53 protein-coding genes, 2 tRNA genes and 1 rRNA gene are annotated in these 53,709 nt (G+C 37.3%); 47 read left to right on the top strand and 9 right to left on the bottom strand.

Annotated elements, in window-relative coordinates; all coding sequences use genetic code 11:
- Positions 1–71: ribosomal RNA gene (gene rrf, locus DEX24_RS17895) — 5S ribosomal RNA — on the top strand; the annotation flags it as partial.
- Positions 72–1,498: 1,427 nt separating this feature from the next.
- Here the strand turns inward: rrf and DEX24_RS14425 are convergent.
- Both DEX24_RS14425 and DEX24_RS14420 read right to left on the bottom strand, forming a co-directional pair.
- Positions 1,499–2,128, bottom strand: coding sequence for a hypothetical protein (locus tag DEX24_RS14425; RefSeq protein WP_109307119.1), 630 nt, complete (start codon positions 2,126–2,128; stop codon positions 1,499–1,501).
- A gap of 71 nt (positions 2,129–2,199) precedes the next feature.
- The gene (locus DEX24_RS14420; protein ID WP_109307118.1) at positions 2,200–3,174 is read right to left on the bottom strand and encodes an ABC transporter substrate-binding protein; all 975 of its coding nucleotides are present in this window, start codon (positions 3,172–3,174) and stop codon (positions 2,200–2,202) included.
- A gap of 125 nt (positions 3,175–3,299) precedes the next feature.
- On the opposite strand from DEX24_RS14420, the gene DEX24_RS14415 reads away from it, so the two are divergent.
- Genes DEX24_RS14415 through DEX24_RS14405 form a run of 3 tightly spaced genes read left to right on the top strand, consistent with a single transcriptional unit; the run spans position 3,300 to position 6,168 of the window.
- Positions 3,300–4,304, top strand: a complete 1,005-nt coding sequence (locus DEX24_RS14415; RefSeq protein WP_109307117.1) for a FecCD family ABC transporter permease — start codon at positions 3,300–3,302, stop codon at positions 4,302–4,304.
- Positions 4,301–5,356, top strand: coding sequence for a FecCD family ABC transporter permease (locus DEX24_RS14410; protein ID WP_109307116.1), 1,056 nt, complete (start codon positions 4,301–4,303; stop codon positions 5,354–5,356). The genes DEX24_RS14415 and DEX24_RS14410 overlap by 4 nt, the downstream gene beginning before the upstream one ends.
- A 14-nt stretch (positions 5,357–5,370) precedes the next feature.
- Positions 5,371–6,168 carry an ABC transporter ATP-binding protein gene (locus DEX24_RS14405; RefSeq protein WP_109307115.1) on the top strand — a complete coding sequence of 266 codons (798 nt, stop codon included), beginning with the start codon at positions 5,371–5,373 and terminating at the stop codon, positions 6,166–6,168.
- Positions 6,169–6,258: 90 nt separating this feature from the next.
- Here the strand turns inward: DEX24_RS14405 and DEX24_RS14400 are convergent, their stop codons facing one another.
- Positions 6,259–7,452 (bottom strand): DUF819 family protein, encoded by a 1,194-nt coding sequence (locus DEX24_RS14400; RefSeq protein ID WP_109307124.1) that lies wholly within the window; start codon positions 7,450–7,452, stop codon positions 6,259–6,261.
- A gap of 123 nt (positions 7,453–7,575) precedes the next feature.
- Between DEX24_RS14400 and tmk the strand changes: the two genes are divergently transcribed.
- The 10 genes from tmk (at position 7,576) to DEX24_RS17730 (ending at position 13,943) form a co-directional block, all read left to right on the top strand.
- Positions 7,576–8,202 (top strand): dTMP kinase, encoded by a 627-nt coding sequence (gene tmk, locus DEX24_RS14395; RefSeq protein WP_109307114.1) that lies wholly within the window; start codon positions 7,576–7,578, stop codon positions 8,200–8,202.
- Between the two features lie 160 nt (positions 8,203–8,362).
- Positions 8,363–8,692 (top strand): cyclic-di-AMP receptor, encoded by a 330-nt coding sequence (locus DEX24_RS14390; RefSeq protein ID WP_109307113.1) that lies wholly within the window; start codon positions 8,363–8,365, stop codon positions 8,690–8,692.
- A gap of 16 nt (positions 8,693–8,708) precedes the next feature.
- Entirely contained in the window at positions 8,709–9,146 is a 438-nt protein-coding gene (locus DEX24_RS14385; protein ID WP_109307112.1) for a YaaR family protein, read from the top strand.
- Positions 9,147–9,205: 59 nt separating this feature from the next.
- The gene (gene holB, locus DEX24_RS14380; RefSeq protein WP_109307111.1) at positions 9,206–10,210 is read left to right on the top strand and encodes a DNA polymerase III subunit delta'; all 1,005 of its coding nucleotides are present in this window, start codon (positions 9,206–9,208) and stop codon (positions 10,208–10,210) included.
- The gene (locus DEX24_RS14375) at positions 10,203–11,012 is read left to right on the top strand and encodes a PSP1 domain-containing protein (RefSeq protein WP_109307110.1); all 810 of its coding nucleotides are present in this window, start codon (positions 10,203–10,205) and stop codon (positions 11,010–11,012) included. Before holB ends, DEX24_RS14375 begins: the two co-directional genes overlap by 8 nt.
- A gap of 21 nt (positions 11,013–11,033) precedes the next feature.
- Positions 11,034–11,411 carry a DNA replication initiation control protein YabA gene (gene yabA / locus DEX24_RS14370; protein WP_109307109.1) on the top strand — a complete coding sequence of 126 codons (378 nt, stop codon included), beginning with the start codon at positions 11,034–11,036 and terminating at the stop codon, positions 11,409–11,411.
- A 60-nt stretch (positions 11,412–11,471) separates the two neighbouring features.
- On the top strand, positions 11,472–12,218 hold the full coding sequence (locus tag DEX24_RS14365) for a tRNA1(Val) (adenine(37)-N6)-methyltransferase (protein WP_109307108.1): 747 nt from the start codon (positions 11,472–11,474) through the stop codon (positions 12,216–12,218).
- Positions 12,205–12,492, top strand: coding sequence for a GIY-YIG nuclease family protein (locus tag DEX24_RS14360; protein WP_109307107.1), 288 nt, complete (start codon positions 12,205–12,207; stop codon positions 12,490–12,492). Before DEX24_RS14365 ends, DEX24_RS14360 begins: the two co-directional genes overlap by 14 nt.
- Complete coding sequence (gene rsmI, locus DEX24_RS14355) at positions 12,473–13,342, top strand: 16S rRNA (cytidine(1402)-2'-O)-methyltransferase (RefSeq protein WP_109307123.1); 870 nt, start codon at positions 12,473–12,475, stop codon at positions 13,340–13,342. The genes DEX24_RS14360 and rsmI overlap by 20 nt, the downstream gene beginning before the upstream one ends.
- Positions 13,343–13,601: 259 nt before the next feature.
- Positions 13,602–13,943 (top strand): transposase, encoded by a 342-nt coding sequence (locus DEX24_RS17730; protein ID WP_109307106.1) that lies wholly within the window; start codon positions 13,602–13,604, stop codon positions 13,941–13,943.
- A gap of 191 nt (positions 13,944–14,134) precedes the next feature.
- Here DEX24_RS17730 and abrB read toward each other — a convergent pair whose 3' ends face one another.
- Entirely contained in the window at positions 14,135–14,413 is a 279-nt protein-coding gene (abrB, locus tag DEX24_RS14345; RefSeq protein WP_109307105.1) for a transition state genes transcriptional regulator AbrB, read from the bottom strand.
- Positions 14,414–14,776: 363 nt separating this feature from the next.
- Here abrB and metG point away from each other — a divergent pair, with 363 nt between their 5' ends.
- The 10 genes from metG to spoVG all read left to right on the top strand — a co-directional run bounded on the left by metG (position 14,777) and on the right by spoVG (position 23,547).
- Positions 14,777–16,741 (top strand): methionine--tRNA ligase, encoded by a 1,965-nt coding sequence (metG, locus tag DEX24_RS14340; RefSeq protein ID WP_109307104.1) that lies wholly within the window; start codon positions 14,777–14,779, stop codon positions 16,739–16,741.
- 336 nt (positions 16,742–17,077) lie between these two features.
- Positions 17,078–17,851 carry a TatD family hydrolase gene (locus DEX24_RS14335; protein ID WP_109307122.1) on the top strand — a complete coding sequence of 258 codons (774 nt, stop codon included), beginning with the start codon at positions 17,078–17,080 and terminating at the stop codon, positions 17,849–17,851.
- A gap of 131 nt (positions 17,852–17,982) precedes the next feature.
- Positions 17,983–18,711 carry a 3D domain-containing protein gene (locus DEX24_RS17785; RefSeq protein WP_109307103.1) on the top strand — a complete coding sequence of 243 codons (729 nt, stop codon included), beginning with the start codon at positions 17,983–17,985 and terminating at the stop codon, positions 18,709–18,711.
- A 113-nt stretch (positions 18,712–18,824) separates the two neighbouring features.
- A complete protein-coding gene (gene rnmV, locus DEX24_RS14325) occupies positions 18,825–19,388 on the top strand; it encodes a ribonuclease M5 (protein ID WP_109307102.1) in 564 nt (187 codons plus the stop codon).
- Positions 19,381–20,259: a 16S rRNA (adenine(1518)-N(6)/adenine(1519)-N(6))-dimethyltransferase RsmA gene (gene rsmA / locus DEX24_RS14320; protein WP_109307101.1), complete on the top strand. Its 879-nt coding sequence runs from the start codon at positions 19,381–19,383 to the stop codon at positions 20,257–20,259. The genes rnmV and rsmA overlap by 8 nt, the downstream gene beginning before the upstream one ends.
- A gap of 129 nt (positions 20,260–20,388) precedes the next feature.
- Positions 20,389–20,652 (top strand): biofilm formation stimulator Veg, encoded by a 264-nt coding sequence (veg, locus tag DEX24_RS14315; protein WP_109307100.1) that lies wholly within the window; start codon positions 20,389–20,391, stop codon positions 20,650–20,652.
- A 196-nt stretch (positions 20,653–20,848) separates the two neighbouring features.
- Positions 20,849–21,715: a 4-(cytidine 5'-diphospho)-2-C-methyl-D-erythritol kinase gene (ispE, locus tag DEX24_RS14310; RefSeq protein ID WP_109307099.1), complete on the top strand. Its 867-nt coding sequence runs from the start codon at positions 20,849–20,851 to the stop codon at positions 21,713–21,715.
- 56 nt (positions 21,716–21,771) lie between these two features.
- Positions 21,772–22,605, top strand: coding sequence for a pur operon repressor (purR, locus tag DEX24_RS14305; RefSeq protein WP_109307098.1), 834 nt, complete (start codon positions 21,772–21,774; stop codon positions 22,603–22,605).
- The gene (locus tag DEX24_RS14300) at positions 22,602–22,976 is read left to right on the top strand and encodes a RidA family protein (protein WP_109307097.1); all 375 of its coding nucleotides are present in this window, start codon (positions 22,602–22,604) and stop codon (positions 22,974–22,976) included. Before purR ends, DEX24_RS14300 begins: the two co-directional genes overlap by 4 nt.
- A 268-nt stretch (positions 22,977–23,244) precedes the next feature.
- Positions 23,245–23,547, top strand: a complete 303-nt coding sequence (spoVG, locus tag DEX24_RS14295; protein WP_109307096.1) for a septation regulator SpoVG — start codon at positions 23,245–23,247, stop codon at positions 23,545–23,547.
- A 51-nt stretch (positions 23,548–23,598) separates the two neighbouring features.
- On the opposite strand, the gene nadA is transcribed toward spoVG, so the two are convergent.
- Positions 23,599–24,693, bottom strand: a complete 1,095-nt coding sequence (nadA, locus tag DEX24_RS14290; RefSeq protein WP_109307095.1) for a quinolinate synthase NadA — start codon at positions 24,691–24,693, stop codon at positions 23,599–23,601.
- Positions 24,693–25,541 carry a carboxylating nicotinate-nucleotide diphosphorylase gene (nadC, locus tag DEX24_RS14285; RefSeq protein WP_109307094.1) on the bottom strand — a complete coding sequence of 283 codons (849 nt, stop codon included), beginning with the start codon at positions 25,539–25,541 and terminating at the stop codon, positions 24,693–24,695. The genes nadA and nadC overlap by 1 nt, the downstream gene beginning before the upstream one ends.
- 471 nt (positions 25,542–26,012) lie before the next feature.
- Here nadC and DEX24_RS14280 point away from each other — a divergent pair, with 471 nt between their 5' ends.
- The 6 genes from DEX24_RS14280 (at position 26,013) to mfd (ending at position 34,948) form a co-directional block, all read left to right on the top strand.
- Entirely contained in the window at positions 26,013–27,119 is a 1,107-nt protein-coding gene (locus DEX24_RS14280) for an IscS subfamily cysteine desulfurase (protein ID WP_246131456.1), read from the top strand.
- A 203-nt stretch (positions 27,120–27,322) separates the two neighbouring features.
- Positions 27,323–28,693: a bifunctional UDP-N-acetylglucosamine diphosphorylase/glucosamine-1-phosphate N-acetyltransferase GlmU gene (glmU, locus tag DEX24_RS14275; protein ID WP_109307093.1), complete on the top strand. Its 1,371-nt coding sequence runs from the start codon at positions 27,323–27,325 to the stop codon at positions 28,691–28,693.
- A 23-nt stretch (positions 28,694–28,716) separates the two neighbouring features.
- The gene (locus DEX24_RS14270) at positions 28,717–29,676 is read left to right on the top strand and encodes a ribose-phosphate diphosphokinase (protein WP_109307092.1); all 960 of its coding nucleotides are present in this window, start codon (positions 28,717–28,719) and stop codon (positions 29,674–29,676) included.
- 339 nt (positions 29,677–30,015) lie between these two features.
- Entirely contained in the window at positions 30,016–30,663 is a 648-nt protein-coding gene (locus DEX24_RS14265; protein WP_109307091.1) for a 50S ribosomal protein L25/general stress protein Ctc, read from the top strand.
- Positions 30,664–30,791: 128 nt separating this feature from the next.
- Positions 30,792–31,355, top strand: a complete 564-nt coding sequence (pth, locus tag DEX24_RS14260) for an aminoacyl-tRNA hydrolase (protein WP_109307090.1) — start codon at positions 30,792–30,794, stop codon at positions 31,353–31,355.
- 86 nt (positions 31,356–31,441) lie between these two features.
- Positions 31,442–34,948 (top strand): transcription-repair coupling factor, encoded by a 3,507-nt coding sequence (gene mfd, locus DEX24_RS14255; RefSeq protein WP_109307089.1) that lies wholly within the window; start codon positions 31,442–31,444, stop codon positions 34,946–34,948.
- A 50-nt stretch (positions 34,949–34,998) separates the two neighbouring features.
- Here the strand turns inward: mfd and DEX24_RS14250 are convergent, their stop codons facing one another.
- The gene (locus tag DEX24_RS14250) at positions 34,999–35,181 is read right to left on the bottom strand and encodes a hypothetical protein (protein ID WP_109307088.1); all 183 of its coding nucleotides are present in this window, start codon (positions 35,179–35,181) and stop codon (positions 34,999–35,001) included.
- A gap of 171 nt (positions 35,182–35,352) precedes the next feature.
- Between DEX24_RS14250 and DEX24_RS14245 the strand changes: the two genes are divergently transcribed.
- The 5 genes from DEX24_RS14245 to DEX24_RS14225 all read left to right on the top strand — a co-directional run bounded on the left by DEX24_RS14245 (position 35,353) and on the right by DEX24_RS14225 (position 39,912).
- Positions 35,353–36,951, top strand: coding sequence for a putative polysaccharide biosynthesis protein (locus DEX24_RS14245; RefSeq protein ID WP_109307087.1), 1,599 nt, complete (start codon positions 35,353–35,355; stop codon positions 36,949–36,951).
- A gap of 8 nt (positions 36,952–36,959) precedes the next feature.
- A complete protein-coding gene (gene yabN, locus DEX24_RS14240; protein WP_109307086.1) occupies positions 36,960–38,429 on the top strand; it encodes a bifunctional methyltransferase/pyrophosphohydrolase YabN in 1,470 nt (489 codons plus the stop codon).
- A 3-nt stretch (positions 38,430–38,432) separates the two neighbouring features.
- Positions 38,433–38,723: an RNA-binding S4 domain-containing protein gene (locus DEX24_RS14235; protein ID WP_109307085.1), complete on the top strand. Its 291-nt coding sequence runs from the start codon at positions 38,433–38,435 to the stop codon at positions 38,721–38,723.
- Between the two features lie 183 nt (positions 38,724–38,906).
- Positions 38,907–39,332, top strand: a complete 426-nt coding sequence (locus DEX24_RS14230) for an FtsB family cell division protein (RefSeq protein WP_109307084.1) — start codon at positions 38,907–38,909, stop codon at positions 39,330–39,332.
- Positions 39,333–39,456: 124 nt separating this feature from the next.
- Complete coding sequence (locus DEX24_RS14225) at positions 39,457–39,912, top strand: S1 domain-containing RNA-binding protein (RefSeq protein WP_109307083.1); 456 nt, start codon at positions 39,457–39,459, stop codon at positions 39,910–39,912.
- Between the two features lie 185 nt (positions 39,913–40,097).
- Here the strand turns inward: DEX24_RS14225 and DEX24_RS14220 are convergent.
- Positions 40,098–40,169 (bottom strand) — tRNA-Glu (locus DEX24_RS14220).
- Positions 40,170–40,172: 3 nt separating this feature from the next.
- Positions 40,173–40,246, bottom strand: a tRNA-Met gene (locus tag DEX24_RS14215).
- Positions 40,247–40,528: 282 nt separating this feature from the next.
- On the opposite strand from DEX24_RS14215, the gene tilS reads away from it, so the two are divergent.
- The 12 genes from tilS (at position 40,529) to lysS (ending at position 53,115) form a co-directional block, all read left to right on the top strand.
- Positions 40,529–41,932 carry a tRNA lysidine(34) synthetase TilS gene (tilS, locus tag DEX24_RS14210; protein WP_109307082.1) on the top strand — a complete coding sequence of 468 codons (1,404 nt, stop codon included), beginning with the start codon at positions 40,529–40,531 and terminating at the stop codon, positions 41,930–41,932.
- A 34-nt stretch (positions 41,933–41,966) separates the two neighbouring features.
- Positions 41,967–42,509, top strand: coding sequence for a hypoxanthine phosphoribosyltransferase (gene hpt, locus DEX24_RS14205; protein WP_109307081.1), 543 nt, complete (start codon positions 41,967–41,969; stop codon positions 42,507–42,509).
- 121 nt (positions 42,510–42,630) lie between these two features.
- The gene (ftsH, locus tag DEX24_RS14200; protein WP_109307080.1) at positions 42,631–44,655 is read left to right on the top strand and encodes an ATP-dependent zinc metalloprotease FtsH; all 2,025 of its coding nucleotides are present in this window, start codon (positions 42,631–42,633) and stop codon (positions 44,653–44,655) included.
- A 107-nt stretch (positions 44,656–44,762) separates the two neighbouring features.
- Positions 44,763–45,656: an Hsp33 family molecular chaperone HslO gene (gene hslO, locus DEX24_RS14195; RefSeq protein WP_109307079.1), complete on the top strand. Its 894-nt coding sequence runs from the start codon at positions 44,763–44,765 to the stop codon at positions 45,654–45,656.
- Positions 45,657–45,788: 132 nt separating this feature from the next.
- Positions 45,789–46,727 carry a cysteine synthase A gene (cysK, locus tag DEX24_RS14190; protein WP_109307078.1) on the top strand — a complete coding sequence of 313 codons (939 nt, stop codon included), beginning with the start codon at positions 45,789–45,791 and terminating at the stop codon, positions 46,725–46,727.
- A 183-nt stretch (positions 46,728–46,910) separates the two neighbouring features.
- Entirely contained in the window at positions 46,911–48,269 is a 1,359-nt protein-coding gene (locus DEX24_RS14185; RefSeq protein WP_109307120.1) for an anthranilate synthase component I family protein, read from the top strand.
- A complete protein-coding gene (pabA, locus tag DEX24_RS14180; protein ID WP_109307077.1) occupies positions 48,266–48,844 on the top strand; it encodes an aminodeoxychorismate/anthranilate synthase component II in 579 nt (192 codons plus the stop codon). Before DEX24_RS14185 ends, pabA begins: the two co-directional genes overlap by 4 nt.
- A gap of 2 nt (positions 48,845–48,846) precedes the next feature.
- A complete protein-coding gene (gene pabC / locus DEX24_RS14175; RefSeq protein ID WP_109307076.1) occupies positions 48,847–49,680 on the top strand; it encodes an aminodeoxychorismate lyase in 834 nt (277 codons plus the stop codon).
- A 6-nt stretch (positions 49,681–49,686) separates the two neighbouring features.
- Positions 49,687–50,508, top strand: a complete 822-nt coding sequence (folP, locus tag DEX24_RS14170; protein WP_109307075.1) for a dihydropteroate synthase — start codon at positions 49,687–49,689, stop codon at positions 50,506–50,508.
- A 12-nt stretch (positions 50,509–50,520) separates the two neighbouring features.
- Entirely contained in the window at positions 50,521–50,889 is a 369-nt protein-coding gene (gene folB, locus DEX24_RS14165; RefSeq protein ID WP_109307074.1) for a dihydroneopterin aldolase, read from the top strand.
- Positions 50,886–51,401 carry a 2-amino-4-hydroxy-6-hydroxymethyldihydropteridine diphosphokinase gene (gene folK, locus DEX24_RS14160; protein WP_109307073.1) on the top strand — a complete coding sequence of 172 codons (516 nt, stop codon included), beginning with the start codon at positions 50,886–50,888 and terminating at the stop codon, positions 51,399–51,401. Before folB ends, folK begins: the two co-directional genes overlap by 4 nt.
- A gap of 217 nt (positions 51,402–51,618) precedes the next feature.
- Positions 51,619–53,115, top strand: a complete 1,497-nt coding sequence (gene lysS / locus DEX24_RS14155; protein ID WP_373863581.1) for a lysine--tRNA ligase — start codon at positions 51,619–51,621, stop codon at positions 53,113–53,115.
- Positions 53,116–53,709 lie beyond the last annotated feature (594 nt).

Genomic DNA, 53,709 nt, shown 5'->3' with positions numbered 1-53,709 from the left:
ACGGAAGTTAAGCTCTTTAGCGCCGATGGTAGTTGGGGGTTTCCCCCTGTGAGAGTAGGACGTCGCTAAGCACATGAAGAAACCACGTTGTGGTTTCTTTTTTTTGATGATAAATAAGTGTATTACACCCTTTTATTTTCTCTGTTCATACACTTGAATACGATGCCATTATTTACTGGAGCAAGTAGTTCGAGGAAGCGACAGAAGTGAGGACGCAACGTACATGGGTACGTGAGGATCAAACGACTGGAAGCTAACGAAGAAATACGCAGTTTCAGTAAATAATGACTTTTCCCCAGTGAGAGTAGGACGGCTAAGCACATGAAGAAACCACGTTGTGGTTTCTTTTTTTTGATGATAAATAAGTGTATTACACCCTTTTATTTTCTCTGTTCATACACTTGAATACGATGCCATTATTTACTGGAGCAAGTAGTTCGAGGAAGCGACAGAAGTGAGGACGCAACGTACATAAGTACGTGAGGATCAAACGACTGGAAGCTAACGAAGAAATGCGCAGTTTCAGTAAATAATGACTTTTCCCCAGTGAGAGTAGGACGGCTAAGCACATGAAGAAACTACGTTGTGGTTTCTTTTTTTTTGATGATAAATAAGTGTATTACATCCTTTTATTTTCTCTGTTCATACACTTGAATACGATGCCATTGTTTACTGGAGCAAGTAGTTCGAGGAAGCGACAGAAGTGAGGACGCAGCGTACATAAGTACGTGAGGATCAAACGACTGGAAGCTAACGAAGAAATGTGCAGTTCCAGTAAATAATGACTTTCCCCCTGTGAGAGTAAGACGACTAAGCACAGGAATAATAGCCTGAGACAAACGTATTTTCAATAGAGAAAATCTCGTATGATGATTCGTATGTGAGACATACTATTTTTATTCTGTCCCAGGCTCTTCTTTTTTTGTATTTTTTAATAGTACCTAGTGGGAGAAGCGTCCACTGCTCGTATGAACTTCGCTGCCATGTAATCGAATGTGATACCATTGTTTTATGGGGCAATTGATTCAACGGACTTCTAGAACGTACAAAGTACGATACATATCTACCGTACTTTTCATATTCCTTATCAGATATTTTTAAATATGACATGAATGTAAGAGCAATTGATGGATATTTCAGCATAAAATACAAAATAAATAGAGTCTAATCTGAATTATGATATGCGAATTACACTCTTTGCGTGATGTGAAAAATAATAATAAATAATAGTATGCTCATTTTTTTCAGTCAATCTTAGTGTAATCTATTCAAGTTAAATAATAGGCTATTAACATAAGGTTGAGGGAATAGAAATAGATAATAGTTTATACTATGAGTAATATAAGGATGTGAAGGTATGAAAAAATATATACGTTGGTGTGCGATTGCTTTAACAGTTATTGCCATGTTTTTTGGTGCATCAAAAAAAGCAAAATAAATTAGTAAAAGAATCAATCTATAGGGCATTGATTGATTCTTTTGAGGAATACCATGATTTTTAATGTATGAGAGGACAAATGGAACAATGTGATTTGTCGGTAGGAAGGTGTGGGGCTAAATAAGAGCGACAGCATGTGAGCCGAACAGCACTGTATTGTTGAAAGACCATATAAGGACGAATCGCTGAACAGCAAGTTGTTAAAGAATTGAAGACGATGTGTAGTTGTTCGATCGATAGGAAGGGTGCATATTTTCTGAAAGGTCTATTGAGTCTAATAGCAATATTTTCCCAAAGGATTTTTTGGGGGATTTTATAGTGTTTAGAGAGCAATTGAATGATAGGTGAAAAAAAGTCATTTAATAATCTATGCTGCCAATTTACTTGTAGTAGAGAATAGCTTATATTCGGTAAAATTAATTGGAAATTTTGTGCATCAAAAACAGCTTCTGGCCACCAGTCTGCTTTGCTATTATGAAAACCATAGTAGTCGACGGAAGAAGAAGCAGTCAAAAGAGCTAGTTTTTTTAAAAATAGTGAAGCAGCTGTGGCTAATGACTGTGTGCCGATTTTTTGTGAATAATTCTCGACAAGAGGTAATAGTATATCGGCTTGCAGCAGATATTGTAATGAAAGTGCATCATGAGGTATTTTTTCTTGCTGTATAATATTATATTGTTGTAGATTCATTGATACCAACCTTTCCTATCATACTATTTTAAAAAAGCACTTCATTCAAAAAGAATGAAGTGCTGATTATATTATTTAGAAAAAATTTCTTTTATTTCATCAACGACTATATTTGCAGATAAGATACCACCAGAAGTATTCCAAATTGCATCATCTACTTTATGAACATTGCCTTTTTTGACAACATCTAAGTTTTTCCAAAGTGGATCAGCAGTCCATTCTTTTTCAGTTGTTAATGCGCTATCATCACCAGTAGGCATGAATGTGAAGTAGAAAAGAACGTCACCATTCATATCAGGAATCGCTTCTTTTCCTAAATCTACAGCTAATTTACCTAGCTTGTCATTATCTTTAAAGAATTTTTCTTGCTCAGGTACGCGTGGGAAGCCAAGTTGTTCAAAAATTACTCCTGAAAATGAATCTGTGTAATAAATGCGGCTCTTATCAGTCATAAATCGAACGACTGAAACCTGTTGTTTTGTTTGATCACCTAATGCTTTTTTTGTTGTAGCCACTTTATCATCATAATTTTTTAATAATTGTTTACCCTCAGCTTCTTTATTTAAAGCGCGTGAGTAAAGCTCGAAATTACTTTTGAAATCACCACGTAATGTTTCAGAAAATACAGTCGGTGCAATTTTTTTGAGTTTATCATAATCTTTTTCTTGACGCATCTTCGTACCGATAATTAAATCTGGTTTTAATGATGCAATTTTTTCTATACTGATTTCTGATTCAGTACCAATTACAACTGCATCGCCCATTTGTTCTTTAATATGATCATACCAAGGGTCACCTTCATAAGATTTAGCAGCACCTACAGGTTTAATACCTAAGGCAAGCACAGCTTCAGTACCTTCATTTGTTAATACGACAACGCGTTTTGGTGTACCTTTGATGTCGGCTGTACCCATCGCATGTTTAATCGTTTTAGCAGCTTCGGTTTTATGATCACTTGTTTCTTTTGAAGAATTACCACATGCAGCTAAGACGATTAATGTAATAGATGTAAGTAGAAGTGTGAAAAGCTTCTTGAAATTTGACACTTTTTTTCCCCCGATTTCTATGATAAACTATGATAGTTCTTATCTTAAATGATAATCATTTTCAATTATAATCATATAATGACAATATAACAAAGTCAATATTTTTTTAAAGGAGAATTACATAGATGATACTAGTGAAAAATAAATATAAAGTACTTGGACTAGTCATTGCCTTACTATGTACACTTTTTTTTATGTGTATTAGTGTACTGTATGGCTATGCGGATACATCATTACATACTACGATACAATCATTTATGAATTTTGATCATTCAAACGAACAAATCATTATTCAAAATGTGCGTATACCTCGAGCCTTGATTGCCGCAAGTGTAGGTGCTTCATTAGCAATCACTGGTGTATTATTACAAACATTAACGAAAAATCCATTAGCATCATCTGGCATACTCGGAATCAATGCAGGAGCAGGATTTGCTGTTGTATTTGCACTTGTTATTTTTAATATAACAAGTTTACAAGCCTTTGCCTGGATTGCTTTTATTGGTGCGGCCGTAGCAACTGTAGTTGTTTTAGGTATTAGCGCAGCTGGTGGTACAGCATCTACCCCGATAAAAATAACATTGGCAGGAGCAGCAATTAGTGCATTATTTGCATCATATACTCAAGGGTTATTAGCGATGAATGAGGCGAATATGGATCAAGTGTTATTTTGGTTGGCGGGTTCAGTTCAAGGACGTAAAATTGAAATACTTTTATCTGTGCTACCTTATTTAGTCATCGGTTGGATTATGGCGATGGCCATATCGTCTAAAATGAATGTACTTGCATTGGGGGATGATATCGCCAGAGGGCTAGGTTTAAAACTTGGTTTATTTAAATTTATTATCGGTATCATCACCATATTACTTGCAGGTGGTGCGGTTGCTATATCAGGACCTATTGGTTTTGTAGGAATTATTATCCCTCATTTTGCACGGAAAATTATTGGTACGGATCACCGCTGGCTTATTCCAATGGCCGCATTATTAGGTGCCATATTATTGATAGTGGCAGATGTTGCAGCACGCTTTATTATTATGCCTAGTGAAGTACCAGTCGGTGTGATGACAGCATTTATAGGTACCCCATTCTTTATTTATTTAGCTAGAACAAAAGGGGGGAGAACATGAAGAAATTAAAATCTATACGTTTATTTAATCAATCAGTATCTTTTTTAGTCGATCTACATATCGCCAAAAGAGCAGCCTTCATCTGTTTTCTTGCCGTGATGGCCTTCTTATTAAGTGGATCTTTCGGTGAGTCTTTTATAAGCCCTATTAGAGTAATACAAGCTATTTTTGGTTATGGTGATGACTATACTCAATTAGTTATCAATGATTTTAGATTACCTCGAATCATCGTTGCTGCATTTGCGGGTATTGCTTTAGCTGTTGCAGGCGCTGTTTTGCAAGGGATGATTAAGAATCCACTTGCATCACCAGATATTATTGGTATTTCTGCCGGTGGAGGAGCAGCTGTAGTTGGTTTTTTAGCGTTATTCAGCGATTTAAATCATTCATTAACTGTAAGTATTCAGTGGATGCCTCTCGCTGGTTTTGTAGGGGCTACATTGGTGGGTCTTGTCGTATATTTATTGGCATGGAAAGATGGTGTCACACCATCTCGTCTCGTACTTATTGGTTTGGGTGTCTCGATTTTTCTACAGGCATTGACGACATTATTAATGATTATTGGCCCCATTCATCTAGCTGCTGAAGCACAGAAGTGGATCATAGGTAGTGTCCGAACGGCTGAATGGCATGAGGTACAAATTATGGTGCCTGTTATTATTAGTTTATTAATTGTACTATCATTTCTTGTACGACATTTGAATGTCCAAGATTTTGGTGATGAAACTGCAACAAGTTTAGGGCAATCTGTCCAAAAATTTCGATTCACTCTTATAATTTTATGTTCTAGTTTAGTAGCAAGCGCTATCGCATTCACAGGTGCTATTGGTTTTGTAGGATTAATTGCACCGCATATTGCTCGTAGATTAGTCGGTTCGGCGTTTGGGTTGCTACTTCCTACAAGTGCGGCAATTGGAGCCTTTTTAGTTGTCGTGGCAGATATTATTGGCCGCACTGCGTTCAATCCATTAGAAGTACCAGCAGGCGTCTTTACGGCAGCAATTGGTGCTCCGTATTTCATCTATTTACTACTAAAAAAACCGAAGCATTAAGGAGATTAGAAAATATGACAGAGTCGTTAAAGGTTGAATCGCTAACATTAAGTTATGGGGTAGAGCCTATCATAGAAAATTTAAATTTAACTATTCCAATGAATAAAATTAGCGTGTTAATCGGTGCAAATGGCTGTGGAAAATCTACTTTATTACGCTCTATTGCCCGTTTATTAAAACCTAAAAAAGGTGCGGTATTACTAGATGGTAAAAATATTTTTGAACAATCAACTAAAGACATTGCAAAAAAAATGTCAATACTTCCTCAATCACCTATCGCACCTGAGGGATTGACGGTACTTCAACTAGTGAAACAAGGTCGATATCCACATCAAAATTGGCGTAAGCAATGGTCACAACACGATGAGGAAATTGTCTTAAACGCAATTACAGCAACAGGTATGTCGACACTACAACATAAAAATGTCGATGAATTATCTGGTGGACAGCGCCAAAGAGCATGGATTGCGATGACTTTAGCACAGGATACGGATATTATTTTATTAGATGAGCCTACAACCTATTTAGATTTAACACATCAAATTGAAATATTAGATTTATTATTTGAATTGAATGAAACTCAAAATCGTACAATCATTATGGTATTACATGATATTAATCTAGCCTGTCGCTATGCAGATCATATTATTACGGTTAAAAATCGCACTATTTTTCAAGAAGGAAAACCGGAAGATATTATGACAGAAGCACTCGTGAAAACAGTTTTTGATATGAATTGTAAAATGATTGCAGACCCTTTATTTGGTACACCAATGTGTCTACCTTACGGTAAGGGACGTATTATAAAATAAAAAAACACTTTTCATGGAAGATGGGTATGGACAAAACCCACTTTACCAATGAAAGGTGTTTTTATTAATTTAAGTTAGTTGGATAGCTGGTTACATGAATGTTGCGAACCAAGTGCCAAGGAAGGTACCAAGGTAGTTTCCTATTAGATAACCTACCGTACCAACGACGAGAATCGGTCCAACAAGATTGGTCCAACCCTTTGCTATGGCAAGTGCAGCAGCTGTTGTAGGACCACCGATAGTCGCGTTACTAGCAAGCAAGATTTCTTCTAAGTCTGCTTTTAAGAGTTTACCAACCACTAGAGAGATCAGTAGATTGCTGAATGCGACGATTGCTACAAAGGCAAGTAGTAAAGGCGCGTTTTCAATAATTAATGGTATAGAAGCAGGAATACCGATTACAACAAAGAAAATATGGATTAAATATGTACCGATTTCTTGACTGCCATTAAATGAAGCAAAATATTTTGGGAATAGCCATAATAATAAGAAAGTAATCGTTGTAATCATTAAATAGTGATCACCAAATAAAGCATTAGCAAAATTAAGTATGCTGGATACATCATTACCTGAAGGAATGAGTGTATCTAGTAATTGAGCTAGTTTTTTTGATACAACAACGATAAAAAAGGTTGTACCCACTGCGAGTGCGATATCTTTTAAAGAAATATCTTTACGTACCCAAAAGCTCTGTGCTGAATTTTGTTTACCACCTTGCGCTTCAATTTTTTCGACAGCATCGACATGAGGCGTTGAAAAACGTCTACGGAAAAACTTCAATGTTGGAATAATGATTAATAGTATGAAAAGTAGTGCCATCATTAAATTATCAGCAACTACTGTTGAAGAAACCATTGCTCCTGGTGTTTCAAACTTGGCTGTCATGGCGGCGAAATTCACACCACCACCAATATAAGAAGCACCAATCATCGCACCAATACGATCAAGATATGGAATATGGTCTTTTAATAGAAAGAAACCTGTGATTGCACCAACAACGGTACCAATTGAGCTGATAAAGAAAATAAGTAATAAACGCCCACTTTCTTTAAAAATACTTCGGACATTAATTTGAAATAATAAGAGCGGAATGGCGATTGGAACAATATAAGTCCATACGGCATCATAAACAGGGGACTCCGTTGGTATAATACCTGTATTGGATAAGATAATTGCACTCACTAAGGCAATTACAGCACCAGATATACGACCAGCCCACTTATACTTTTGTTCTAAAAAAATACTGAGAGAAGCTAAGATAATAATAATCCCCCAAAGTGTCATCGTGTCATTTGCTTGAATCAAAATTAAACCTCCCCTTAAAAATTATGTTATTTTTATAGTTTATAGTTTATCATAGTGTTCATGTATAATAAGAGTACTAGAATTTAAGAGGTGTATTGGTTGATGACAAAAGCTAAATTTATTACTTTTGAAGGTCCTGAAGGGGCTGGAAAAACAACAATTTTAAAAATAATTGCACAAAAATTGCAATTAGAGGGAATAGACTTAGTAACTACCCGTGAGCCAGGTGGTAGTAAAATAGCTGAAAAAATTCGCGACGTTATATTGGATAAGGAACATACCGAAATGGACGCGAAAACAGAGGCTTTATTATATGCTGCTGCGAGAAGTCAGCATTTTGTAGAAAAAATCCAGCCGGCTTTAGATGCTGGAAAGATGGTATTATGTGATCGTTTTATCGATTCATCTTTGACATATCAAGGTGTAGGACGTGGTTTAGGCATCGATGAAGTCTATAATATTAATGTTTTTGCAATTGGAGAAAAATTACCTGATTGTACGGTGTTATTTGACTTGGATCCAGCGGTTGGCCTCGCAAGAATTAACGCACATAAAGATCGTGAAGTGAACCGTTTAGATGTGGAGAGCTTAGCGTTTCATCGTAGCGTGCGTGAAGCTTACTTGCAGTTAGCCGATAAATACCCAGAGCGCATTCACATTGTAGATGCATCTAAAAATATTGATGATGTTGTAGAACAGGTTTATGGAATTTTAAAAACATCTATGTAAGTGAGGAAAGCAAGAATCTAGTTGTGGTATAATTTAAATAATTAAATCATAAAACCTGAAGGATTTGGGGGATTGCTCGAAGTCATTTTTCGAGAAGTAACACCTGTATGAATGGTGTTACAGTTCAGAGACATAATCTATATCTAAAGAGGTGGAACTAATGAAATTAGTTGTAGCAGTAGTTCAAGATCAGGATAGTAACCGACTTTCAAATGCATTAACGAAAAATGATTTTCGTGCAACAAAATTGGCAAGTACAGGTGGATTTCTACGTTCAGGGAATACTACATTCTTAATAGGTACGGAAGATTCTCTAGTTCCAAAAGCATTGGATGTTATTCGTGAAAATTGTCGTGCAAGAGAGCAAATGGTTGCACCAATTTCACCAATGGGCGGCAATGCAGATTCGTATATACCTTACCCTGTTGAAGTTGAGGTTGGTGGAGCCACAGTTTTTGTCCTACCAATCGAACAGTTCCATCATTTCTAGAGTGGGGGAGAGTTAAGTGAAGATTAATCAAGATCTTCGGATAAATAATAATCAGGCACGTAAGCCCATACAAAATCAACAGCCCAATAATCGTTTTGGTAATTTGGTTGTCGCACAAGGTCAAAAAATGCAAACTGATCAAATTGCTAAGTTGCTCGGGGATATATCATCGGCAGGTGATCGCATTGCACGTTCTAGAAACCTTCGAGATATGGCGAAGTTTAAAATGTTAGTAAAACGATTTTTAAAAGAAGCTGTTTCAAATGGTATGGAGCTAAAACAATCCCATACATGGAATCGCTTTGGTGAGAGCCGTCGTTTAAAAATAGTTGATACGATAGATCAAAAGTTAGTAGAGTTAACAGAAGACATGTTAAATGAAGAAAAAAATTCTGTGGATCTGTTAGCAAAAATAGGTGAACTTAAAGGCTTATTAATTAACCTATACACTTAGTTCCTGTGTCTCGGTCATATGCCGATTCACAGGTTTTTTTAAAAAAAGAGGTGAGAATCATGAATTATAATTTGGAACTGCTGAAATCGACACAACCAAATGTATTAAAACAGCTTCAGGCTGTATATAAAAATGGTAAAATAGGTCATGCATACATATTTGAAGGGGCCAATGGCTCTGGAACGGAAGAGATGATGCGCTTTTTCACGGCATTACTATTTTGTGAAAACCCACAGGATAATGTTCCATGTGAAACATGTAGAAGCTGCCAAAGATTAAGTTCAGGAAATCACCTTAATTTACATGAAGTTTTTCCCGATGGACAATTTATAAAGGTGGATGCAATCGATGTTTTATTACATGAATTAAGCAAAACCGGACTAGAAGCAGGTCGTAAAATTTATATTGTGCATGAGGCGGAAAGAATGAATGTAAAATCGGCCAATAAACTTTTGAAATATCTTGAAGAACCGGATGGTCATGTAACAGCCATTTTTATTACGAACAATATCAATGCCTTAATTCCAACGATTCGCTCAAGATGTCAGCATATAAAATTCCAACCTGTAGCGAAAAAAATTGTGATGACTTACTTAGAACAGCATGGTGTTACAAAGTCCATTGCGTCTACTATAAGCATGATTACAGCAGATTTAAAAGAAGCTGAAAAATTATCTCAAGATGATGCGTTTGCACATGCAAGAAAAACAGTGTTAAAATTAGTAGAGTCGCTATCGAAAAATGTGCATGAATCATTGTTGGTTGTGCACGAAGATTGGTTGCCGACGTTTAAAGAAAAAGATCAAATGGAATTGGCATTAGACCTACTGTTATTCGCAATTCGCGATATCGTAGCAATGAAGGCTAATCCGGAAATAGAGCTCACTTACCCTGATATGAAACAATATTGGAGTGGTGTAGCATTACGTTCGTCGTATGATGTATTGTCGAGCCAACTACAAGCAATTTTAGTGGCGAGAAAAAATTTACAGAGCAATATGAATCGAACGTTATTAATGGAACAGCTCATGCTGAACCTGCAGGAGGGGAAATCCTTTGTATAAAGTGGTAGGTGTTCGCTTTAAAAAGGCGGGTAAAATATATTATTTTGACCCAAAAGAATTTGTGATCGAAAAGGGTGAATACGTCATCGTAGAAACGGCTCGTGGCGTTGAATATGGTAAAATTGTCGTACCAATGCGCGAAGTAGAAGAAGAAGATGTCGTCTTACCCCTTAAAACAGTCGTGCGCCCTGCTGATGAAAAGGATCGTTTCCAAGTGGAGACGAATAATATAGATTCACAGCGAGCATTTGATTTAGCTACAGAAAAAATAAAAGAACATGTGCTAGAGATGAAGCTAGTAGATGTTGAATATACATTTGATCGCAATAAAATAATCTTTTATTTCACGGCAGAAGGTCGCGTTGACTTCCGCGAGCTGGTTAAAGACTTAGCAGCAGTATTCCGCACACGCATTGAATTGCGTCAAATCGGTGTACGAGATGAAGCGAAAATGCTAGGTGGTATTGGTCCATGTGGTCGCATGCTTTGTTGTTCAACGTTTTTAGGTGATTTTGAACCGGTGTCTATTAAAATGGCGAAGGATCAAAACTTATCGTTAAATCCGACAAAAATATCAGGTCTTTGCGGTCGCTTAATGTGCTGCTTGAAGTATGAAAATGATGAGTATGAAGAAGTGCGCGAAAAAATGCCTGATATCGGCTATACGGTGAATACACCAGATGGTAAAGGTAAAGTCGTAGGCATGAATATCTTAGAACGAATACTTCAAATCGAATTATTCGAGCAAAAACGTGTATTGGATTATACGCTGGATGAGATTTTATCAAATTCAGTACAATAGAAGAATAATGAGGTGACTTGAGTGAAGGACCGTAATTTCTTGGATACTGTTATGGAGTTCGAACAACAGCTTGAGTTGATGCAAAAGCAATTTGAAGTGCTTAAAAATTCTGTCGCAACTATGATGGAGGAGCATCAATCGCTCCAAATGGATAATCATCACCTAAGAACGAGATTAGAAAAAGTTTTAGCGGCCGATGAAGTAATTAAACTTCAAGCAAAACCGGGCAATGTAAAAAAAGAAATTTTTGATATTGGTGAGGGTTATGATAATTTAGCTCGTCTGTATCAAGAAGGTTACCATGTCTGTTCATTGAACTTCGGTAGCTCTAGAAAAGGTGAAGAGTGCCTATTCTGTCTAACGTTTTTTGATAAAAAAGGTGAGAAACAAAATGGCTAAAAGACTGATTCCACATTTACTTGTGGCTCAGTCTTTTCCTATGTCGGAGGTGTTTTACTAGTGGAAAAATGGTTAAAAGATGATGAAAGATTGGACTATTTACTAGCGGAAGATCTTCGTATTATTCAAAGTCCATCAGTCTTTTCCTTTTCCTTAGATGCTGTCTTACTGTCACGATTTGTGAATATACCGCATCATAAGGGAAGTATCGTAGATCTTTGTGCTGGAAACGGTGCAATTCCATTGTTTTTGAGTGCAAGAACAAAGGCGAAAATTACAGCAGTTGAATTGCAAGAACGTCTTGTAGATATGGCAGAACGTAGCGTTCAATATAATAAATTAGACGAACAAATTACGATTATACAAGGTGATGTTAAAACGATTTCTAGCAATCTAGGTGTTGAAAAACATGATGTTGTTACATGTAATCCACCCTATTTTTTAGCGCATGAAGCAAGTGACAAAAACTTGAAAGAGCATATGGCAATTGCGCGCCATGAAATCTATTTAAAGTTAGATGAAATGATTTATACGACGGGTAAATTATTAAAACAAGGTGGCAAGGCTGCGTTTGTCCATCGTCCAGGACGATTACTAGATATCGTAACAGCGATGCGTGCCAATCGAATCGAACCAAAGCGTATTCAATTTGTTTATCCTAAAAATGGTAAAGAAGCGAATACATTATTAATAGAAGGAATTAAAGATGGTAAACCAGATTTGAAAATTTTGCCGCCACTTTATGTGTATGATGAAAATGGTGAATATACCACAGAAGTTTATGAAATGCTTTATGGACAACAATAAAGAACATGTGATGTATGTACTTAGCTGTCAGGATCATTCATTATATACGGGGTATACAAATGATTTGAAGAAACGTTTAAATACGCATAATCGTGGTAAAGGCGCAAAATATACACGTGGCCGTTTGCCGGTGATTTGTCTATATTTTGAGGTTTTTGCAACGAAGGAAGAGGCGATGTCGGCAGAATTCTTTTTTAAAAAGAAAACACGTCAACAGAAGCTTAATTATATAGAAGAAAGAAGGATGGCCAATGATTCAAGCGCAGATGAGTAGCAAATATGAAAATGGTGCTTGCTTGTATCTTGTAGCGACACCAATCGGCAATTTAGAAGATATGACGATGCGTGCAATCCGTATTTTAAAAGAATCGGATATTATTGCTGCTGAAGATACACGAAATACGATGAGATTGTGTAATTATTTTGATATAGACACACCTTTGACAAGTTATCATGACCATAATCAAGAACAGGGTGGAGAAAAACTTTTGCAGATGTTACGCGATGGCAAAAGCATAGCACTAGTGAGTGACGCTGGTTTACCAGCAATTTCTGACCCTGGTGCTGATATTGCAATGAAAGCAATTGCTGAAGGTTTTGCTGTTGTGCCAATACCGGGTGCTAATGCAGCGATTACTGCATTAATTGCTTCAGGAATGACTACGCAACCATTTTACTTTCATGGGTTTTTAAGCCGTAATAAAAAAGATCGTCGAGAAGGTTTGGAAAGTTTGAAAAAACGTCAAGAAACGATTTTACTTTATGAAGCACCTCATCGTATTAAAGATACATTAAAAGATATGCTCACAATTTTAGGTGATCGCCACATCGTTTTAGCACGTGAGTTGACGAAGAAGTTTGAAGAATTCTTACGTGGTACAACAGAAGATGCAATCGAATGGGCGAATTCCAATGAAATTCGTGGAGAGTTCGTTATTGTGATAGAAGGAACTCAAGAAGAACAGGAAGAAGAAGTGGAATGGTGGAATGACTTATCCATTGTTGAACATGTGGATCAATTGATTGAGCAACAAGGGTTATCCTCAAAAGAAGCGATTAAGGAAGCTGCGAAAAGCCGCAGTATTCCAAAGCGAGACGTCTATCAACAATATCACGTAGAATAAAATAGAGCATACTTAGTGGACATCATTGCTAGGTATGTTCTTTTGGTTCTATTATATGTTGGGGTATTAAAACAATTCATGTTTTAGACAATTAGAAATAGCGATTGCTTACTACTTGTTTTTCGGCAGGAGTCCTCGTCATTTCTTTTAATCATGATGAACATACCTAAAAATAGACAGAAAAAAGCACAGGTTCACCCAATCTTCTATACTTAAAATGCTGCATAATAAGTAAGAGTAGAAAGGTGAGCTGTGCTATATGAAGTCCATCATGACTATTCCAGGATTAAAAGATGTTTTAGTCACAAAAGTTGAAGAAATCGAGGGCAAGTATGCTCTTTTTATAGAAATGCCGAAGCGTTCACATATTTGTCCAGTTTGTCAGTCCATTACTTCGAAAGTACATGATGATCGCATACAAAAAATGAACCATTTAAAATGGTTTGATTGGGCCAAAAATTCGAATGGCTTTTTAGAAGGTATTAATAACAAAACGAAAGTAATGAAACGACATGTATATGGTTATAAACGATTTGAGCGATTTAGAGCGAAGATCTTACTAACATTAAAGTATAAAGAAGTTGGTTTACATCTGGGCTAAATGAAAAAGGTGAATGAAATTGAAAATCCAATTTCATTCACCCCAACATTTGACACAGAGCCGTTCTTTTTATGTATAAAAAGAACCCCTCGATACGGCGAAGTATACGAGGGGTTTACTATTTTAAATTACATCGGAAAAACAAGGTATAGGTTTGGGTAAATAGTGTGCATAATAATCCCGGTTGAAGATTATTTGCCTGTTTTAGCTTGGATTTCTTTAACTAAGATTTGTGCGCCTTCTGGGCTAAGGATTAAGTTACCGCCAGCAAGACGGAAGTTGTCATCCGAAACTTCACCAGTTACGACACAAGTCATGTTTGGTAAATATTTTTTCAAGATGATTTTGTCATCATCCACGTAAATTTCTAAAGCGTCTTTTTCTGCAATACCTAATGTGCGGCGTAATTCGATTGGAATAACTACGCGACCTAATTCGTCAACTTTACGTACAATACCTGTAGATTTCATATATAATCTACCTCCTATATTAGTGTGATTTATATTTTATTTCGTCAAATTTCGACATATATTCTTCGTCTGTGGATTATCATACCAACTAATGACATAAACGTCAATTAATATTGTTGACATTTATAAAAGATTTTTTGAAAAAATAGGTAGTAAACAAGTTATTTTAGCATATAAAATTGATTTAAATAGCCAAAAGCTGTTTAATTATACAGTTTTCACGCTTGAAATAGTATTTTGAATTCGAGGTTTATTTTTCGACAAAAATAGACAAATTTAAAAATAAAATATTATATAATTGAAAGCATATGCTTACTTCTATAGAATAAAAGGTAGACAAATTTAGTAATGGAGGCAGTTTTCATGAATAACGAAAAGAAAACGTTCTATATAACAACACCAATTTATTATCCGAGTGGTCGATTCCATATTGGTACAGCCTATACAACGGTTGCATCGGATGCTATGGCAAGATACAAACGTTTACGTGGTTATGATGTTCGATTCCAAACAGGATTAGACGAACATGGTCAAAAAATTCAAGAAAAAGCACAAGAGGCAAACATGGAGCCAAAATTATATGTTGATGAGATTGCAGAGTCAGCGAAAAAACTTTGGTCACTCATGGATATCTCTTATGACGATTTCGTTCAAACTACTGAAGAACGTCACACAGCTGCTGTCGAAAAGATTTTCCAAAAATTCTTAGACAACGGTGATATTTACAAAGGTCAATATGAAGGTTTATATTGCACACCATGTGAATCGTTCTTTACTGAAGCACAGGTTGAAAATGGCAACTGTCCAGATTGTGGTCGCCCGGTTCATACAGTAAAAGAAGAATCTTATTTCTTTAATATGAAAAAATATTCAGATCGCTTACTTGCCTATTACAATGAACATCCAGATTTCATTAAACCGGAGTCACGCAAAAATGAAATGATTAATAATTTTATTAAGCCTGGTTTAGAAGATTTATCAGTGTCGCGTACTTCATTTGATTGGGGTATTAAAGTACCTGGAGATCCAAAACATGTAATTTATGTGTGGGTGGATGCGTTAACGAATTATATTACGACTTTAGGTTATCCAATGAACGAAAAAGGTGATTTCGAAAAATATTGGCCTGCTGATGTCCAAGTAGTCGGCAAAGATATTGTTCGATTCCATACAATTTACTGGCCAATTTTCTTGATGGCATTAGATTTGCCACTACCGAAAAAAGTATTTGCACATGGTTTTATTATGATGAAGGATGGCAAAATGTCTAAGTCTAAGGGCAATGTTGTTTATCCTGAAATGTTAATTGAACGTTATGGTTTAGATGCTACGCGTTATTTCTTATTACGTGAATTACCATTCGGTCAAGATGGCGTCTTTGCACCAGATTCATTTGTTGAACGTACGAATTTTGATTTAGCTAATGATTTAGGTAATCTATTGAATCGTACAATTTCAATGATGAATAAGTATTTTGATGGTGTTATTCCAACGAGTGACCTACAAGCAACTGAATTTGATGCTTTGTTACAAGCACAAGCAGAAGATACGATTGCAAAATATGAAGCAAATATGGATGAAATGCAATTTAGTGCTGTATTATCAGATGTTTGGGCATTAATTTCTAGAACCAATAAATATATAGATGAAACATCACCATGGGTTCTGGCAAAAGATGAAGCATTAAAACCCCAACTTGCCGCAGTTATGCATAATCTTGCAGAAAATTTACGTCGTGTGGCCGTGTTATTACAACCGTTTATGACACAATCACCGATTGAAATCGCACGTCAACTTGGGTTATCAGAAGCCTTCCTTACTTGGAATACTTTGCGTGAACCAGCTGTTATCCCAGCAGGTACAAAAGTTATTGAAAAAGGTATTCCAATTTTCCCACGTCTGGATAATGAAGTGGAAATTGAGTATATTCGTGAACAAATGCGTGGTTCAGTAAAAACAGAACAAGAGCCTACTATAGAACAAACTGATTTTGAAGAAGAACTTCCAGAAATTACTATCGATGATTTCTTAAAAGTGGATTTACGAGTTGCGACAGTCACAGCTTGTGAGAAAATACCAAAAGCAGATAAATTATTAAAACTACAAGTGGATCTTGGGTATGAACAACGTCAAGTTGTGTCTGGTATCGCTAAGTTTTATAAGGCAGAAGAGTTAATTGGCCGTAAAGTTATTGTAGTAGCCAATTTAAAACCGGTTAAATTACGTGGCGAATTGTCGCAAGGAATGATTTTAGCTGGCAGTAAAGATGATGTATTAGTTCTTGCTACCGTAGATGAAAAACTTGCCAATGGCGCAAAAGTTAAATAATATGCTAAAAAAAGAAGGCTCCTCATTCGTTTGAGTGAAGCCTTCTTTTCCCTTATTGTGTGTTTTTCTTAATGTATAAAGGAAAATAACCTTAAAAAGTAAATAGAAAAAATATATTTATTAATTTATTTCATTAGAAAAGTAATAGTTAAATAATTATTCTTGAATGATATGACATGTATTAATGGGTAATTTTAGTACTTTTTTAAGAGAAATAGATTATATTGATAAATTTATTTGGAGTAAATATAATATCTGTAATATTTCTGTAATATTAAGGATATCTATGAAATATTAAAATCTATAAAATATAAAGAAGTGAGGCGAAATACTATGATGTTTATGGACACACATGTTCACTTAAACGCAGAACAGTACAACGAAGATTTACAAGAGGTAATTACAAGAGCGCTTGAAGCAGATGTGAAAAAAATGATTGTCGTCGGTTTTGATCGCCCGACAATTGAAAAAGCAATGGAGCTTATAGCACAGTATGACTTTTTGTATGCAGCAATTGGCTGGCATCCAGTTGATGCAGTTGATTGTACGGATGAAGATTTACGCTGGATTGAAGAATTGGCAAATCATCCGAAGGTTGTCGCAATAGGCGAAACAGGCTTGGACTACCATTGGGATAAATCACCGAAGGAAATTCAACAAGAGGTTTTTCGCAAACAGATTGCACTTGCTAAGCGTGTCAAACTACCAATCGTCATCCACAATCGTGATGCAACGGATGATTGTGTTCGCATTCTCATGGAGGAACACGCGGAGGAAGTTGGCGGCGTAATGCATAGTTTTAGTAGCAGCGTAGAAATAGCCGAAGTATGTATAGAGAAATTGAATTTTATAATTAGTCTTGGTGGACCGGTTACTTTTAAAAACGCTAAAATGCCCAAAAAAGTAGCGACAGAAATCCCACTAAAATACATTATGTTAGAAACGGACGCTCCTTATCTTACACCGCACCCATTTAGAGGTAAAAGAAACGAGCCGAGTCACATTCCATTAATTGCAGCTGAAATCGCACGGTTAAAGGATATTACAGTTGAGGAAGTCGCAAAACAAACGACTGAAAATGCATATACCTTATTTTATAAAATTAAGTAAAAAGTCCTATTTTTATGAACTCTTGGAAGTATTGATACAATAGGATTTGTTAATTTTAGGAAAATATTCATATGTTGACAGTCCAAAAAAGAGTCTTTATAATCCAACGAGTGAATAAGGAGGTATTTTTCATGTCAAAAATTCCCATGAAAAAACTGTTCCCGGAATCATTTAAAAATTCTAAGGGTGTTATGTTGATTTCAACATTATCACTTATGATTGCGTTTGTAGTAGCTACAATTTTTAGCACTACAACTAATGAACAGGCAAGTAAAACAGAAGTGAAGGTTGAAGCTTCAAAAGAAGAACAATATGCAAACCGCTTTGCAGGTGAAAAAGTAGCAACAGTGGCTGCAAAAAAATATAAAACAACAGCTACGCTGAATATGCGTACTGGCCCAAGCACTAAATACAAGAAAATTAAAACACTACCTAGAAATGCATCTGTAACGTATTTGAGCAAAAAAGGTAGTTGGTATAAAGTGTCTTATAAAGGCAAAAAAGGCTATGTATCATCAAAGTATTTAAAACGTACAACGAAAGCTGCTAGTGCAAACTATAGCAACGGACGTACAATGTATGTAACATCTACTGCATACACAGCTTATTGTGCTGGTTGTTCTGGTGTGACTGCTACGGGCATCAACTTACGCTCGAAGAAAAACCAAAACAAAAAAGTAATTGCTGTTGATCCAATGGTTATTCCACTTGGTTCAAAAGTATATGTACAAGGCTATGGTGTAGCGATCGCTGGAGATAAAGGTGGCGCAATCCGTGGTAAGCGTATTGACGTCTTTAAATCATCAAAACGTGCCGCGTTAAATTGGGGTCGTCGCACAGTTAAAATTACAATTTTATAAACAGCTATAGAAAAGCTTCTTCTCGGGTATAAGGGAAGAAGCTTTTTATTATGAAGTAAATTCATGTATAATAGGAATATTGTAAACAAGAATGAAAAGAGGATTTGAAGTCCGTGAAAATAAAAGAGATTATTGTTGTCGAGGGTAAAGATGATACTACAGCGATTCACAATGCTTTAGAAGCAGATACAATCGAAACAAATGGCTCTGCTATTTCAGCAGAATGTATCGAGCGTATACGACATGCACAAGAGGTGAGGGGCGTAATTGTTTTTACAGACCCAGATTACCCAGGTCGACGTATCCGTGCAATTATTGAGCAGCATATTCCTGCGGTAAAGCATGCGTTTTTACCAAAGAAAAAAACCATTGCTAAAAATGGAAAAAGCTTAGGAATTGAGCATGCCAAAGCAGATGATATTCGCAGCGCGCTTGAAAATGTTTATTCGAGCGATGAAACTAACTTTCAATCGCAAATTACATTAGATGATTTAATTGATGCAAGATTGCTGTCTCATACATCGGCGAAAAAACGTCGAGAGCGTTTAGGAGAGCTATTAAATATCGGCTCAACGAATGGTAAGCAACTTGTGAAGCGTTTAAATATGTTTCAAATCACAGCACAACAATTTGGTGCAGCAATTGCACTGATTAACCAGGAGGAAGAACATGCATAAAGATATCGCAACACCGATTAGAACGAAGGAAATTTTAAAAAAATATGGTTTTTCATTTAAAAAGAGCTTAGGACAAAACTTTTTAATCGATCCAAATGTTTTACGTAATATTGTAAGTCATGCTGATTTAACAAAAGATAGTGCAGCAATTGAAGTTGGACCAGGAATTGGTGCTTTAACGGAACACTTAGCACGTGAAGCAGGTAAGGTTGTATCATTTGAAATCGATCAACGTCTCTTACCGGTTTTAGAAGATACGCTATCGCCATATGATAATATCGATGTTATTCATTCAGATATTTTAAAAGCAGACGTTGCAACGGTGATTGCTGAGAAATTATCGGATTATAAAGATATTGTCGTGGTCGCTAATTTACCCTATTACGTAACGACACCAATTCTAATGAAACTCCTAATGGAAGGCTTATCGATTCGTGCAATGGTTGTGATGATGCAAAAAGAAGTAGCAGATCGTATCTCAGCTAAACCAAGTACGAAAGCATATGGTTCATTATCGATTGCCGTACAATATTATATGCGTGCAGAAGTAGTGATGTCTGTACCGAATACAGTCTTTATGCCACAACCAAATGTCGATTCTGCTGTATTGCGTTTAACACGTCATGAACAACCACCTGTTGTCGTAAAAGATGAAAAATTCTTCTTCCAAATTACGAAGGCAGCATTTTCACAACGTCGTAAAACATTATTGAATAACTTACAGTCACAATTACCACTTGGAAAATCAAGAAAAGAAGAAATTTTGACTGCTCTTGCGTCAATTGATATCGACCCAAGAAGACGTGGTGAAACGCTATCTATAGAAGAATTTGGCAAATTAGCAGACGTTTTACTACCGATTTTTAAATAATTTAAAAAAATATGCATTTTCCCATGAAAATCAATTGACATCACTATGATGGATTGTTAAAATATTTATTTGTATATTGACAGATTGCCATTTTTTTGTTATACTATGGTTTAGTGAGGTGTAGCGAAAATGCCAAAAACTTTAGCTGACATTAAAAAGTCGTTAGATTGTCATTTAGGTAAACGTCTGAATTTAAAAGCAAACGGTGGTCGCAAGAAAACGATTGAGCGCGCTGGAACGTTACGTGAAACATATCGCGCTGTATTTGTAGTTGATTTAGATCAAGATGAGAACGCCTTTGAACGCGTTTCGTACAGTTATGCAGATATTCTTACAGAAGCAGTAGAAATTACTTTTGATGATGAAAAAAGAGAAGCAATCGCAATCGATTAATTCCTAATCATTATATCAATTTTTTGAACACTCTTATGAGAGACATTAGCAATTGCTAACCATTTCATAATGGGTGTTTTTTGTTTGCCCATTTGTAATTGTTTACTATCTCCTATTTAAGTGATGTATGCTAAAATATAAAGCAGTGATTAACTGAGCGAAATTCGCAACAAGGATAGAAGTGGAGGATCTTCATATGCTTTATGTAAAGGCGCCTGCAAAGATTAACTTAACATTAGATGTATTAAGCAAAAGACCGGATGGCTACCATGAGGTTGAAATGATTATGACAACCGTTGATTTGGCAGATCGTATCGGTTTAGAGAATAGACAAGATGGTCAAATTTTGATCCAATCTTCAAATAATTTTGTACCGGATGACCAACGCAATTTGGCTTATCAAGCAGCACAATTGCTAAAGGACACTTATGATATAAAATACGGAGTATCGATTACCATTGATAAGCAAATACCGATAGCAGCTGGACTTGCTGGAGGTAGCAGTGATGCAGCAGGTACTTTAAAGGGTTTAAATGAGCTGTGGCAGCTTCAATTGACACCAGATGACTTAGCGGAGCTGGGAGCGAAAATCGGCTCTGATGTCCCTTACTGCGTATATGGGGGCACAGCGATCGCGCGTGGGCGTGGTGAAAAAATTGAACATATTGCAGCACCACCAAACTGTTGGGTCGTGTTGGCAAAACCGACAATTGGTGTATCGACAGCAGCGGTATATGGTGGTTTGGAGCTCGATCAAGTTGAGCATCCACAAACAGCCAAAATGCTTGAAGCAATTGCAGAAAATGATTATGAAAAAATGTGCCGTAATTTAGGAAATGTATTAGAAAGCGTTACGCTTGGATTACACCCAGAAGTATCGAGTATTAAAGAGCAAATGAAACGCTTTGGTGCTGATGCAGTGTTGATGAGTGGCAGTGGTCCAACGGTCTTTGGGTTCGTTTCAAATGAGGCGCGCACGACTAGAATTGTCAACGGACTTCGTGGCTTTTGCGATGAAGTTTACGCAGTGCGTATGTTAGGTGAAAGGTATTCTCTTGATTGAATGCGTATGTTTGTGGTAGATTTTGTATATAATATTCGGGTTTAGGAGTGGATTACATGAAATGGAAGCGCAGTGAGCGTCTTGTAGATATGACGCATTATTTAATGGAACATCCGCAGCAGCTAATCCCACTAACGTTCTTTGCCGATTCTTATCAATCTGCTAAATCTTCAATCAGTGAAGATTTATCAATTGTAAAAGAAACGTTTGAAGATAGAGGAATCGGACTTTTAGTAACGGTTCCTGGCGCAGCAGGCGGAGTGAAATATATCCCAAAAGTGCCGGATAGTGCAGTTGTTTCAATAATAAATGAATTAAAATTAGAGCTTGGTCATTCGGATCGATTGTTACCGGGCGGCTATTTGTTTATGACAGATTTACTGGGCAATCCAGAGTTGATGAACCGAATTGGTAAGGTTTTTGCCTCTGCATTTTGCGATCAGAAAATCGATGTTATTATGACAGTAGCAACAAAAGGTATTTCGATTGCCCATGCCATCGCTAGACATTTAAATGTGCCAGTTGTAGTTGTTAGACGCGATAACAAAGTTACTGAGGGCTCAACTGTCAGCATTAACTATGTATCAGGTTCTTCGCGACGCATCCAAACGATGGTCTTATCAAAACGCTCAATGAAGAGTGGTCAACGTGTGCTCATTACCGATGATTTCATGAAGGTTGGCGGCACGATGAATGGTATGAAAAACTTGATTGAAGAATTTGATTGTACATTAGTTGGGTGCGCGGTGCTTGTTGAGGCTGAACATCCGGACGAAAGACTTGTATCGGATTATTTCTCTCTAGTGAAACTAAAAGAAGTGAACGAAAAAGATCGCACAATTGAATTAACTGAGGGCAATTACTTTTCGAAGGGTGGAAATGAAGAATGAAAATCGTAGACACTAAAAAAGCACCAGCAGCAATTGGGCCTTATGTACAAGGTATGGTTGTCAATAATATGTTTTATAGCTCAGGACAAATTCCTCTAACTGCGGAAGGTGTTATGGTTGAGGGCGATATTGTTGCACAAACAACTCAAGTATTCGAAAATCTTAAAGCTGTATTGGCAGAAGCGGGTTCTTCATTGGAACAAGTTGTGAAAACAACTGTTTTCATGGCAGATATGAATGATTTCGTAGCAATGAACGAAGTATATGCTTCCTATTTTGGTACGCATAAGCCAGCTCGAAGCGCAGTTGAAGTAGCACGCTTACCAAAAGATTCACAAGTAGAAATAGAAGTTATTGCACTAATTAAATAAAAAATATATAAATCCCATGTCATTGAATAGATCTCAATGACATGGGATTTTTTTGTCATGACCGAATTTGAAATAGACGTTTAGTATTAAAAATATCGCATGAACAAGTATTAAATATGGAGAAATTATCACTTTCAATTCACAACATAATAATATTTCAAAAAATTGAAAATAATTTAAGAATAAAGAAGGAATTGGGTAATATTTGAAGAATTAATTAGGTAGGATAGAGTTATATTTGCAGCTGAGAAGAGGGGGGGGTGAAAAAATGGAAGTAACAGATGTTAGACTACGTCGGGTTCAAACTGACGGACGCATGCGAGCAATCGCTTCCATCACTCTAGACAACGAGTTTGTTGTACACGATATACGTGTAATCGATGGAAATACTGGATTATTTGTAGCAATGCCAAGTAAACGCACGCCGGATGGTGAATTCCGTGATATTGCACACCCGATTAATTCTGGTACACGAACGAAAATTCAAGAGTCGGTATTAAAGGCTTATGAAGAATCAAGTGAGGAAGAAGCTGTCGTAATCGATGAAGCACAAACAGGAACAGAGGTTTAATACATAAGAAAAGAGCCCCTTTAAAATAGGAAGGCTCTTTTTTTATTGACATTATCGAGTAGCTAACATGCGGTCAAGTGATAAAATAGCATCTTTTTTTGTGGCATCATCGACGGTTATCTGATTATGCCCAGCATCTGCTAATATGGACTCGAGTTGCCATAATAGATGTGGCAGATCGATGCGATTCATCGTTAAACAGGGGCACATGGTAGCATTCAATGAGACAATTTTGCGATCGCTATACGTAGCGATTAATCGCTTAACTAAATTCATCTCTGTACCGATTGCCCATGCACTGCCAACAGCTGAATTTTTAATCGTATCAATTATATATTTTGTTGAACCAGAAAAGTCAGCTGCTTGAACAACCTCATGGCTACATTCAGGATGTACAATAATATTTATAGCATGATCTTCCTGTCGTTGGGTTGCGATATTCTGCAGCGTAAAACCTTCGTGAACAGAACAATGCCCTTGCCATAATATGATAACAATTTTGTCCAGCTCGCCTTCGTAGATCAGTTTTTTTGCGAGTGGGTCCCATATGGCCATTGCGTGTAATGGAATACCAAGTTCAAAAGCGGTATTTCTACCGAGATGTTGATCGGGTAAAAAAAATAGGCGTTGTTTTTTTGCGAGAGCCCATTGCATCATTTGTTTAGCATTAGATGATGTTAAGCAGGCGCCACCATGATAGCCCGTAAATTTTTTTATCGCTGCTGTTGAATTGACGTAGGTGAGCGGTAGTAATGTATCACCAAACAGTTGCTGTAAGCTAATCCACGCTTGTTCTGTTTGATGAATCGTCGCCATATCGGCCATTGAGCAGCCAGCACGCATATCTGGTAAATAGACATGTTGGTCATTAGTCGTTAGCATGTCAGCCGTTTCTGCCATAAAGTGTACGCCACAAAAGACAATATGTCGTGCTTCCGTGTTCGCTGCGCAAAGTTGAGCTAGTTGAAGCGAATCACCGGTTACATCGGCAAATTGAATCACTTCATCTCGTTGATAATGATGGCCAGGAATGAATAATTTTGCACCTGATTTTTCTTTAATCGTCCAAATCCGTTGCGTCATTTCTTTAACGCTTAATTGTCGATATTCTTGTGGCAGTGCATGAACCCCTTGTAGTAGACTCATCAATGTGAAACCTCCTTTAATCTTACGCTAGCGCTCATATTAAGTGATCGTACACTGTGTGTGAGTGCACCAAGTGAAATCCAGTCAACACCGAGTTGTGCATAGTGAGGAATTGTTGCTAGCGTAATGCCACCAGAAACTTCTGTAATAATGGATGCGGGAATAAGTGGCTGCCAAAGACGAATTTCTTCCGGTGAACGATTGTCTAACATAATAATATCGACACCAGCTGATACCGCTTCTAATAGTTGTTGTTTCGTTTCAACTTCAACTTCGATTTTCACTGTATGACCGATACGATTTGATATTGCTTGGACAGCTTCCGTAATGCTACCGGCAAATGAAATATGATTATCTTTTAGCATGACACAATCGTATAAGCCGTTGCGATGATTAAAACCACCGCCCACACGCACAGCATATTTTTCTAATAAGCGAAGACCCGGTGTGGTTTTTCGCGTATCACAAATACGGGTCGTTGTGTTTGTTGTTTGTGCAACTGCATATGCTGTAAGCGTTGAAATAGCAGATAGTCGTTGAATCAAATTTAATATGACGCGTTCACCACTTAATAAGTATGTAATTGGTCCAGTAATCATCGCGATTTTATCGCCTGACTGTATAGATTGTCCATCTTGTATGAAATGAGTAATGATCATCGTTGGGTGCAATAATAAAAATCCGCAATCTATAATAGACTGCCCACAATAAACACCGTGTTCTTTTGCATATATCGTAAATTCTCCTATCATATCAGGTGTAAATAATGTATCAGCAGAAATATCACGATCGCCAATATCCTCCAGTAAAAACTGTGTCATCATTTCTTTTAGCTTGAGCAAGTTCATGCTAGTCCCTCCTTTGGATCATAGTATTTTGTTGCGGGATAAAAATAACTGATTGTCATGGTATATCATCTGTTATGTGGTCGTTGCGAATAGATGTGCACCACTTGATACTTGGGCAAGAGGCTCAGTTGTTTGCCAGTAATACTCCCTTTTTTGCTATCAAAAAGATGATTAGTTGAAAACTACTAGCTGTCACCATCTCATTGATCGGGCGTTTAAAAGAGTGATTACGGCAGTATGACCTCCCTGAAGCTAACTCGGAACAGCTAACATGTAATGTCTGTTTAGATAGCAATAGCTATCGTTTAAAAGGCATGGAAAGTTTAGTGTGTTGTAAAGCTGTGATGTTGCTAAGGAATAGCCTATTCAAATATACACAATAACTTTACAGTTGTCTTGTCACATATAATTACATAGAATAGAACATAAAACAACTGGTCAATAAAAATTTAAATGAAAGAGGTAAAGTGAATGTATATGGACTATGCAGCAACAACACCAATGACAAAAGAGGCATTGGCTATGTATCATCGGATTGCAACCGATTATTACGGCAATTCGTCTAGTTTACATGACTGTGGAGGGCATGCGAAGCAAGTACTAGAACAATCACGCAAAATGATTGCGCAATCACTGGGTGTCAGTGCAGAGGGAATTTATTTTACAAGTGGTGGCACAGAGGGCAATATTGTTGCGATTATGTCGATTGCGCTTGCTCAAAAAGGGAAGCATATTATTACATCTGTAGCGGAACATACCTCTGTTCATGCCGCGATGAATGCATTGGAAAGACAATATTATTCAATTAGCCGCATACCCTTGACTGATGTGGGTATAATTGACATTGAAAAGTTAGCATCAGCAATTCAATTGGATACAGCGCTCATATCGATTCAATATATCAATTCAGAAACCGGTATTATACAACCGATTGAGGCGATTGCTGCACTTGCAAAAAAACATCATATAAAATTACATGTTGATTGCGTACAGGCGTATTGTAAATTACCTTTGGAACAGATAGCTAGTCAGGTGGATGCTGTTACAGTCACTAGTCATAAAATTGGTGGGCCAAAGGGAGTCGGGGCAATTTATATTGCGCCTGATTGTCCGACGGAGCCACTCTATCCCGGTGTGACTCATGAACGTGGTTTGCGTGGTGGTACAGTAGATGTCCCAGCTATTTGTTCATTTGCTGTTGCGGCGCAATATTGTTTGAGTGAGGAAGCCCTTGCACATCTTCACTTGCTTAGAAAGTGTTTTACTAGTGAAGCATCCCTTCTAAATTTGAATATTATAGAATATAAAGCTGCACAGTATCCAGGAATTTTAGGTATGATGGTAAAGGGCATAGAAGGTCAATTAATGATGTTGAAGTTAAATGAGCAACAAATTTTCATTTCTACAGGGAGCGCTTGCGATAGTCAACACGAACATGGTACAAAAGCCGTATTATCGATGGGCTATTCGCCCGATGAAGTGCGACAGTTTTTTCGTGTATCATTACATGAAGGGCAAAGTATAGAAGAAGTCAAAGAAGTTGTACGAAAAATGCACGTAATAATTAAAAATACATGAATTTTTTATGAACGAGCAAAAGTCTTTGGGGAAAGAAAAAGATGTGGATAAGCGTAGTGGCAAGTATTGAAGCCTTAAAAAAGGATAAAGATTTCTAATCATAAGTTGTATGACGACTCTTTGTCAAGTGTTATCCCCTTGAAAAGTGTGAGATTTTGCTATATAGTCATAAGAGAAAATCAGCTAAATGGAGGACTTGCGAAATGACGAATATTTATGCGGTAGTATTGGCTGCTGGTCAAGGAACGCGTATGAAGTCCAAATTATATAAAGTTCTTCATCCGGTTTGTGGGAAACCAATGGTTGAGCATGTCGTAGATCACGTCCAATTATTAGACGTGGCACGCACAGTTTCAATCGTAGGGCACGGCGCTGAAAAAGTTAAGGATCAACTTGGAGAAAAAAGCGAGTACGTATTACAAGCTGAACAGCTTGGAACTGCACACGCTGTTCAACAAGCTGAGCCACTACTAGGCGACCTAGAGGGTACGACAATGGTTATTTGTGGAGACACGCCATTGATTCGCCCAGAAACAATGAAGGCGTTACTAGAGCATCACAAACAGCAAAATGCGAAGGCAACAATCCTTACTGCAATTGCTGGAAATCCTACAGGTTACGGCCGTATCATCCGTGGTGCAAATGGTCAAGTTGAGCAAATTGTTGAGCAAAAAGATGCTTCTCATGAGCAACAACAAGTAACTGAAATTAACACAGGGACATATTGCTTTGACAACAAAGCTTTATTCGCTACGTTAAAGTTAGTGAAGAACGACAATTCACAAGGTGAGTATTACTTACCGGATGTTATTGAAATTCTTCAACAACAGGGTGAAATCGTTTCTGCTTTTGCTTCAGAAGATTTTTCTGAAACATTGGGTGTCAATGATCGCATCGCTTTATCTCAAGCAGAAGCGACAATGCGCCGTCGTATTAACGAAGGTCATATGCGCAATGGCGTATCGTTTATCAACCCTGATAACACATATATTGATGTAGACGTGAAAATCGGTAGAGATACGATTATTCAACCTGGTGTAACATTATCAGGCAACACGATAATCGGAGAAGATTGTATTATCGGGCCAAACAGTCGTATTACGGATAGTCAAATTGGCGACCGTACAACAGTAGATTCGTCTAATGTTGATCAAAGTTCTGTTGGTGAAGATGTAGCAGTCGGACCATTCGCTAATATTAGACCGGCTTCTCAAGTTGGTAATAAGGCGAAAGTGGGTAACTTCGTAGAATTGAAAAAAACAATATTAGGTGAAGGTAGTAAAGCTTCTCATTTAACGTATTTAGGCGATGCTGAAATTGGCAAAGCTGTGAATATCGGCTGTGGTACAATTACCGTGAATTATGATGGCGTAAACAAATTCAAAACGATTATTGGTGATCGTTCATTTGTTGGCTGCAATTCAAATCTTGTAGCACCTATTACAATAGGCGCGGACACATATATCGCAGCTGGCACAACCGTTACAAAAGAAGTACCTCAGTTTGCACTTGCCATTGGACGTTCTCGTCAAGAGAATAAAGAAAACTATGTTAACAAATTAAATATCAAATAATTACTATCAAACAGGAGGCCATCATGCCGTATCAATATGCTAACTCAAAATTAAAAATCTTTGCCTTAAACTCTAACGAACCACTAGCCGCTTCAATTGCGAAAGAAATGGGCGTAGAATTAGGGAAAAGTTCTGTAAAACACTTCAGTGATGGAGAAATTCAAATCAGTATTGAGGAAAGTATTCGTGGTTGTGACGTGTTCATCGTGCAGTCAACTTCAGCTCCAGTAAATGAAAATCTTATGGAGTTATTAATTATGATCGATGCTGTTAAACGCGCTTCAGCACGCACAGTAAACGTAGTAATGCCTTATTATGGCTATGCTCGTCAAGATCGTAAAGCACGTTCACGTGAACCAATTACGGCTAAATTAGTAGCAAATCTACTAGAAACTGCTGGCGCTACTCGCGTTGTATTACTTGATCTACATGCACCACAAATCCAAGGTTTCTTCGATATTTTAATCGATCACCTTGTTGGTGTTCCACTTATCTCTGATTACTTCAGCCAAAAAGGTTGGAATTCAGAAGATATCGTAGTCGTATCACCTGACCACGGCGGTGTAACTCGTGCACGTAAAATGGCTGAACGTTTGAAAGCACCAATTGCTATCATTGATAAACGTCGTCCAAAACCAAACGTAGCAGAAGTTATGAATATCGTAGGGAATGTAGAAGGAAAAATTTGTATCTTAATCGACGATATTATCGATACTGCTGGTACAATTACAATCGGTGCAGAGGCACTTATGAAGTCTGGTGCAAAAGAAGTTTATGCTTCATGTACACACCCAGTTCTTTCAGGTCCTGCTATTGAACGTATTGATCAATCAGTGATTAAAGAGTTAGTAATCACTGATTCTATTCAGTTGCCAGAAGAGAAGAAAATCGCAAAAATTCACCAATTATCTGTATCAAAATTACTTGCTGATGCAATCGTACGTATTTACGAAAACAAATCAGTATCTAAATTATTCGATTAATCCATAGCATGCCAATTGGAGAAGCTTTGAGCACACCCAATAGCGTCCACTATAAAAAAAGTCATCTATGCATACGTGCATAGATGACTTTTTGCATTTATTTGCTATTTTTCTCAAAAAGATAAATAGTATAAGTGAAATTGTATCTACTAAATTTACAAAGCCTATAGATATCGGTTTAATAGGGCATAAATGATGAACTCTTTATGACAATATCAAAGAAAATCATCATGAAAAAGGATTTTAAGTACGGATAAACCTGGGTTTTTCGTTTGATTATTTTGTATTTCGGGTATGATAGAGAGTGTGAAACTTAGATATGGAAGGGGAAATATTTTTATGAGTATTTTAGTACATGCTAAAAAACGCGACACAAAACATCGTTCAGAAATAGCATCTTTAAGACAAGAAGGATACGTACCTGCAGTAGTCTATGGGTACCAAATTGACACGACACCAATCGCTGTTGATGAAAGAGACTTCGAGAAAACGCTACGCGAAGATGGTAGAACCGCAGTTATGCTATTAAGCGTCGACGGTGTCGAAGTGAATGCGGTGTTAGCTGAAGTTCAAAAAAATCCAGTCAAAGGTGAATTAATTCACTTGGATTTCTTAGCGGTAAATATGAATAAAAAAATTGAGCTTGAAGTCCCAATTCAAGTTGTTGGAGAGCCAATCGGTGTAAAAGAAGGTGGCTCACTTCAAATGCCAAATCGTGAGTTGCTATTAAAAGTCGAACCGAAAAAAGTGCCAGATTCAATCGAAGTGAATATTGCCGATCTAGCAATTGGAGAATCAGTTGCTGTTGGAGATATTCGAGATACTGTTGAATTTGAAATTATTCAAGAGGACGATTATGTATTAGCGACGGTGCTTGCACCGATTACAGCAGCTGAGCTAGAGGCGTCATTAGGTGAAGCGGAAGTTGAATCGGACACAGGTGAAGATGAACAAGAACCAACAGCTTTGAAAGACTCGGAAGCATAATAATATAGATTTTCAAAAGTGCTAAGCATTCGCTTAGCACTTTCTTTCATTCAGTACAGTTATTTTAAATTCAATTCATCCTATGGTAAAATAGCTGTGATGAGTGAATGAAAAGGAAGTTATAAAACATGAAACTAATTATAGGACTGGGTAACCCAGGAAAACAATATGAGCATACACACCACAATGTTGGTTTTGATACAATTGATATTTTAGCGAGTCAATGGAATATAGCATTAAACCAGACAAAATTTAATGGCCTCTATGGTACAGGACATCGTCCAGAAGGTAAGGTTGTACTCCTAAAGCCATTAACGTATATGAATTTATCTGGTGAATCTGTACGCCCTTTAATGGACTACTTTGACATTGATATTGAAGATATTGTTGTAATTTATGATGATATGGATCTTGAAAAAGGAAAGTTACGTCTGCGCCAAAAAGGGAGTGCAGGTGGGCATAATGGTATTAAATCATTAATCCAACATTTAGGTACGCAAGAATTCAATCGCATTCGTTTAGGTATCGACCGTCCACCTATGGGCATGAAAGTACCTGATTATGTATTAAGTCGCATTTCCAAAGATGAGCAGCCTCTGCTGGAAGAAGCTTTTCACAAAGCAGCAGACGCTTGTGAATACTGGTTAAGTAAACCATTTAATGAAGTGATGAATAAATTCAACCAAAAATAACGGTTAACTCATAAGAAAAAGCTTTGGCACAACTTTATATGCCAAGGCCTTTTTCTATATTGTATGTATACAACAAGGAGGAAGACATGGAAACATTGCGCAAATTGTTAATGAGCGATTCGCATGTCGAGCAATTGATGACCGCTATCAATTCTGGACAACAAGGTCAGCTTATAACAGGTTTATCTGGCAGCGCTAGATCAGCATTTATTGATACGATTTTTGAAGAAACAGCAGCTTCTATCTATGTAGTCGCTCCAAATATGTTACAAGCACAAAGCCTCTATGAAGATTTATCGAAGCTAGTAGGAGAAGCTAGTGTACATTATTATCCAGCTGATGAATTTATTGCAGCAGATATGGCGGTAGCGAGTCCAGAGTTACGTGCTCAACGTATTGAAACATTGGATCATCTATTGCATGATCGCCGAGGTATTTATATTATTCCGTCAGCAGGGATGCGTAAAATTATGGCTCCAAAAGAACAGTGGATGTCATTGCGTGTGGCAATTAAAGTCGGACAAGATTTGGATATTGAACAGTTGTTACAGCAACTTGTAACGATGGGATATGTACGTAACGGCATGGTGACAACACCAGGTGAATTTGCTGTGCGCGGTGGTATCATTGATTTATATCCCCCTTATTTTGATGAACCTGTACGCTTGGAGTTATTTGACACAGAAGTCGATTCTATTCGTACATTTTCAGCAGACAATCAACGCTCAATAGCGAAGCTCGAATCGTTAACAATCTTGCCAGCAGCGGAGGTTGTCTTAACGACTACTATGCGTCAAGAATTGGCCTTACGATTAGAGCATGGTCTAGCTGATAGTTTGAAAAAAGTACGAACAGACGATGTGAAAATGTCATTAATAGAAAATATTCAAGCAGATATCGCTATGTTACAGCAAGGTGAACTACCAGATTTTATCAATCGCTATGGCTCATTATTGTATGAAAAACCAGCTTTTATAGGAGATTATTTTGATAAAAAAGGCATTGTTATTTTTGAGGAATTAAGTCGTATTCAAGAAGTAATGGAAGCTTGGGATAAGGAAGAAAAAGATTGGACGCTTGAATTAATTGCAGAAGGGAAACTTGTCCATAGTGTGAAGCCTTCTTATAGCTTTAAAGAAATAGTAGAGAATGTCGAACAACGAAAAATATTTTTCTCACTATTTGCTCGAAGTTTTAGCGGCATTAAGTTCACTGAGATTACAAGTTTCTCTTGCAAGCCAATGCAACGTTTTCATGGTCAAATGACCCTGTTAAAAGCAGAAATTGAACGTTGGAAATCAGAGAAATTCACAGTACTCTTTATAACGGAAGATGCCGAACGACTCGGTCAAATGCAAAATTTACTTAACGATTATGATATTCAAATTCAATTAGGCGAGCCGAATGGTATTGGTGTATTTGCGATGGAAGGTAAGTTGAATAGCGGTTTTGAAATGCCTATGCAACATGTTGCGGTTGTGACCGAGGAAGAATTATTCAAACAACAACCGAAGAAAAAATCTCGTCCAAAAACAATGACAAATGCCGAAAGAATTAAAAGCTATACAGAAATTAAACCAGGCGATTATGTTGTGCATGTTCACCATGGTATTGGTAAATATTTAGGAATTGAAACATTGGAAATGAATGGTCATTTCAAAGACTACTTAAATATTCGATATCGTGCAGATGATAAATTATTTGTACCTGTTGATCAAATCGATCTAATCCAAAAATATGTTGGTTCGGAAGATCGAGAACCTAAATTGCATAAATTAGGTGGCGTGGAATGGAAACGTACGAAGAGTAAAGTATCTGCGGCGGTACAAGATATTGCCGATGATCTAATCAAGCTCTATGCAGAGCGAGAAGCTGCAAAAGGATATGCATTTTCACCCGATGATGCCGATATGCGTCAATTTGAAGAAGCCTTCCCTTATGAAGAAACGGTTGATCAACTGCGCACGATTGAAGAAGTTAAAATTGATATGGAGAAAGAACGTCCAATGGACCGACTTGTATGTGGGGATGTGGGATATGGTAAAACAGAAATTGCTATTCGTGCAGCATACAAAGCAGTGCTTGATGGTAAGCAAGTGGCCTTCCTAGTACCAACTACTATTTTAGCTCAGCAACATTTTGAAACATTGTCCAATCGTTTCCAAGATATTGGTGTAAATATTGGCTTGTTAAGTCGTTTCCGTTCCAAAAAACAACAGACGGAGACATTACAACAACTACAAGCAGGAACCGTTGATATCGTCATTGGCACACATCGTATTCTATCGAAGGATGTTGTTTTCAAAGACCTAGGTTTACTTATTGTCGATGAAGAGCAACGTTTTGGTGTGACACATAAAGAAAAAATTAAATCACTAAAAACCAATGTTGATGTCTTAACGCTAACGGCCACACCAATTCCGAGAACCCTGCATATGTCGATGGTCGGCGTACGTGATTTATCGGTTATTGAAACCCCACCAGCGAATCGCTTTCCAGTACAGACTTACGTGATGGAACATAATGGAGCGCTCGTACGTGAAGCAATTGAACGTGAAATGGCTCGTGGTGGTCAGGTCTTTTATCTGCATAACCGTGTCGACGATATGGCAAAAGAAGTCGATAAAATTCAAATGCTTGTACCGGAAGCAAGAATTGGGCACGCACATGGTAAAATGACGGAAACGCAATTGGAGTCCGTTATTTTAGGCTTTTTAGAAGGCGAATTTGATGTTCTCGTTACGACGACAATTATCGAAACAGGCATGGATATTCCAAATGTTAATACATTGATCGTCAACAATGCCGATCGTATGGGCTTATCACAACTCTATCAGCTACGAGGACGTGTTGGTCGCTCGAATCGTGTTGCATATGCCTATTTTATGTATCAACGTGATAAAGTGTTGACAGAAGTAGCAGAACAACGATTACAAGCAGTGAAAGAATTTACGGAACTAGGTTCAGGCTTTAAAATTGCGATGCGCGATTTATCGATACGTGGTGCTGGTAATTTACTTGGTTCACAACAACATGGCTTTATTGATTCTGTTGGTTTTGATCTTTACTCTCAAATGTTAGAAGAAGCAGTTGTCGAAAAACAAACAGGCAAGAAAAAATCACAAGAACAAGATGTGGAGATTATATTACCGTATGATGCCTATATCCCAGATTCTTATATTCAGGATGGTTATCAAAAAATCCAAATGTATAAACGCATTAAAGGGATTGAAACAGAGGAAGATTATTTAGAGATTAATGAAGAATTAGTCGATCGTTTCGGTGATATTCCAGCAGAAGTACAGCTTTTAATGCGCATAGCTCGCATGAAGGCATGGGCTCGTCTTGTTGGTGTGGATTCTATCAAAGTGAAAAAAGGCATTATACGTATTGAAATTTCTGAAGAAGGAACGAATCGCTTAGATGGTGGTAAAGTAGTTTCTGATTCGATGCAATTTGGACGTGCAGTCGGTTTTGTAATGGAAGGCGGCAAACTTGTATTAACGATCGATGAACGAAAAATTAATAAAGATCAACAGGCATTTACAATTATTGAAGGAGTCGTAAAAAATCTGCCAGATGCTTTAAAATAATAAAGATGGACGGTGAAAATAAAATATTTTCATCGCCCATTTTTTCTTTATCATTTCATTTCAGGTTCACACCTATTATCTTTTTCATTTTTAAGACGTCTAGTAAATGTCTCACCTTGTAATTTTTGCTCTTTATCATGTAAAATACTTGCGAAATCATATGGCGTAAAAGCTTTTCTAGGCTTTTTGAAGCGGAAAGCGTTGGATGAAGAATCAATCTGTTTGATTTTCACGTCAGTAACCTCCTTTATGCTGAATGCATCGGTAAGATTTAAAATATATCTATAAAAAAAGTGCAAAAGGGGAAAAAGGAATTAGCATTATTCGGGTAAATATGTAAATTCGCATGGAAATTGAACTATGATATACTATCAAATAAGAATTTTAAAGGACTGAAAAAAACGATGTCTACTATGAAAAGTTACGCTAAGGGCATAGCGCTCTTAACGGCGGCGGCATTATTCGTCAAATTATTGAGCATGCTCTATCGTATTCCTTTTCAAAACCTCGTGGGGGATAAAGGCTTCTTTATTTATCAACAAGTATACCCCTTCGTAGCTATTTTTATGACGTGGACTTCTAGTGGTTTGTCAATTGCCATTTCTAAAATGATTGCCGATGAAGCGCTAAGCAATAGCTCTCGTAAAACAGCCGTTGCTCAATTACTCTATCGCTTTCTTTGGTTATTATCGGCACTGTTTTTTAGTGTATTTTATAGTTGTGCTCCCTTTTTTGCAGCAGCAATGGGCGATCCACAATTGGAGGCTTCTTTAAAAATCGGAGCATTTGTTATTTTTACAATGCCGGTATTAGCTTTCTACAAGGGCACACTACAAGCAGCAGGTGATTTATCGCGTGTAGCTCTTATTCAAGTAGTGGAACAGGTCGTACGTGTAGGACTTATACTTGGAGGCACAACCTATGTCATGTTGACATCAAAATCACTATACTTAGCTGGAGAAGTGGCAATATTTGGTACGATTTTTGGCGAAGTGGCAGGCGTAATTTTATTATTAATCGTCATGCGCAAATCTTCACAACGGGTTACGCTCTTTAAAAGAAACCATACATTGCCTAATAAAGCCGGTATTATGAAAAAAATGCTTGTTGTGAGTATTAGCGCGAGTATGAGTAGTTTACTACTTATTTTTTTTCAACTCGTTGATTCCTTTACGGTATTTGATGCTTTACAAAAATTCGCTATGACAAAAGCACAGGCAATGACAGAAAAAGGTATTTATGATCGCGGGCAGCCACTTGTACAAGTAGGTTTAGTCATTGCATCATCAATGTCTATGGCAATCGTACCGATGATTGCCAATGCGATTATGATGAGAAAGAAACAACAGGCAACAGCATTTATTCAACTGACATATCAAGCTACATTGCTATTTGGTATAGCTGCAGCTGTTGGTTTAATGTTAATCATGCCTTATTTAAATACACTCTTATTTGAAACGAATGCTCTTTCTGATGTGTTAGTTATTTATATGTTACAAATAATTACCTTATCCGTCATCGTAACAATTACAGCTATTTTACAAGGGTTGGGCTATCGTAAAGGCCCAACGATACTGTTAACAGTAAGTTTAATACTGAAAATCAGCTTAAATCACGCCCTCGTGATGAGATATGGTGTCGTTGGTGCTGCAATTTCGAGCAATATCGCTCTATTATTTGGTGCCGCCGGACTGATATACTATTTAAAACGAATGAAAAAGTTGCCATTAGCATCTTTTCATTTTTATAAAACAACGGTGCTCGCTACGCTCGCAATGTTCATCAGCGTAAAAATGACACTCTTTTTAATGGATAGAATGCCCTTTATTTCTATTGGAGGACGTTTATATGCACTACTAGTTGTCAGTATCGCAGCATCAGTGGGCGCAGGTGTTTTTGTATTATGGGTTACAAAGTTTACGCTCTTCACCCCCCGCCAATGGCTATTATTGCCACTTGGTAGAAAACTTGCATCATTGCAAATATTATTAAATAAGAAATAGGTGGAATAATGAATAAAGTAACAGTATTAGGATTGGGCGCTGGTGATTTTAATCAGCTACCAATGGGTGTTTATCGACAATTAAAAGCGACTTCAACACTGTATGTTCGAACGATGGATCATCCAGTAATTGAAGAATTACGTATGGAAAATTTACAATTTATAAGTTTTGACCAAGTGTATGAAAAACATGATCATTTCTTACCAGTATATGAAGAAATTACGGAAACGTTAATACAAGCATCAATTGATGATGATGTGGTCTATGCAGTTCCTGGACATCCATTAGTAGCTGAAATGACTGTGCAATTACTTGTACAAGCAGAAAAAGAAGGTCGCATTCAACTTGTAGTAGAGGGTGGACAGAGCTTTTTAGATGCAATATTTGGGGCATTGCGCATCGATCCAATCGATGGTTTTCAATTGGTTGATGGTTCGACTTTTTCCATTCATCATGTCAATATGAATAATCACTTATTAATTGCACAAGTGTACGATCAAATAAGTGCATCTAATGTAAAATTAACCTTGATGGAAAAATATGATGCAGAATATCCAGTGACAATTGTTACCGCAGCAGGTTCTTCAGGCGAACTATTACAAACAGTTCCATTATTTGAATTGGATCATGTAGCAACAATTAATAATTTAACAACGGTATATGTACCACCTGTTACTGATCCATTACAAGCAACGAAGGAATGGTCTACGCTACGTGATATTATAGCGAAATTACGTGGTCCAGAGGGTTGTGAATGGGATAAAGCACAAACACATGCTACATTGAAGCGCTATTTATTGGAAGAGGCACATGAGGTGTTGCAAGCCATAGATGAAGATGATCATGATCATATCATCGAAGAGTTTGGTGATTTACTGATGATTGTATTCATGAATGCGCAGATTGGTGAAGAAGAGGGTTTCTTTAATTTAGAAGATTTAATAGAGGGTGTTACGACTAAAATGATTCGTCGCCATCCGCATGTCTTTTCAGATGTTACAGTTAATAATGTGGAAGAAATTAATGCCAATTGGGAAAAAATAAAAAAAGAAGAGCATGCAACCGACAATAAGGATGAAGCGCTATTGGCTGGTGAGTATCGTGCGGAGTCAGCCCTTCAAACATCGTATAATTATCAGAAAAAAGCAGCGAAGCTCAACTTTGAGTGGTCGACAACAGAGCAATATTGGTTGAAATGCCAAGAAGAATGGCTTGAATTTAAAGAAGCACTTGAAAAAGGAACGAAAGCACAACAACTAGATGAGCTTGGTGATGTTCTGACGACGATTGTCAATTTAGCGCGACATTATAAATTATCTGCTGAAGAGGCAATGCTTCATGGCAATGCAAAATTTGCCAAACGTTTTGGTTTTGTCGAGCAGCAAGTAAAAGCAACAGGGAAAGATTTTTCAACTGCAACGATTGATGAATTGCTATCATTGTGGCAACAAGCAAAAGAAGATGAAGGAGGACAATAAAACATGCGTTTAGATAAATTTTTAAAAGTATCGCGTTTAATTAAACGACGTACTTTAGCGAAGCAAGTAGCAGACCAAGGGCGTATTTCAATAGATGGTAAAACGGTGAAGGCGGCAAGTCGTATAAAAGTTGGTGATGTGTTAGCTATTCGTTTTGGTCAAAAAATTGTTACAGTACGCATTGAGATGTTAAAAGATATCGTACGTAAAGACGAAGCGGCAGCCATGTATACGATTCTTAGTGAAGAAAAACTTGAGGTGGTAGAGCCAGAATTCATAGATGATGAGGATTAAATAATGCATTAAAAAGGTTTAACTAGTATGAAAAAGTGAAAAAGAATATGATAACGAAGGAATTTTTGTTATTTTTAGGAATTATTTAAGCTTTCTAAGGGTTAATCCTTATAATAATCCAGTTTTTCCTTTATACTATTTAAGTAATAGGTATCCGATGATTTTTCAAGGGAGGAGAAATCTATGTCCGAAAAAAAGTCACGCAGACCGAATTCCATTAGTAGAATTCATCAAGACTTTGTAAAGCAGGAAGAAATAAAAGCGAAACGTCTACATAATAGAAAAGTATCACTTTATCGAAACCTTGCAATTATGACGACGATTTTTTTCCTGACTGTTGGTTCACTTCTTTTTACTCTTGCTCATCAAAAAAATAATTTGCAAGAAAAAAAGGAAGCAGAAATAGCATTAAAAAGAGAATTAGATAATCAAAAAGAACAGCAAAAAGAACTAAAAACACAGATTGTTAAGCTAGACGATGACGATTATATCGCGAAAATAGTAAGAAAAGATTTATTTTTATCGAAAAAAGGCGAAAAGATATTTAATATTCCAAACGCTGCCAAAGATGACGATGAAATGGATTTTTCTCAAAGTCAAAAAGACTAGTCTTGTTGACACTCTTTTTTTCATGGCTATAATAAGTAGTGAGTAATGAGCAATATATTGCATATTACAATTCAGTTATTGACTATCATTAGTCGCTTAAATTCTAAGGAGGAGCATTTTTTTTATGGCAATTGAAGTAGGTAGCAAAGTACAAGGTAAAGTAACAGGTATTACAAATTTCGGAGCATTCGTGGAGTTACCAGATAACTCTACAGGTCTTGTGCATATTAGTGAAGTCGCTGATAACTATGTAAAAGATATCAACGATCATTTAAAAGTTGGAGAAATGGTTGAAGTTAAAATTATGAATGTAGAAGCTGATGGTAAAATTGGTCTTTCAATTCGTAAAGCAAAACCTCAAGCAGAACGTCCAGAACGCCCAGAACGCCCAGAGCGTCCACAACGCCCACGCGGTAACAACAGTCGTGGCGGAGGCAACAATCGCGGACAACAATATCAGCCACCAGAGAATTTCGAGCAAAAAATGGCTCGTTTCTTAAAGGACAGTGACGAACGTCTAACGACTTTAAAACGTGCTACTGAATCGAAACGCGGCGGCCGTGGCGCAAGAAGAAGCTAATTGCTAACTCTTTAGTCATAGAAAAAGTGTCAATATAGAACGTCTAGTGATGACCAGCAACTCTGTAAGAGTTTTGCAGGTCATCACTTTTTTATGGAAAAAAACTATCCGCATGATTCGTACGACAAATTATTATAAAATAACAAAAAAAGAAGCTCTCCTGAAAAGGAAAGCTTCTTTTAATATGACCCCTACGGGATTCGAACCCGTGTTACCGCCGTGAAAGGGCGGTGTCTTAACCGCTTGACCAAGGGGCCAAATAGCGACCGAGGGGATCGAACCCCCGACCTTTCGGGTATGAACCGAACGCTCTAGCCAGCTGAGCTAGGTCGCCATAACAACGATGTCTTTTAGACAACATAGATTATATTACAAGAGGATTGCTATACCGTCAAGCGGTTTTTTGAAAAAAATTTGAATGAATTTAAAACAATTCATTTTTCTGCAAAAATAATAGCATTTTTTAGAAATAAATGGGGTAATAAATATAATATGCAAAACAATACCAATTAAATTCAGGTATTTAACATAAATTAAAGAAGATTGAGGTGATGAAGCTACTTTGTTCCATTTCTATAGTTGAAAAGTGTTACTATTGATTGTAGAGGTGATTGACATGACTAATCTCGAACGACAAGCGGCAAGTTATATAGAAAAAAACAACCTATTAATGCCTACTGATCGTATACTAGTAGCCTGTTCCGGTGGTGTGGATTCTATTGTGTTGCTGCATTATTTGAACGAGCTTAAAAAAACAGCAAATTTTGATATCGCTGCTGTCCATGTCAACCATATGTTGCGCGGGCAAGCTGCAGATGGCGATCGCCAATTTGTAGAGCGCTTTTGTGCAGAGCATGCAATTCAAATTTTCGCTGCAAACATTGAAATCCCAGCAATTCATGCTGAGGAAAAAGGTAATTTGCAAGATGTTTGTAGACGAGAACGCTACAAGTATTTCATGGAAATTATGATTGAAGAAGGTTTTAATAAAGTAGCCGTTGCACATCATGCCGATGATCAAATCGAAAGTATTTTAATGGCCTTAGTAAGAGGTTCACATGAACAAGGTGTATTGGGGATGCCGGCACAACGTGATTTTTACGGTCAGCAGTTAATTCGGCCATTCTTAAGCGTTACGCGTCAAGACATTATGGACTATTTAACAAACTATCAACTCGATTATCGAGAAGATGCAAGCAATAAAAAAGACTCCTATACGCGCAATCGTTTACGCCACCATGTGGTACCTTTATTAAGAGAGGAAAATAGTAAAATAGCAGTAGCTTTTCAACGTTTTTCTGAAAAAGAAAGAATGGAAGAAGTTGTCTTGGAGGACTTAACAAAAGCTGTTTTTAATGAGCTGATCGTTGTCGAAAGTGACAATATGATGACATTATCAATTATTCCATTCCAAAAACAGCCACTTGCTTTACAAAGAAGGGTCATTCTACTACTATTAAAATATCTTTATAAAGATACAATCATTGCACAAAGCTATACACTTTGGACGGCAATTTTACAATTGACGACAACGATTGATGGTCATAAAGAATTATCGCTACCAGATGGTGGAGTGGCTCAAAGACAATATGATGTACTTTATGTATATCGTCGAAGACCTTTACTAAAAGAAGTTGAGCAGCATGTGCTGGCAATGGATAGATGGTATCTATTACCAAATGGTCAACGATATGGAATTTTCCACGATATGACGACTCAAACGTATTCAGATGAAGCAAAATTCTATGCTTTGTCACATCCAAAGCTGAAGCATCCGTTGACCCGTCGTTCTAAGAATGATGGAGATCGAATGCAATTAGCAGGCATGGGCAATTACAAAAAGGTATCGCGCATTTTTATCGATGCAAAAGTACCGCTGCAAGATCGAATTGAATGGCCGCTGATTGTCGATTCAAATGATGAAATTATCGCGTTGCCAGGATTGCGTGTAAGCTCTTTATGTACGCAAGTGCACAGTTCTAGTAAGGGTGCAATTATGATCGTAGACGTACAAATCTAATGCCGTCTACTTATATTCAAGGAGGATACAAGCAATGCTTCAGAAAGACATCGAGGAAATATTGATTTCCGAAGAACAATTACAAGAAAAGATTTTAGAATTAGGTGCACAAATTACGGCAGATTATGATGACAAATTCCCATTATTAGTTGGTGTCTTAAAAGGTGCAATGCCTTTTATGGCTGATTTAATGAAGCGCATCGATGCCTATTTAGAAATTGATTTTATGGATGTTACAAGCTATGGTAATGCAACTGTCTCTTCAGGCGAAGTGAAAATCGTTAAAGATTTAAACACAAGTGTTGAAGGTCGCGACATTATTATCGTAGAAGATATTATTGATTCTGGTTTAACTTTGAGCTATTTAGTTGATTTATTTAAATACCGCAAAGCAAAATCAATTCGTATTATTACATTATTAGATAAACCATCGGGTCGTAAAGTGGACTTAAAACCGGATTATGTTGGTTTTGATGTTCCAGATGCATTCGTTGTAGGTTATGGTTTAGACTACGCGGAAAGATATCGTAACTTACCATATATTGGCGTTCTTAAAAAGTCAGTTTACTCTTTCTAGCAAAAAATGCGACAATTTTCACTTGAAAGTTGTGAAAGAAAAGACTTTTCATTGTACGCTCTAATTTCCATATGATAAGATTTACTATAGTTTTTCTGTTTACCTGATGAGGAGGCTGGGGATGAATCGAGTATTTCGATACGCCATATTGTATTTATTGATTTTTCTTGTGATAGTAGGGATTTTTGGTACGTTTAACGGCCAAAATAAACCGACAAAAGATTTAAATTATAATGAGTTTATTACAGCATTACAAGATGGGAAAGTTTCCAAAGCGGATATTCAACCGGATAAATTGGTGTATGTCGTAAAAGGTAAACTTGAAGGTTACAAAGAAGACGAATCATTCGTAACGAATATTCCTCAGAACGATCAAGATTTAATGAACATTATCCGTGATGAAGCAAGTAAGAGTTCAAAAATCAACTTCTTACCCGCTCCTGAAACGAGTGGTTGGATTTCATTCATAACGGGTGTAATTCCATTTATTATTATCTTCATTTTGTTCTTCTTCTTATTGAATCAGTCACAAGGTGGCGGCAATAAAGTGATGAGTTTTGGTAAGAGTAAAGCGAAGCTTTATGATGACCAAAAGAAAAAAGTTCGTTTTACTGACGTAGCTGGTGCTGATGAAGAGAAACAAGAGCTTATAGAAGTTGTTGATTTCTTAAAAGACCCAACTAAGTTCGAAGCAATCGGTGCGCGAATTCCAAAAGGTATTCTACTTGTGGGACCTCCGGGTACTGGTAAAACATTACTTGCACGTGCTGTAGCTGGCGAAGCTGGCGTACCGTTCTTCTCAATCAGTGGTTCTGATTTTGTTGAAATGTTCGTTGGTGTCGGTGCTTCTCGTGTCCGTGATTTATTCGAAAATGCGAAGAAAAATGCACCTTGTATCATTTTCATTGATGAAATTGATGCAGTAGGCCGTCAACGTGGTGCTGGTGTTGGTGGTGGTCACGATGAACGTGAGCAGACATTAAACCAACTTCTAGTTGAAATGGATGGTTTTGGTGCCAACGAAGGTATTATTATCATCGCTGCTACTAACCGTCCTGACATTTTAGATCCTGCATTATTACGTCCAGGTCGTTTTGACCGTCAAATTACTGTAGGTCGTCCAGATGTCAAAGGACGCGAAGCGATACTTCGAGTACATGCTCGCAAAAAACCTCTTGATGAATCTGTTGATATGAAAGCAATTGCACAACGTACACCAGGGTTCTCTGGTGCCGATTTAGAAAACTTATTAAATGAAGCAGCTCTTGTTGCAGCTCGTTCTAATAAATTGAAAATTGACATGGGTGATATCGATGAAGCGACGGACCGTGTTATTGCCGGTGTAGCTAAAACTAGCCGTGTAATCTCTAAAAAAGAACGTAATATCGTTGCGTATCATGAAGCAGGTCACGTAGTAGTGGGCTTAACTTTAGACGAAGCTGAAAAAGTGCATAAGGTAACAATCGTACCTCGTGGACAAGCTGGTGGTTATGCAGTAATGCTTCCAAAAGAAGATCGTTACTTCATGACAAAACCAGAGCTTCTTGATAAAGTATCTGGTTTATTAGGTGGTCGTGCGGCAGAAGACATCGCTTTTGGCGAAGTTTCAACTGGTGCTCACAATGACTTCCAACGCGTGACAAGCATCGTTAGATCAATGGTAACTGAATATGGTATGAGCGATAAGCTTGGCCAATTACAGTTCGGTGCAAATTCAGGTGGTAATGTATTCTTAGGTCGTGATATGACTTCAGAGCAAAATTATTCTGATAAAATCGCTTATGAAATTGATCAAGAAATGCAAGAAATGGTTGCTGAGCAATATGCTCGTACGAAGAAAATTTTAACAGAGCGTCGGGAGCTATTGAACTTAATCGCTGAAACGCTATTAGAAATTGAAACTTTAGATGCTGAACAAATTGAGCATCTAGAGAAGTATGGTAAATTGCCAGAACGTTCGTATGATAAGAAAAATGGTGAAGTTGTTGCAGAGACAACTGTAAAAGAAGTAACTGAAGCAACTGAAACTACAATCGTGAAAGAAACTAAAGTGGAATTGGGCAAAAATGAGCCAACAACTGAAGATCTTCCAAGCGATCAACCAAACGATAAAAATAAAAACGGTATTCAAGAAGAACGAGACTAAAAATGTTGACCGACTCATGCTGAGTCGGTCAGCTTTTTTTTGTAAAGGCTTCTATGTTATGATGTCGAAAGATGTTTACACTATTGAAATAGAAAAGAGGATAATCCATGTCAGATTATTTAGTAAGAGCATTAGGATTTAATGGGAGTGTACGTGCGTTTGCAGTCAGTACAACTGAAACAGTTGGTGAAGCACAACGTCGTCATGATACATGGCCAACTGCCTCAGCAGCGCTAGGTCGTACGATGACTGCCGGTATTATTATGGGCGCTATGCAAAAAGGCGAAGACAAGTTAACGATTAAAATCCAGGGTGATGGCGAGTTAGGTGGGATCATTGTTGATGCCAATGCTAAAGGCGAAGTACGCGGTTATGCAATCAATCCTCATGTACACTATGATTTAAACGCAGCCGGTAAGTTAGATGTTCGTCGTGCTGTAGGTACAGAAGGTTCTCTATCTGTCGTAAAAGATTCAGGTTTACGAGATTACTTTACAGGTCAGGTGCCGCTTGTATCGGGAGAAATTGCTGAAGATTTCACATACTATTTCGCTAAATCAGAGCAAGTTCCTTCAGCAGTTGGTCTAGGTGTTTTAGTAGATACAGATAATTCAATTGCAGCAGCAGGTGGTTTTGTTATTCAAGTGATGCCGAATGTTGATGATGAGACAATCACATTAATTGAGGAACAACTCGGGAAAATTGAACCTGTTTCTAAAATGATTGAAAAAGGCTATACACCAGAAGAAGTATTAGAAGCAGTGTTAGGTAAAGGGAATGTCCAAGTACTTGATACAATGCCTGTTCAATTTGCTTGCAATTGTTCAAAAGAACGTTTTGGTGCAGCTTTATTAAGCTTAGGTAAAACAGAGTTACAACAAATGATCAATGAAGAAGAAAAAACAGAAGCACAATGTCACTTCTGTATGGAAACATATGATTTCTCTAAAGAGGAATTGGAAGGTTTCATTGTAGAAATTGATGCTCAAAAAGCGAATTAAAATAACAGATAAAAAGCGACGGAATTTTCCAATAATTCTCCGTCGTTTTTTATTGACTTTGAAATTTTAGTCATGTAAAATTAAAAATATTAAAAGCCTATAAAACTACTAGGAATTAGGAGTGGAATTGAAATGACAAACCAAATCGTAAATTCAGTAACAGAATTAGTAGGTAACACACCGATCGTGAAATTAAATAATTTAACAGGTCCAAATGATGCGAATGTTTATGTGAAATTAGAATATATGAACCCAGGTAGCTCTGTAAAAGATCGTTTAGCTTTAGCAATGGTTGAGCAAGCAGAAAAAGACGGTATTTTAAAAGAAGGTAGCGTTTTAATCGAACCAACTTCTGGTAATACAGGTATTGGTCTTGCAATGGTTGCAGCAGCTAAAGGTTATAAATCAGTGATTGTTATGCCTGATACAATGTCTATGGAACGTCGTAATCTTCTGCGTGCATATGGTGCAGAGCTGATTTTAACGCCAGGTGCAGAAGGTATGAAGGGTGCAATAGCTAAAGCGGAGGAACTATCACAAGAAAATGGTTGGTTTTTACCTCAACAATTTGAAAACCCTGTGAACGCAGTCATTCATCGCGAAACAACAGGTCCAGAAATTGTTGATGCTTTTGAAAAAGCAGGTTTAACTTTAGATGCATTCTTAGCGGGTGTTGGTACTGGTGGTACGATTACTGGTGCAGGCGAAGTATTAAAAGAAAAATTCCCACAAATTGAAATCATTGCTGTAGAACCAAAAGATTCACCAGTACTAGAAGGTGGAAAACCTGGTCCTCATAAAATCCAAGGAATTGGTGCTGGCTTTGTACCAAAAGTGTTAAATACAGATGTTTATGGTTCAGTTTTCCCTGTGGAAAATGAAGCGGCATTTGAAACGGCACGTAAAACTGCCAAAGAAGAAGGTATTTTAGGTGGCATTTCATCCGGTGCAGCAATTTTTGCAGCAGTTGAAACAGCGAAACGTTTAGGAAAAGGTAAAAATGTTTTAGCAATTTTAGCTTCTAATGGCGAACGTTATTTATCAACACCCCTTTATCATTTTGATGACTAATAAATAAGCTATGCCAAAAGTGCAAATGCCAATAAAATGGCATTTGCACTTTTTTTATTGAAAAAAGAGAATCAATTTTGCGAAATGGCGCCACATTTCATATACTATGGACAATGACGTAAAGATAGAATACATGGGGGTAGCAAATTGACGAATCAATTATTTACTACAGCAGCAATACCGATGACAAAGGATGCCTTTTTTTATAACTATAAAGAAAGTGTCAAAGTTGTGGAACATCATATTTTTTTAGAAAGTGGACGAGGAGGCATACAAAGTATCGCAGCGTGGAATCCATTAGCAGTCATCGCTTCTACGGAGCAAGGTATACATATTCAATGGCGTGACGGTCGAGAAGAGCAACGTGTTGGTGAATCGTTAGCATTGATTGAAGAATTGACAGCAAGCTATGCTATTCAAACTGACGAGCCTTATTTTTCTGGAGGTGTCATCGGTTCGGTGTCCTATGACTATAGTCGAGAGATCGAAAAATTATCTTCCAGGGCACAGACAGATTTACGTCTACCACAACATTATTTTTATTTAGTTGATAGTTGGGCTGTTTTTCACGAAGAACAACAGGAAATGCGCTTCATGAAAACCACATCGAGTGAGGTCAATCTAGAACAAGCACTTACTGATTTTCAACATGATCATTTCACGCGTAATTTCCACGCGAATAAAACCATATCTCATCATATGATCGAGGGAATGGCTGTTTCAATGACGGGTCAACAATTTGAAGAAGCAGTTGTGAAAATTCAACAATATATTGCGCAGGGAGACGTCTTCCAAGTAAATTTATCGGTGAGACAATCAAAAATATACGATGAAGAGCCACTTTTATTGTATGAGGCACTACGTACATTTAATCCATCCCCATATATGGCGTTTATTCAATCACCTGATTTTGCTATCGTTTCCGGTTCACCAGAACTGCTTGTGAAGAAAAAGGGAATGGAATTATCGACGCGCCCAATTGCGGGTACGCGCCCAAGGGGACGGAATGATATAGAAGACCAACAACTAGCCGATGAGTTAATCAAGCATCCGAAAGAACGTGCAGAACACGTGATGTTAGTTGATCTTGAAAGAAATGATATTGGTAAAGTGTCACGCTACGGTTCTGTATTTGTTGATGAATTTATGGTGATCGAAAAATATTCTCATGTAATGCATATCGTATCGAATATACGCGGTGAAATAGCGCCATATCAGAACGCCACTGCTGTCATTCGTGCGATGTTCCCAGGAGGGACAATTACCGGAGCACCAAAAATTCGTACGATGGAAATTATAGAGGAGCTAGAACCAGTGCGAAGAGGGATTTACACAGGTTCAATCGGCTGGATTGGTTATAATGGAGATTTAGAGATGAACATCGTTATTCGTACCGCCTTTATTCAAGATAATAAAGTGCATATTCAAGCTGGCGCAGGAATTGTGATTGATTCTGTACCACAGCTTGAATATACGGAATCTTTAAATAAGGCAAAATCAATGTGGCAAGCAGTTCATATGGTGGAGGAGATGGCAAAATGATAGTAATGATTGATAACTATGATTCATTTACTTATAATCTTGTGCAGTATTTTGGTGAATTAGGACAGGAACTAATTGTTAAACGTAATGACGATATTACAGTGACTGAAATTGAACAGCTTGCTCCAACGATGCTCGTCATTTCTCCAGGGCCTTGCTCACCAAATGAAGCAGGGATGAGCTTAGAAATTATCACCTATTTTGCTGGTAAAATACCCATTCTTGGTGTTTGCTTAGGTCATCAATCCATTGCGCAAGTTTTTGGAGGTAGGGTGATTCGTGCGCAGCGTCTCATGCATGGTAAAACATCCCCTATTGAACATGATCACAAGGGAATGAATAAAGGCATGCCTAATCCATATAATGCAACACGTTATCATTCATTAATTGTTGAAAAAGAAACATTACCTGATTGTTTAGTTATTACATCTTGGACAGAGGAAGGCGAAATTATGGGATTACGTCATCGCGAATTACCAATAGAAGGTGTTCAATTTCATCCTGAATCCATTATGACGGAAAATGGTTTACAATTATTGAAAAACTTTATCGTAACCTACTGTGAGGTGTCGTAATAATGTGGTGTTGGATGAATGGACAATATATACAAGATCATGAACTAGTTATTTCACCGTTGGATCATGGTTTTTTATATGGTCTGGGTTTTTTTGAAACTTTTCGTACATATGATGGCATCCCATTTTTATTTGACGAGCATTTCGCTCGATTGACAGAGGCATTGGCGACCTATCGTATCGCAATGCCCTATAGTAAAGAAACATTACTAGTTGTCATTGAGGAGCTAAATAATCGACATGGTCAGGTAGATGGTTATTTTCGATTGAATGTCTCGGCAGGGAATGGTGGTGTAGGTTTACAATTAAAACACTATGATGCACCGACAATTATTATTTTCCGCAAGGAGTTACCAGCTGTTACTGCGATAAAAAAAGCCTATTGGTTAACAACCATACGCAATACGCCAGAACAATCAAAACGTTTTAAGTCCCATCACTACGCCAATAATATATTGGCACGACAAGAATTGACATCATTACAAGAACATGAAGGTTTTTTTGTAACGGAAACAGGAAATATAGCGGAAGGCATTACATCAAATATATTTTGGGTAATAGATGGTGTACTTTATACGCCAAGTTTGGAGACTGGTATATTAAATGGTATTACACGACAAGCTGTTATTGCACTCGCTCATGCTAATGACATAAAAGTACGAGAAGGGCTTTTTGCGAAAACTGTATTGGAGGAAGCGCAAGAATGTTTTGTCACAACATCTGTGCAAGAACTGATTGCTATAGCTTCTCTAGATAATCGACTATTTTCTACGGTTGAAGGGCCGATCTATACGTTATTAAGCAAATGCTATAAAGAACAAATAAATGGGGTGTAAGGAAATATGAAATTACGATATGCTACTGATTATACGATTGCCGGTAAAGTGATGGATTTTGGCGAAAAAACACATATAATGGGCATTTTAAATATAACACCTGATTCATTTTCTGATGGTGGGCGGTACAATTCGGTAGAAGCGGCAGTAGAGCGTGCACGTCAAATGGTAGAGCAAGGCGCAACGATTATCGATATTGGTGGTGAGTCGACGAGACCTGGTTATACACCGGTATCTATTGAAGAAGAAATTGCGCGTGTTGTGCCAGTTATAGAGGCCATTGTACAGCAAGTCGATGTACTTATTTCAATCGATACATTTAAATCACATGTAGCAGAGCAAGCAGTTTTAGCTGGTGCTCATATTATTAATGATATATGGGGTGGGCAGTATGATCCTAAAATTGCAACAATTGCCGCTCAATATAAAGTACCGCTCATTTTAATGCATAATCGCAAAGAAGAATATGTTGGTGATGCATTTTGGTTAGCTGTAGAACAAGATATAGTGAATAGTATTACGCTAGCTAAACAAGCCGGTGTACAACAAATTTGGCTTGATCCAGGTATCGGTTTTGGAAAAACACATGCGCAAAATATAGAGATGATGCGTAAATTGCCTGAACTTGTGAATATGGGCTATCCTGTATTACTTGCAACATCTCGTAAACGCATGATTGGGACAATTCTAGATTTACCAGTTGAAGAACGTATGGAAGGAACAGGTGCGAGCTGCTGCTATGGTGTGGATAAGGGTTGCCATATTGTTCGAGTACATGATGTACAACCCATTGCCCGCATGATGAAAATGATGGATGCACTACGCTAAGGAGGAAAAAACATGGATTATATTCATTTGAAGGATATGGAGTTTTATGGTTATCACGGGGTGCTTGCAGCCGAAACAGAATTAGGTCAACGTTTTCGTATTACGATGCATATAGCGGTAGATTTACAATATGCAGGAGAAACGGATGAATTGGATAACACAGTGAGCTATGCAGAGGTATTTTCAATCGTTAAAGATATCGTTGAAGGAAAACCATATAAGTTAATTGAAGCGGTAGCTGAAAAACTAGCTTCAGCTGTGCGCAATGCATATCCAGCTGTTATTAAAGGGATTCAAGTAGAAGTGATTAAACCAGACCCTCCGATTCCGGGACACTATCGCGAAGTGTCTGTCGAAATTACAAGAGGCGAATTCATATGATGCAAGCCTATATTTCGTTAGGTTCTAATATGGGAGACAAAGTGGAGTCACTTAAACAGGCAGTACAGCTTTTGCATGGAGAGAAAGAAATCCGAGTGACCGCAGTTTCTTCTATATATGATACAGATCCAGTTGGCTACGAAGATCAAGATGTTTTTATGAATTGTATAGTAGAGGTGGATACGTCTTTAAGTGCTTTGGATTTACTGCGGAGTTGCCAGGCGATTGAACAGAAGTTAAAGCGAGAGCGCATTATCCGTTGGGGTCCAAGAACGATGGATTTGGATATTATTCTATATGGTGAGGAAATACATGATAATGAAATTTTAACAATTCCTCACGCGCGTATGCACGAACGTGCCTTTGTACTTGTACCGTTAGCTGAAATAGCACCATATGCGAATCAACCTGTACTTGGACAAAGCATCGATGCACTACTTGCAGAACTAGGGTCGCAAGGCGTAAGATTATTCAAGCGAATAGAGAATGTACAACAGTTTCTTCAGATGTGATACCTTTTATGAAAAAATATAAGGTCATATTGAAATTATGGTGGCTACAGTGATCTTGAACCGACACGTAATAGGTGTTTCAATTTCATATTATCAACTCTTTAGTGCGAGTAATTTTTACTGCTTGCATAAAATGAGAGGAAAGTCGTGAATCGTATGTTAAAATTGTGTACAGTAAATACATTATGGACTGCGTAGAGCAGAACAGATATAAGGAGTGAAAGTCGTGTCAGAAGAATTAAATGACCAGAGTTTGGTGAGACGCCAAAAAATGGATTCAATAAGAGAAGCAGGGCTAGACCCATTTGGTCAACGTTTTGTTAGAACACATCTATCAAATGAGTTAAAAGAAAAATATGATGGATACACAAAAGAAGAGTTAGCAGAAAATGAATCAGAAGATGTTGTAATCGCAGGGCGTATTATGACAAAACGCGGTAAAGGTAAGGCGGGGTTTGCGAATATTCAAGATTTAGCCGGCCAAATGCAAATTTATGTACGTAAAGATGCAATTGGTGACGAAGCGTATGACCTGTTCTTGCGCGCTGATTTAGGCGATATCGTAGGTATTAAAGGTAAGATGTTTAAAACAAATACAGGTGAAACAACAGTTAAAGCAACTGAATTCACTTTCTTAACTAAATCATTGCGTCCAATGCCGGAAAAATTCCATGGCTTACAGGATGTAGAACAACGTTATCGTCAACGCTATTTAGATTTGATTACAAATAACGAAAGCAAACAAGCGTTTATTACACGTAGCCAAATTATTCGCTCGATTCGCAATTTCTTAGATAACAAAGGTTATTTAGAAGTAGAAACACCAATGTTAAATGCAATTGCAGGTGGAGCGGCAGCACGTCCGTTTGAAACGCATCATAATGCATTGGATGCTAAAATGTATATGCGCATCGCAATTGAGCTTTATTTAAAACGTTTAATCGTAGGTGGACTTGAAAAAGTATATGAAATCGGCCGCGTATTCCGAAATGAAGGCGTATCTACACGACATAATCCTGAATTCACATTGCTTGAATTGTATGAGGCATATGCTGATTATGAAGACATTATGAATTTGACTGAAGATTTATTTGTTCATGTTGCTACTGAAGTGTTAGGTACTACACAACTTCAGTATGGTGAAGATGTAATCGATATTTCTAAAGGTTGGAAACGAATGCATATGGTTGATGCTGTTAAAGAAGCAACAGGTGTTGATTTCTGGCAAGAAATGACTAAAGAAGAAGCGCAAGCTTTAGCTAAAGAACATAATGTTGGCATAAAAGACACGATGGAAATCGGTCATATTATTAATGAATTCTTCGAACAAAAAATTGAAGAAACATTAGTGCAACCAACTTTTGTTTATGGACACCCGGTAGAAATTTCTCCATTAGCAAAGAAAAATCCAGAAGATCCACGTTTCACAGATCGCTTTGAATTATTCATTGTACGTCGAGAGCATGCAAATGCCTTTACAGAACTTAATGATCCAATTGATCAACGTGAGCGCTTTGAAGCACAAATGGTTGAAAAAGAACAAGGTAATGATGAAGCACATGATATGGATGAAGACTTTTTAGAAGCTTTAGAATATGGTATGGCACCAACTGGTGGACTAGGAATCGGCATCGATCGTATGATTATGCTATTCACAAATTCACAATCAATACGTGACGTATTGTTATTCCCATTAATGCGTCAACACGATTAATTATATTAAAATAGTATTTAAGCACCCAAATTATCTTAATTAGGGTGCTTTTTTCTATACATATATTTTCCCATTGTATTTCAACGTTTTTTTGTATACAATATAAAACGTACTAAAGAAGAGAGAGTTATTACGACCTGAATGGTCATATAAATAACTTTTAAAAAGTGCTTGCACATACTATAGTATGGTGATATAATAATTAAGTCGTCAAGCGAGTTAGTCATAACTCATCAAAACAATTTTAAAATAGTTGTTGACAGACAAAACGTAAAGAGTTATAATATTAAAGTCGCTAACGAGTGACGCACTAATTTCTAAAAAAGAATTTGAAAAAAGTTCTTGACAAAGAAATGGTTAAAGTGTTATAATAATCAAGTCGCTTACGAGTGACGAAAACATGAACCTTGAAAACTAAACAAGCAGTGAAGTTAATCAATATAAAGTCTTACAAACTTTAATTAGTACGTAAGCAAACGAAGACATTCTATTCGTAGAATGTCGTTATCGAAAGATAACGCTAGCAAAGCAAATGAGCTTTCAAACACTTTTATGGAGAGTTTGATCCTGGCTCAGGACGAACGCTGGCGGCGT

The sequence above is a fragment of the Kurthia sibirica genome (assembly GCF_003143975.1).
Lineage (GTDB): Bacteria > Bacillota > Bacilli > Bacillales_A > Planococcaceae > Kurthia > Kurthia sibirica.
Note: the sequence above shows the minus strand (reverse complement) of the source record. Positions and strands in the feature narration are given on the sequence as shown.

Bases quoted from the DNA above. Each gene is read 5' to 3' on its own strand.
- DEX24_RS14425 (WP_109307119.1), bottom strand. From the start codon at position 2,128: ATGAATCTACAACAATATAATATTATACAGCAAGAAAAAATACCTCAT.
- DEX24_RS14415 (WP_109307117.1), top strand. From the start codon at position 3,300: ATGATACTAGTGAAAAATAAATATAAAGTACTTGGACTAGTCATTGCC.
- DEX24_RS14410 (WP_109307116.1), top strand. From the start codon at position 4,301: ATGAAGAAATTAAAATCTATACGTTTATTTAATCAATCAGTATCTTTT.
- DEX24_RS14405 (WP_109307115.1), top strand. From the start codon at position 5,371: ATGACAGAGTCGTTAAAGGTTGAATCGCTAACATTAAGTTATGGGGTA.
- DEX24_RS14400 (WP_109307124.1), bottom strand. From the start codon at position 7,452: ATGACACTTTGGGGGATTATTATTATCTTAGCTTCTCTCAGTATTTTT.
- tmk (WP_109307114.1), top strand. From the start codon at position 7,576: ATGACAAAAGCTAAATTTATTACTTTTGAAGGTCCTGAAGGGGCTGGA.
- DEX24_RS14390 (WP_109307113.1), top strand. From the start codon at position 8,363: ATGAAATTAGTTGTAGCAGTAGTTCAAGATCAGGATAGTAACCGACTT.
- holB (WP_109307111.1), top strand. From the start codon at position 9,206: ATGAATTATAATTTGGAACTGCTGAAATCGACACAACCAAATGTATTA.
- DEX24_RS14360 (WP_109307107.1), top strand. From the start codon at position 12,205: ATGGACAACAATAAAGAACATGTGATGTATGTACTTAGCTGTCAGGAT.
- DEX24_RS17730 (WP_109307106.1), top strand. From the start codon at position 13,602: ATGAAGTCCATCATGACTATTCCAGGATTAAAAGATGTTTTAGTCACA.
- abrB (WP_109307105.1), bottom strand. From the start codon at position 14,413: ATGAAATCTACAGGTATTGTACGTAAAGTTGACGAATTAGGTCGCGTA.
- metG (WP_109307104.1), top strand. From the start codon at position 14,777: ATGAATAACGAAAAGAAAACGTTCTATATAACAACACCAATTTATTAT.
- DEX24_RS14335 (WP_109307122.1), top strand. From the start codon at position 17,078: ATGTTTATGGACACACATGTTCACTTAAACGCAGAACAGTACAACGAA.
- DEX24_RS17785 (WP_109307103.1), top strand. From the start codon at position 17,983: ATGTCAAAAATTCCCATGAAAAAACTGTTCCCGGAATCATTTAAAAAT.
- rsmA (WP_109307101.1), top strand. From the start codon at position 19,381: ATGCATAAAGATATCGCAACACCGATTAGAACGAAGGAAATTTTAAAA.
- veg (WP_109307100.1), top strand. From the start codon at position 20,389: ATGCCAAAAACTTTAGCTGACATTAAAAAGTCGTTAGATTGTCATTTA.
- ispE (WP_109307099.1), top strand. From the start codon at position 20,849: ATGCTTTATGTAAAGGCGCCTGCAAAGATTAACTTAACATTAGATGTA.
- purR (WP_109307098.1), top strand. From the start codon at position 21,772: ATGAAATGGAAGCGCAGTGAGCGTCTTGTAGATATGACGCATTATTTA.
- DEX24_RS14300 (WP_109307097.1), top strand. From the start codon at position 22,602: ATGAAAATCGTAGACACTAAAAAAGCACCAGCAGCAATTGGGCCTTAT.
- spoVG (WP_109307096.1), top strand. From the start codon at position 23,245: ATGGAAGTAACAGATGTTAGACTACGTCGGGTTCAAACTGACGGACGC.
- nadA (WP_109307095.1), bottom strand. From the start codon at position 24,693: ATGAGTCTACTACAAGGGGTTCATGCACTGCCACAAGAATATCGACAA.
- nadC (WP_109307094.1), bottom strand. From the start codon at position 25,541: ATGAACTTGCTCAAGCTAAAAGAAATGATGACACAGTTTTTACTGGAG.
- DEX24_RS14280 (WP_246131456.1), top strand. From the start codon at position 26,013: ATGTATATGGACTATGCAGCAACAACACCAATGACAAAAGAGGCATTG.
- glmU (WP_109307093.1), top strand. From the start codon at position 27,323: ATGACGAATATTTATGCGGTAGTATTGGCTGCTGGTCAAGGAACGCGT.
- DEX24_RS14270 (WP_109307092.1), top strand. From the start codon at position 28,717: ATGCCGTATCAATATGCTAACTCAAAATTAAAAATCTTTGCCTTAAAC.
- DEX24_RS14265 (WP_109307091.1), top strand. From the start codon at position 30,016: ATGAGTATTTTAGTACATGCTAAAAAACGCGACACAAAACATCGTTCA.
- pth (WP_109307090.1), top strand. From the start codon at position 30,792: ATGAAACTAATTATAGGACTGGGTAACCCAGGAAAACAATATGAGCAT.
- mfd (WP_109307089.1), top strand. From the start codon at position 31,442: ATGGAAACATTGCGCAAATTGTTAATGAGCGATTCGCATGTCGAGCAA.
- DEX24_RS14245 (WP_109307087.1), top strand. From the start codon at position 35,353: ATGTCTACTATGAAAAGTTACGCTAAGGGCATAGCGCTCTTAACGGCG.
- yabN (WP_109307086.1), top strand. From the start codon at position 36,960: ATGAATAAAGTAACAGTATTAGGATTGGGCGCTGGTGATTTTAATCAG.
- DEX24_RS14235 (WP_109307085.1), top strand. From the start codon at position 38,433: ATGCGTTTAGATAAATTTTTAAAAGTATCGCGTTTAATTAAACGACGT.
- DEX24_RS14230 (WP_109307084.1), top strand. From the start codon at position 38,907: ATGTCCGAAAAAAAGTCACGCAGACCGAATTCCATTAGTAGAATTCAT.
- DEX24_RS14225 (WP_109307083.1), top strand. From the start codon at position 39,457: ATGGCAATTGAAGTAGGTAGCAAAGTACAAGGTAAAGTAACAGGTATT.
- tilS (WP_109307082.1), top strand. From the start codon at position 40,529: ATGACTAATCTCGAACGACAAGCGGCAAGTTATATAGAAAAAAACAAC.
- hpt (WP_109307081.1), top strand. From the start codon at position 41,967: ATGCTTCAGAAAGACATCGAGGAAATATTGATTTCCGAAGAACAATTA.
- ftsH (WP_109307080.1), top strand. From the start codon at position 42,631: ATGAATCGAGTATTTCGATACGCCATATTGTATTTATTGATTTTTCTT.
- hslO (WP_109307079.1), top strand. From the start codon at position 44,763: ATGTCAGATTATTTAGTAAGAGCATTAGGATTTAATGGGAGTGTACGT.
- cysK (WP_109307078.1), top strand. From the start codon at position 45,789: ATGACAAACCAAATCGTAAATTCAGTAACAGAATTAGTAGGTAACACA.
- DEX24_RS14185 (WP_109307120.1), top strand. From the start codon at position 46,911: ATGACAAAGGATGCCTTTTTTTATAACTATAAAGAAAGTGTCAAAGTT.
- pabA (WP_109307077.1), top strand. From the start codon at position 48,266: ATGATAGTAATGATTGATAACTATGATTCATTTACTTATAATCTTGTG.
- pabC (WP_109307076.1), top strand. From the start codon at position 48,847: ATGTGGTGTTGGATGAATGGACAATATATACAAGATCATGAACTAGTT.
- folP (WP_109307075.1), top strand. From the start codon at position 49,687: ATGAAATTACGATATGCTACTGATTATACGATTGCCGGTAAAGTGATG.
- folB (WP_109307074.1), top strand. From the start codon at position 50,521: ATGGATTATATTCATTTGAAGGATATGGAGTTTTATGGTTATCACGGG.
- folK (WP_109307073.1), top strand. From the start codon at position 50,886: ATGATGCAAGCCTATATTTCGTTAGGTTCTAATATGGGAGACAAAGTG.